Genomic DNA, 55,420 nt, shown 5'->3' with positions numbered 1-55,420 from the left:
CGGGCCGCCTCCAGGGTGGCCACGTGCCCGGCGTGCAGCAGGTCGAAGCAACCGCCGGTCGCCACCACCGTGCCACCAGCGGCGCGTACCTCACCCAGGAGCGTGGCCACAGCGGCCACCCCCACCCGGTCGGCCACCGCACCACCTCGTGGTACCGGCTGGAGGGCTCGAGGCCCCGGCGCGCTCCTGGCCCGCACCGCAGGCGCCGACGGAGGCAGCGCCGTGGCCACTCCCCCGCCGGCCACGTACGCGGACGCCTCGGCGACCGCCACCTGCACCGCCTCGGAGACCAGCGCGCCCTGGGCCAGCGCGAGGCTGGCCGCCGCCGCGAACCGGTCGCCGGCACCGCAGGTGTCCCCCTCGGCGCTACCCGGCGTCGGCACCACCAGCGGCGTCGAACCGGCGTGGCAGAGCAGCGCGCCGTCCCCGCCCAGCGTCACCGCGACCGCGCCGGCCCGCCAACGCCGCCGTAGCCCCTGGGCACCACGGGACGCGGTGGCCAGTCGGGAGGCGCCGGGCAGCGCGGGGACCAGCTCGCGCACCTCGGACTCGTTCGGGGTGGCCAGGTGTACGCCGGGCACGGCCGCCGGGCCGCGCGGATGCGGGTCCCACACCACCGGCGCGCGGGTGGCGGCCAACGCGTCGCGCAGCGCGGGCTGCCGGGCCACCCCCCGGCCGTAGTCGCTGACCAGCACCGCCGACGCCGCGGCGATCACCCGGAGCACCTCGTCGGAGGGCTGACCCGGCTCCCCGAACGTGCCGCCCCGATCGTGGCGCAGCAGCACCCGCCCCCGGGCCCGCAGCCGGATCTTCTCCGGCGTCGAGCCGGCGAGGGCCAGTGGGTACACCTGCACGCCGGCGGCGGCGAGCAGAGCGCTCAGCCGGGCCCCGCCGGCGTCGTCGGCGAGCGCGGTCACCAGCACCACCTCGGCGCCCTGCGCGGCGGCGAACACCGCCGCCAGCCCGGCGCCACCTGGTCGGTCGGTGGCCGCGGTCTCGTCGAGCACCGGCACCGGGGAATCCGGGCAGAGCCGGTTCACCACACCTTCCACATCCCGGTCGAGCAGGGTGTCCCCGAGCACCACCACCGGTCCCCTCACGCTTGCCTCCTCATCCTCAGGCGTCGACCTGCTGTCCGGCTCACGCGTCGACCTGCTGTCCGGCCCCGCCGTCGAGCACCACCTCGACCCCGGTGCGTACCGGCGCGGCAGGCAGCCGACCGGCCGGTGCGGGCTCCCCGGGCACGGGGTGGACTACCGCCGCCTGCGCGGCGGGCAACTCCTGTTCGAGGTACTCGCAGAGCAGATGACTGGTCACCAGGTGCAGCTCCTGGACGACCTGGGTGTCCGGGGACGCCACGGCCAGCACGTCGTCGCAGGCGTCGGCGAGCGGATTGGGGGCGGCGCCGGTGAGCGCCCAGGTGGTCACCCCGACGTCGCGGGCCGCCTGCGCGGCGGCGACCAGGTTGGGGCTGGTTCCGCTGGTGCTCAACAGCAGCAGGATGTCGCCCGGGCGGCCGTGGGCGCGCACCTGGCGGGCGTACACGTCGGCGTAGCCGTAGTCGTTGGCGATGGCGGTGAGCGCGCTCGTCTCGGCGTGCAGCGCGATCGCGGACAGCGGCTGACGGTCGTCGTGCAGCTTGCCGACCAGCTCGGCGGTGAGGTGCTGGGCTTCGGCGGCGCTGCCGCCGTTGCCGGCCACCAGCAGGCGACCCCCGGCGGCCAGCCGGTGGGCCAGGTCCGCCCCCCAGCGCGCCAGCTGTCGCTCACACCGTCGGTACGGCACCAGCGCCGCCGCGAGATTCGTCAGGTGGGTGTCGAGCAGGCTGCCCGTCGGCATCAGGCCACCACCCGGGTCGGCCGGCGCACGGCGGCCACCTCGCTGTAGACCTCGACCAGCCGCTCGGCGGTGGCCGCCCACGAGTACCGCTCCCGGGCCCGCTCACGCGCCGCCGTCGCGTACGCGAAGCGCCTGATCCGGTCGTCGAGCAACCCCTGGATCGCGGTGGCCAGCGCGTGCGGGTCCCGGGCCGGCACGAGGTCACCGGTCGTCCCGTCGACCACGGTGTCCCGGATGCCGCCCACGGCCGTGCCGACGACCGGCACCCCACAGGCCATCGCCTCCAGCGGGGTCAACCCGAACGGCTCGTACCAGGGCGCCGCGACCAGCAGGTCCGCCGAGCGGTACCAGCGGCCCATCTCCTCCCGCGGCACCGCGCCGACCAGGTGCACCCGGTCGGCCACCCCGCACGACTCGGCGAGGGCCCGCAGCCGGCGGGCGTACGGGTCGGTCTCCAACAGCCCCTCGGGTGGGCCGCCGACGACCACGCACTCGGCGTCCGGGACCAGCTCCATCGCGCGGATCACGGTCTGGAAGCCCTTGCGCTCGACCAGCCGACCCACGGTGAGGATGCGGGCCCGTCCCGGTTCCCGGTCGGCGGCCGGCCCGAGCGGGGCGAAGGTGGCGAGGTTGACCCCGGAGGGCACCACTGTCATCCGGGACCGGGGCACACCCATCCGGACCAGCTCGCCCACCTCGTCGCGGCACTGCGCGACGATCCGGTCCACCGAGCGGCCCAGCTCCCGCTCGTAGGAGACCCGTCGGGCCGGGCTGGTGTCCTGCACACCCTGGTAGCGGCGCTTCACCGTGCCCAGCGCGTGGTACGTCTGCACCACCGGCACCCCGGTCTGCCGGCCGGCGGTCAGCCCGGCCAGACCGCTCATCCAGAAGTGCGCGTGGATGACCTCGGGCACCCAGTCGCCGCCGCGCCAGCGCTCAATCAGCCAGTTGCTGAACTCCCGCATGTGCGGCAGCAGCGCGTCCTTGGCCACCGGCTCGGCCGGGCCGGCCGGCACGTGCACCACGTCGTACCCGTCCGGGCAGCGGACGGTCACCGGCAGGTCGGGCGCGTCGCGGCGGGTGTAGACCCGCACCTCGTGCCCGGCGGCGGCGAGCGCGGCGGACAGCTCCGCGACGTGCGTGTTCTGGCCGCCGGCATCCTCCCCTCCGAGGACGGCGAGCGGGCTGGCGTGCTCCGAGATCATCGCGATCCGCATACTTCCTCCTCCAGCAGCCGGTCCCAGTCAGCGAGGAAACGGTCGAGGCCGTACCTGTCGCGCGCGGCGGTTCGCGCCGCCGCTCCGGCCTGCCGCGCGGTCGCCGGTTCGGCGATGAACCGGCGGGCGGCGGCGAGCAGGGTGTCGGTCCGGGTGGCGAGCGCCCCCGCCTCCGGGGGCACCGCCATCACCGCCTCGGTGGTGGCGAGCGCGACGACCGGCATGCCGATCGCCATCGCCTCGATGAGGCTGAGCCCGAGGGAGGTCCACCGGCACAGGTGCAGGTACGCCCGCCGCCGGGCCAGTTCGGTGTGCATCCGCTCCTGGGGCACGTCGTCGTGGCTGGTCACCCGGTCGGCGGGCAGCCCGAGGTGGTCGGCGAGGCCGGCGACGCCCATGCCGAACACGTCCAGCGGCGCGATCTCGGCGAACTGGGGCAGCAGGTCGGTGCCGGTGACCCGACCTCGCCGTACCGGCTCGTTGATCACCACGGCGAGCCGGTCCAGCTCGCCGGTGTAGGACGCGGAGGGGGAGACGATGCCGTGATCGACCACTGTGGTGCGGGCGGTGCCGGTGTCCCAGAAGATCTGGTTGAACCCGGTGACGTGGGCGATGAGCAGGTCGTCGCGGTCGGCCATCGGGTGGCGGGTGTTGGGCACGTCGCCCTTGGGGGTGTTGTGCTCGACGTAGATCGCGGGAAGGTCGCGGCCGGGGCGGCGACGAAGCCACTGCTCGGCCCGGTCGATCTCCTCGGGGCGTTGCAGGATGACCAGGTCGATGTCGGCGCCCGGCAGCTCCTCCGGGCTGACCTCGACCGCGCTGTCCGGCCACGGGTAGGTGCGGGCCCGGCCGAGGCCGTACGGGCCACGGTCGGGTGTGGTGGGAATCAGGTAGCGATGGCTGCCGTGCACGAACGACGTGGTCCAGGAGCCGTGCACGTGCCAGAGCAGGATGTTCATCGGCCGCCACCACCGCTGACGGCGAGGGTCCGAAGCGCGTCGACCACGTCGTCCGGGTCGACGCCACTGAGGCAGGGGTGCCCGGGGATCGGGCAACTGGCCGCCCGGGTGTCCCGGCAGGGCGCGGCGGGGTCGCCGAGCCGGACGGTGGGTACCCGGTAGGGCCCCCACTGGCCGAACGGGACGGTCGGCGCGAAGAGACTCACCACTGGCACACCGGTGGCGGCCGCCAGGTGCGCGGGCCCGGTGTTGCCGACCACGACCGCGCCGGCGTCCGCGACGATCGCGGCCAGCCCGGCCAGGTCGGTACGGCCGCCCAGGTCGGTGCCGCCGGCCGCGGCGACCCGGGCGGTGACCGCGCGCTCGTCCGTGCTGCCGGTGACCAGCACCCGGTGCCCGGCGTCGGTCAGCGCCCCGACGATCCGGGTCGCCACCTCGGGCGGGCAGGCCCGGCTCGACGCGGCCGACCCGGGGTGCAGCACCACGTACCCCGGCTCGCCGAGGTCGGCCGGGCGCGGCGGCACGGCGTCTCGGCGTAGCCGCAGGACCGGTTCGTCGCCGTCGGGCAGTCGGTGACCGGCGGCGGCGGCCAGGGAGAGGGCGCGTTCGGGTTCGGGGACGCCCACCGGCACCCGGTGCCGGACGTCCAGCAGCGAGCCTGGATAGTCGTCGCTGATCGCCGCGATCCGGTCGATCCCCGCCATCCGCAACAGCAGCGCCAGCGGCAGGGCGGACTGGTGGAACGAGGTGAACACCACCGCCTGGTCCGCGTCGATCGCGCCCAACCGCGCGGTCAGGCTCCGCATGGCCTCCGGGTCGACCGGCCCCGGTGTGGGGTCGATCCAGGGCAGCGGATGCTCGATGATCTCGTCGACGCCGGGCAACAGGTTGGCGGCGGCACGACCGCGCGGCCCGCAGAGCAGCACCACCCGCTCCGCTCCGGCCGCGACGGCGCGGATCGCCGGGCCGGTGACCAGCACGTCACCCGCCGAGTCCGAGCGGACCACCAGCGCCGTCCGTACCGGTCCGGTGGGCGGGGTCGAGGGCTGCACAGCCTGTTGGCGGCGCAGGATCTCCGCCACCGCCGCCGGCAGATCGGTGGCCACCCACCCGGCGGCGGCGACCTCCTCCGGCCGGGTCACCGGGGTGGGCACCAGCACCCCCGCCGCCCCGGCGGCCATGGCGGCGCCGACGTCCCGGCCGATGTCGCCCACCAGTACGCACCGGGACGGCGTCGTGCCCAGCTCGCGGGCGGCGGCGTACACCAGACCGGGCGCCGGCTTGCGGCAGTCACAGCCGTCGGCGTCGTCGTGCGGGCAGACCAGCCACGCGTCGAACCGGCCCAGCAGCTCCTCGACACGGGCGTGCACCGCCCGCATCTGCTCGCCGCTGAAGTAACCCCGGGCCAGGCCCGACTGGTTGGTGACGACCGCCAGCCGCAGCCCGGCCGCGCGCAGCCGGTCCAGCGCTGCCCGCGCGCCCGGCACCGGTCGCACCTTCTCCGGGTCGCCGTTGTACGGCACGTCCTCGATCAGGGTGCCGTCGCGGTCCAGCAGCACCGCGTCGTAGAGCACTGGTCGGGGGCTTGCGACAGACCCGGAGCTGGCGCGGTCAGCAGCGGCGTACACCTGGGCTGACCTGCGCTGATACGGATCCTCCTGGTCCTGTCGCACAGGCGGCGGGTTCCCTGCGCCCCGAGGAGTAAACGTCGCCGTGGAGGCGGTGGGCCAGCGCCGACAGCGACGCCCCGGGTCGGCCTTACCCGCCGTTCCGGAGAAGCTAACCCGGTCAGTCGTTAGCCCGTGCCGTGCTCCGGGTATGGGATCCCGGTGGCAATTGTGGAGAAAGTGATCGACGCTCCCCCGCAGCAGGTGTTCGACGTACTCGCCGACGGGTGGACGTACAGCGACTGGGTGGTGGGCACCGCACACGTGCGTGACGTGGACGACGCCTGGCCCCGGGTGGGCAGCCAACTGCACCACCGCGCCGGGCCGTGGCCGTTCTCGTTGCAGGACGCGTCGACGGTGCTGGTCTGCGAACCGCCGCACCGGCTCGTGCTCAAGGCCGGGCTCTGGCCGGCTGGCGAGGCGATCGTGGCCTTCACCCTGCAACCGGTAAGCGAGGGCGCCACCCGGGTCCGCATCGGGGAGGACTTCGCCGCCGGACCGCTGCGCTGGGTCCACAACAAGATCAACGATCTGGTGCTGCACCGGCGTAACCGGGAGACACTGGCCCGACTCTCCGACATCGCCACTCGGCAAAAGGGGTGATTGTGACCCGGACCGTCGTGGTGACCGGCGCGAGCGCCGGCGTCGGCCGGGCCGTCGCCCACGCGTACGCGGCGCGCGGCGCGCGGCTGGCGCTGCTGGCTCGGGGCGAGGCGGGTCTGGTCGCCGCCGAACGGGAGTGCCGGCTGCGCGGCGCGACCGACGTCCGGGTGTACCAGGTCGACGTGGCCGACGCGGGCGCGGTGCAGCAGGCCGCCGACGACGTGGTGCACCGCTGGGGCGGCATCGACGTGTGGATCAACAATGCGATGGCGTCGGTGTTCGCGCCGGCCTGGGAGATTCCGGCGCGCGAGTTCCGTCGGGTCACCGAGGTCACCTACCTGGGCACGGTGCACGGCACCCTCGCCGCGCTGCGGCACATGCGGGCGCACGGGCGGGGCACGATCGTGCAGGTGGGCTCGGCGTTGGCCTACCGGGGGATTCCGCTCCAGTCGGCGTACTGCGCCAGCAAGCACGCCGTCCAGGGGTTCAACGACTCGCTGCGCGCCGAACTGCTGCACGACTGCCCGGGGGTGAAGTTGTCAATGGTGCAGCTGCCCGCGATCAACACGCCGCAGTTCTCCTGGGTCCGCACCCGGCTGCCCCGCCACCCGCAGCCGGTGCCACCGATCTTCACTCCGGAGCTGGCCGCCCGGGCCATCGTCTGGGCCGCCGACCGTGGCACCAGGGAGCTGAACGTGGGTGGACCGACCTGGCAGGCCCGGGTGGGCGACGCCCTGTTCCCCGGCCTGCTGGACCGGAAGCTGGCCCGCGACGGCTACGACAGCCAGCAGACCGGTGAGAAGATCGATCCGGCGAGCTGGCGGGACAATCTGGATCACCCCGGCGACGCGGACACGGACCGGGGCGCCGCGGGTGTGTTCCGCGAACGGGCGCGTGACCGTTCCGCGGCGCTCTGGGTCGGCACGCACAAACCGGCGCTCTCCGGTGTCGCGCTCGCCGTCGCGGCGCTCGTCCTCAGCGCTGCCGCTCGCCGCCGCCGCTGACCAGAGCAAGCCTCTGACCAGGGCTTCGACGCCCGCGCGCGGTGGGCGGCGAGGGTCCGCAACGCCCGGGAGGGGTGCCTCCCTCGGACCGAATGCGGGAACTAGATACCCTTTCCATGACCCTTGTCCGCAAACCGAGGATGACCGACATGATCAAGCCGGTGCAGTTGCCGTCGCCGTGGCGGGACGCACGCGTGACCGTCGTCGTGCCCACGTACAACGAGGCGGGCAACCTCCCGGCGCTGGTCGAGCGGCTGCTCGCGCTGCCGCTGCCGGGGCTGCGCATCCTCGTCGCCGACGACAACTCCCCCGACGGCACCGGGGAGGTGGCCGACAAGCTGGCCATCGAGCACCCCGACCGGATCGAGGTCGTGCACCGCGCCGGCAAGGAGGGCCTCGGCCGCGCGTACGTGGACGGGATGACCCGGGCGATCGAGGGCGGCGCCGAGTACGTGGCGCAGATGGACGCCGACCTCTCGCACCCGCCCGAGGCGCTGCCGGGGATGCTCGGCGCGCTGCTCTCCACCCAGGCCAGCGTGGTGATCGGTTCCCGGTACGTGCCCGGCGGCGAGCTGGACGAGAACTGGCCGCTCTACCGCCGGGCGCTCAGTGGCTGGGCCAACCTCTACGTGCACACGCTGCTGCGGGTACGCATCCGGGACCTCACCGCCGGCTTCAAGATCTGGCAGGCCGAGGCCCTGCGCGACATCGACCTGGAGCGGGTGCAGTCCAACGGCTACAGCTTCCAGGTGGAGATGCACTACCTCGCCACCAAGCTGGGGCACACCATCCTGGAGGTGCCGATCCGCTTCGAGGAGCGGCGCGACGGCATCTCCAAGATGACCACCGCGACCAAGGTGGAGAGCGCGCTCATGCCCTTCCGCCTCCGCAGCAAACACCGCAACATCACCCGCTAACCCACCCACCCCTTCCCACCCCACCCGGCCCCACCCCGCGTTGATCATGGGTTTAGCGGGCTTGTTGATCTCCAATCGCCCCGCCAACCCCATGATCAACGCGGACGGCGGAGGCAGGGGTGGGGGCAGGGCCGGGGGCGGGTTAGGTGGGGTAGATGGCTCGGTGGGCGGTGGAGATGGCTGCGGCGTAGGCGCGGCCGGTGAGCGCGCGGTCGCGGGCCAGCGCCGCGCGGGCCGCGTTCGCGCCGGGTGCACCGTGCACACCGCCGCCGGGGTGCGCCGACGCGCTGGCCAGGAAGAGCCGGTCCACCGGGGTGTCCGCCCGGCCCAGGCCAGGGATCGGGCGCAGGAAGAGCTGCTGGTACGCGGCGGCGGTCCCGCCGCCGAGCGTGCCACCGACCAGGCTCGGGTTGCCCTTCTCCAGCTCGGCCGGCCCGGCCACGTGTCGGCCCACGATCAGGCGCCGGAAACCCGGTGCCGCCGCCTCCAGCACGTCCTCCATCCGCTGCACGTGCCCGGCGACCTCCTCGGCCCGCCAGTTTCGCCGGAACGGCAGATGGGTGTACGACCAGAGCGACTCGGTGCCCGGCGGGGAGTGGCTCGGGTCCGCCACCGACATCTGCCCGACCAGCAGGAACGGGTCGCGGGGCAGCTCGCCGCGGGCCAACTCGCTGGCGTAGTGGGTGAGCCCGTTCAGGTCCGCGCCGAGGTGCACGGTGCCGGCGCCGGCCAGTTGCCGGTTCGTCCAGGGCACCGGCGCGGAGAGCGCCCAGTCCACCTTCAGCGTGGAGCCGTCCCACCGGAAGTGCGCCAGGTCCTCCACCAGGCGCGACGGCAGTGCCGCCGCGCCGACCAGGTCGAGGTAGAGCGCTGGTGCCGGCACGTCGGCGAGCACGGCCCGTCGGGCCCGCCACAGCGCCCCGCCGACGGTCCGGACCCCCATCGCCCGACCCCGGGCGGTGAGCACCCGGTCGGCCTGGGCACCATAGATGATCGTCCCGCCGCGCCCCTGTAGCCGATCCACCAGCGCGTTGGTGATCTGCTGCGCGCCGCCGTCGGGCACCGGCCAGCCGACCTGCTGGCCAAGCATGGCCAGCAGCCAGCCGTACACCCCGGAGCCGGCCTCCTCCGGGGAGAGGTCGGTGTGCAGGGCGCAGCCGGCCAGCAGGGCCGGCCCGCCGGGGCCGTCGAAGAGTTCGTCGCCCAGTTTGCGGACCGGTACGACGAGCCGGCGCGCGAGTCGCAGCGCGCCGGCGACGCGCAACCGGCGTAGGAGGCCCAGCCCGCCGCGTACCGGCGGGAACGGCGAGGTGATCGCCTCCAGCATCGGCTCGGCCACGTCGAGCCAGTCGGTGTACGCGTTGAGCCAACGCTTACCGTCCCCGGGGGCGAACTGCTCCAGCGACGCGGCCGTGACGTCCGGGTCCCGGTTGATCACGGCGGCCCGACCGTCCGGCAGCAGGTGCGCCAGCACGTCCGGCGAGTGCCGCCAGGACAGTCCGTGTCGACCCAGGTCGAGGCCACCCAGCACCGGTGAGGCGTACCCGAGGGGATAGAACGAGCTGTAGAGGTCGCTGAGGTAGCCGGGCGCGGTGACCTCGGCGGAGCGGACCGCGCCGCCGGGCACCGCGGTCGCCTCCAGCACCACCACGTCCCAGCCGGCGTCGGCCAACAGGTTGGCCGCCACCAGGCCGTTGTGCCCGGCGCCGACGATGACGGCGTCCGCGCTCTGCGCGGTGGTGGTTGTCATCGGATCCGCCTACCCGGCGCGCAACCGGGCGAAACGCGTTTGCCTCGTCGAGGCCGGGGCATCCAGCGCCGCATGTACACGGTTGCGCAGCTGGTGGGCGGGGTGTGGGGTGCGGGCGGCGACGGCGGCGAACTGGTCGTGCGTGATCCGGCGGACGACGCGCCGGTGAGCACGGTGCCGGTGGCCACGGCTGACGAGGTGGGCAAGGCGACCCAGGCGGCCCGCAACGCGGCGGCCCAGTGGGCGGCGACCGCGCCGGCGGAACGGGCCGCGGCGCTGCACCGGGCCGCGGACGCGGTGGAGGCGGTCATCGAGGAGTTGGCGGCGGCGGTCACCGCGGAGATGGGCAAGCCGTTGGCGGACGCCCGCGGCGGCGTCGAGGCGGGGATCGGCACCCTGCGACAGTATGCGGAACTGGCGCCCCTGCGCGGCGGGCGCACGCTGAACGGCGAGAACGACGCGCTGGACTTCCTGTCCCCGCAGCCACGCGGGGTGGTCGCGGCGATCACCCCCTGGAACGACCCGGTCGCGGTCTCCTGTGGACTGCTCGGCGCGGCCCTGGTGACCGGCAACGTGGTGCTCTACAAGCCGAGCGAACGGACACCGGCGACGGGTTGGCTGCTGGCCCGGGCACTGGACCAGGCGCTGCCGGCCGGGGTGTTGTCGCTGCTCACCGGCGGCCCGGAGGTGGGTGCGGCGCTGGCGGCGCAGGAGGTCGACGTGGTGGCCCACGTGGGTTCCACAGCGACCGGGCGGGCGATCGCCGCGGCGGCGGCCCGTACCGGCGCGAAGGTGCTCCTGGAGAACGGCGGCAGTGACCCGTTGATCGTGGACGCGGGCGTCGACCCGGAGTGGGCGGCGGAGCAGGCCGCGCTCGGTGCGTTCGCCAACGCCGGGCAGATCTGCGTGGCGGTGGAGCGGCTCTACGTGCACCGGGAGGTGGCGGACGATTTCGTGGCCGCGCTGGCACGACGCGCCGGAGCGCTGCGGGTCGGGCCGGGCCGGGACCCGGGCACCGAGCTGGGTCCGCTGGTCGACCGGCGGCACCGGGACCACGTGCACGGACAGGTGGCGGCAGCGGTGGCGGACGGCGCACTGGTGCGGGTGGGCGGTGAGGTTCCGGACGGGCCGGGGGCGTTCTACCCGGCCACCGTCGTCACCGACTGCCGCCACGACATGCCGCTGGTCCGGGAGGAGACCTTCGGGCCGGTAGCCCCGGTGGTGGTCGTCGACTCGTTCGACGAGGCGCTGCGCTGCGCGGCGGACTCCCCGTACGGGCTGGCCGCCACGGTGTTGACCCCGTCGATGAGTCACGCGCAGCGGGCCTGGCGCGAGCTGCCGGTGGGAACCGTCAAGATCAACGCGGTGTTCGGGGGTGCGCCGGGGGGTGCCGCGCATCCGCGCCGGGCCAGCGGGCAGGGCTTCGGGTACGGCCCGGAGCTGCTGGACGAGTTCAGCGCCACGAAGGCGGTGCACATCGAGGCGCCGGGGGGCGGGCACTGGTGAACGGTGCGGGCGGACGCAGGGGTGGCGCGTCCGCCCGTACCGCGTCTGTTGTGCTGTGGGGCGGCGGCGTCAGTCGCCGCGGGCCTTGCGGGTGGCGCGGTCGTTGGCCTTCTCGATGGCCGTGACCAGCTCCGGTTTGGTCATGCTGGACCGCCCGGGCACGTCGAGTTTGCGGGCCACCGACATCAGGTGGTCCTTGGTGGCGTTGGCGTCCACGCCACCGGCGGTGGGGGCCCGTCGTTCCGGCCCGCCACCGGCGGCCTGCTGGTCGCTGGGGCCCTTGCGGCCCTTCGGCTCCCAGTGGTCGCCCACCTTCTCGAACTGGTGCTTCACGGCGGCGAAGGCGGTGCGGTGCGACCGCTCCCCCTCGCCGTAGGTCTCGACCGCCGAGTCGTGCGTCTTCTCCCAGGTGCGCTGCGCCTTCTCCGGGGAGCGTCGCAGCGTGCTGGGCAGGTCCTCGCGCCCGGGCATCTCGTCCTCCTCCGTGTCGACAGGGTCACTGTGACCGTTCCCCGGTGACGGGGCGGCAAACCCTAGCGGCGTCGGCCGGGGGCGGGGTGGGTTTGTCGATTTCCCCATCCGGGTACCGCCGGGCCAGGCCAGACCGGACGACCGGTCATCCGGCGGCCGGGGCGCAGGGAGCGGGCATGACGACCACGGAGCCCGGTACGACGCTCGACGGCACACCGGGCACCCGGGTGCCCCGACGGATGCGGCAGCTGAGCTGGCGGACCTGGCGTGGGGTGCTGGTCCGCAGCGTGCAGAACTTCGTCAACGACAACTGCTCCGACTGGGCCGCCGCGCTGACCTACTACGGCGTCCTGGCGCTCTTTCCGTCCGCCATCGTGGTGGTGGCCCTGGTCGGTCTGGTCTCCGACGGCGAGCGGACCCTGGACACTGTGGTCGACCTGGCCAAACAGGTGGGCGCCGGGTCGGTGGTGACCGGCGACGACGGCGGCGTGGTCGGCGTGCTCCGGTCCGTGGTGGTCCAGGAACACAACGCGAAGGTGCTGCTGAGCTTCGGTCTGCTCGGCGCTCTGTGGTCGGCGTCGGGGTTCATCGGCGCGTTCACCCGGGCCTCCAACGCCATCTACGGGGTGACCGAGGGTCGGTCGGTGTGGAAGTTGCGGCCGATACAGATCGGCCTGGCCGCGGTGACGCTCGTGCTGCTCGCGGTGGTCGCCCTCGCGCTGATCGTCAGCGGCCCGGTCACCGACGCGGTGGGTGATCTGATCAACGCCGGTGGCCTGGCCCGGACGGTGTGGAGCGTGGCGAAGTGGCCGGTGCTCGCCATGGTCATGATGGTGCTGCTGTCGCTGCTGTTCTGGATCGCGCCGAACGTGCGCCAACCCCGCTTCCGCTGGCTCACCCCCGGCGGCGCGGTGGCCCTGGTCTCCTGGACGGCGGTCTCCTTCGGCTTCGGCTTCTACGTGGCCACCTTCGCCTCGTACAAGACGACCTACGGCAGCCTGGGCGCGGCCATCGCGTTCCTGGTCTGGCTCTACCTGTCCAACTCGGCGCTGATGCTGGGCGTGCAGATCAACTCCGAGGTGCAACGCGGGCGGCAGTTGCAGGCCGGCGACCCGGACCCGGAGGAGCCGGTGCTGCCGCCGCGCAAGCCCGCCGACTCCTGAGCGCCGGTTGTGGCCCGGATGTCCGGCCTCCGGGCCGGTTCGCGACCCGGTGCCGGTTTACCGGGCAGGGTGCCGGGTAGCGCAGAAGGCATGGAGCGTGGCAACAGCAAGCACGGACCGAGGATCGACGAACAGATGAGTCAGGAGGTCAGTGGCCTCGTACAGGGGCCGGGGACCGGTGGCTCTCGGGTCGACGAGTCGCGGGTGCCGGAACCGGCTGGCGAGGACCAGCCGGAGACGACCACCGCCCCGGCCGGCGACCTGCGCACCGGCACCCCACAGGGCATGAGCTCCACGGACGTCGAGCAGCGCAGCCGGCTCGGCCGGTTCATCTCGATGAGCGCGCTGCCGGGCGACCGCCTGGTGCTCATCGCCAGCGCCCGCGAGAACGAGGCGCCGGACGACATCGTGGCGGCGCTGGAACGGCTGCCCGAGGGCACCGTCTACCAGACGGTCTCCGAGGTGTGGGCCGCGCTCGGCAACAAGAACGAGACAACTCGCTGGTGAGAGGGATCGCCCCCGATCCGACAATCCACCAGCGGCTGAAGGAGGTTCCCCGATGAGTGGCGTTACCGAACATGTGGACGTTTCCGTACCCGTACGCACCGCGTACGACCAGTGGACGCAGTTCGCGGAGTTCCCCGAGTTCATGGAGGGTGTGCAGGAGGTCCGGCAGCTCTCCGACACGATGACCCACTGGACGGTGGACATCGCCGGGGTGAAGCGCGAGTTCGACGCGGAGATCACCGAACAGCTCCCCGATGAGCGGGTCGCCTGGCGCTCGACCGACGGCACCCAGCAGGCCGGCGTGGTGACCTTCCACCGACTGGACCAGGACAAGACCCGGGTCACCCTGCAGCTCGAGTTCGAGCCGCACGGTGTGGTCGAGCAGGCCGGCGACAAGCTCGGCATCGTCGACCGGCGGGCCAAGGGCGACCTGGAACGGTTCAAGACCTACATCGAGCGGCGTGGTCAGGAGACCGGCGCCTGGCGCGGACAGGTGGACCGTCCGCAGCCGTGACAGTGAGCAGTGACCTGAGATGGCCGCCGGAATCCCGGCGGCCATCGCCGTGTCCGAGCCCGTTTGCGATCATCGCGCCCGGGTACGGCTGTTGGTATGACCGACGACAACATCAGGGTGTGGCGGGACGAGGAGCGGCTTCCGTTGGAGGAGCTGGAGCGCGCGGTGTCGGGCTCCAGCCTCGACGGAGAGGCCGACGACGTGACGGGTAACGACGCCGGCGAGGAGGCCGCGTTCGGGCACGGGCCGGCCGCGTCGGACCGGGACGGGCAGGCATCAGGCAACAGCCGGGAGGCCACCGACCCGCAGCGCGCCTACCGCCCGTCCACCACCGGCCGGACCGGGCCGGACGTCTGACCCTCGCTCCCGGACTGGGCGGGAATCACCGGTGCGGGGGGCCCGGCGGAGGGGCGACGCGTGCCCCACTCGTAGAGCGCGATCAGCGCCAGCGCGAGCACCAGCAGGGCCGAGCCCAGCACCTCCACCGAGGTGTTGCCGATCAGCACGCCCAGCCCGGCCGGGACGAGCGCCGCGCCGACGCCCGAGGCGCCGATCTGGAGGCCGATGGCGCGGTCCGCGTGCGCCGCGCCGACCCGGTCGGCGGTGGTGAGGGTGAGCAGTGGAAACACCGGCGCGGCGGCGAAACCGACAACGACCAGGCCGAGCACCGCCAGCAAGGCCGGCCCGGGAACGGCGATCAGCGCCGCGCCGACGGCCATTCCGGCCAGGCTGACGCGCAACACCAGCCCCGCCCCCAGGCGCTCGGCCACCAGACCCTGCACGACCCGGCCGACGAAGAGGCTCCCCCAGTACGCGGAGACGCAGCCGCCGGCGAGCGCCGCGCTCAGTCCACGCCCCTCGGTCAGCAGCAGGAACGCCCACAGGCCGGCGGCCACCTCGATGGCCACGTACAGCATGAAGGCGAGCAGCCCCGACCAGACGGCCGGCAACCGCAGCGTGTCCCGGACCGGAACCCCGAGGATCGGTGCGGCGGGTGTGGCCTGGACCGGTGCGCCCGCCTCGGTAGGCGCGCTGGCGCCGGCGCTGGCCGGGACGCCGCGCTGCCAGGCCCGCATGGTGAGCACGAATGCGATGGCGAGGACGAGTTGGGCGGCGGCCACGATGCCGTACCCCCAGCGCCAGGCGAGCCCGGCGCTCAGCACCCCGGTCATGATCAGTGGACCGATGGCCACACCGAGGCCGAAGAACGCGTGCAACCAGTTCATGTGGCGGGGCCCGAAGGCCCCGGCGGCGTACGCGTTGAGCCCGGAGTCGACAGCGCCGGAGCCGAGCCCGAGCACCAGCGCACAGCCCACCAGCACCGCCAGCACGGGGCTCACCGAGTAGCCGGTCAGCGCCAGGCTGGCCAGCACGGTGCTGCCGGCGAGGAGGGCGCCCACGCCGATCCGGGCCAGCGTGAAGCCGGCCAGCACGCTGGAGGTGAGATAGCCGATGGTGCCGGCGGTGAGCACCCACCCGACTGCCTCGGTCGGTACCTCGAAGTCGCCCCGGATCGAGGGCCAGCTGACGCCGAGCAGGCCGTCGGGCAGGCCGAGGCTGACGAACGCGAGGTAGGACAGCAGGAGCAGCAAGGCGCGGGGACGCGCGGGCGCGGTGGACACGAGGCACAATCCTGCCGCAGCGCACCCTAGCGCCGTCGGCACCCGATCGCTCGCGACGCAAGAAGTCGTGTCCGTACGGTCGAGAAAACGGACAGCTCATCCAGAATCGGCCGATCGGAGGACGGCAAGCCGGCCCGTTCGCGTAAGAATTTCGGAATGCATCAAGGCTCCGGAATCCTCTCCACGCGTCAGCGCCGGCTCGCCTGGCTCGGCTTCCTGCTCGCCGCGCTCCAGGCACCCGTGTCCGCCTGGCTCGTCGCCGACGAGTCGTGGCTGTTCAGCCTCTGCGTCGCGCTGATGGTGGCCACCGTGATCATCGCTGACGACGCGGCACGGCGTCGCCCGGCCGACGCGACAAGCGACTAGTCCTCGCCGCCCGGCCGGGCCTCGTGGCCCGGCCGGCCCCGGCTACGGCGGCGTTCCTTCATCTCCGCCTCGTAGAGGTGGCGCCGCCCACCCACCAACTCGTCGCGGGCCTGCTGGTCCAACTCCCGGAACAGCGCGTGGTAGCCGTCGTCGAAGTCCTCGACGATCTGGAACGTCCATCGTCCGGCGATGACGTTGCGGCCGCGCAGCTCCGTGGCGATCCGGTCGGCGAGGTGCGGATGCCCGGCGGCGCGAAACTGCTCCACCGCGTCGTCGAGCATCAGGTCGGCATGGCCGATCAACTGGTGCATCGAGTAGAGGTGTCCCCGGGCCCGCTCCACACACTCCAGCGCCTCGCTGAGCTTGCCGAGCGCTGCGACCGTGGCGTCGCTGACCCCGTCCGGTCGCCGGTGCCGCTCGTCGGGTCCGTCCGCCTGCTGTCCCATCCGTGCCTCCGTGCTGGGTGCCGTCATCCGTGGGTGGTTCTCCTGCTGCCCCGTCTGTGCCGGATCAATCCCCCAGGTCAGCGGCGACCGCCCAGTGGCGCAGCCGACATCCACCGAGCGGACGAGGTCGACCCGGTCACTGGTCGGTTAGCCTCGGTCACCATGCGTGTGCCGTTCAACCGGGTCGCCCCCCGTACCGCCGTCGACTCGGCGCGGTCCACCCTGGCCGCCCTCACCGTCTCCGTGGGCACTGTCGGGCTCGCCGCCGCCGCCGCGCGGCCGGGCCTGCTGGCCCTGGTCGACCAGCACGCGGCGGCCGTCCGGGACAGCCTCGACGGGGACCGCACGCCGCTGACCTCCGCGGCGCTCGCCGGCTACGCCGAGGGGGTGCGCGCCGCCGCCCTGGAGCACGGGTGGACGCCGCCCAACGGGCCGGTGGACTGGAGCCAGCCGGAGTGGCTGCTCACCCGCCTGGTCGCGGTCTGCGCGCTGGCTCGCGCACTCGACCGGCACTGACACGCGAGGGAGGGCACCCCGCGTCGTACGCGGAACACCCTCCCACCCGTCGTGCCGTTCCGCCCCGCTACGAGCGGTACTGCTGGGCTTCGTCCACCCGGGGCATGGCCTGGGTGCGGTCACCCCCGCGGTCGGCCATCTGCCGCTCCACGTCGCTACGCCCGGCCGACGCGGCCTGACGTTGCTGCTGCACCGCCCGAGCCTCCTGGGCAGCCCGGTCCAGCCAGCCGTCCCAGCGCTTCTGCATCGGCTTCACGAGACCACCGCCGACGCCGACGATCAGGATGCCGGCCACCGTGGCGAGCACCGCGATCAGCACCGGAGTCGTCACCGTGGTGGCGATACCCACCTGGTTCAGGGCGGCGATCACACCGAGCGCGATGATGAAGATCGCCGTCAGGTCGGCCAGGACCTTGCCGTACGAGAGCCCTCCCAGCGCCCCGGTGACCAGATCCCGCGCAGCGTTGGCGATCGCGGCCGCCACCACCACGATGACGATCGCGATGAACGCGCGCGGCAGCCAGGCCACCACGCCGCTGATCAGGTCACTGATCGCGTTGGGCCCCCAGACTCCGAAGGCGAACTGCAGCGTGAACAGCAGTACGGCGTAGTACGCCAGTCTGGCCAGAATGTCGCTGGCGTCGTACTTCGTTCTCTCCAGGGCCCGTTTGATGCCACCGCGTTCGACCGCCTGGTCGAAACGCACCCGTTCCAGCACCGTATCCACGATCTTGAGGACGGCTCTGGCGATGAGCCAGCCGACCACGAGGATGACGATGAAGGCCACTGCCTTCGGGATGAAGAGCAGCACCGACCTCCAGGTGTCGGCGATGGCATCGCCGATGTCGGCCTGCCGGACCGCGAGGGTTTTCAGCATGATGTCCCTCCTGTCGCATGGACTGCGCCGGGCGCATACCCGGCAACCGGTCCGGCACTCCGCGCAGCGCGCGGCGTTTTTCCCGGCAGACCTCCGGACAGGGGCCCTGAACTGCCCGAACGGCCACCGCGACGGACTCGGCGACGGCCCGCCGCCGTGGTCGGATGCCTTTTCCGGTCGGCCGACTAGGCTGCGAACATGCCAGGAACGGTCGGGCGGGTCCCCACGCCAGCAACTCCGGGCCCGGACGCACCCACCGGGTCCGGCCCCGCCGTCGGCGTGCTCGCCCACGACTGGGCCAACACCCCGCTGGGCCCAGCCGACGACTGGGACGTCGCCCTCCAGGCCGTGGTGGAGTTGGTCCTCGCCTCGCCGATGCCGATGGCCCTGGCGTACGGCGACGATCTCGTCCTGCTCTACAACGCCGGCTACGCCGAGCTGCTGGGCACCAAGCACCCGAGCGCCCTCGGCCGTCCGGCCGCCGAGGTGTTCGCGGAGATCTGGGCGCTTCCCGGCGTCGGTGCGGTGATCGAGCGCTGCTACCGGCAGGGCGAGCCCTTCCTGGAGAAGGAGTCCACCCTGCCGCTGGTCCGTGGGCACTCCGCGACGGTGGAGCAGGCGGTCTTCACCCGGGGCTACTCACCGGTGCGCGACAGCGCCGGGCAGATCGTCGGCGTGTTGACGGTCGCGGCCGAGACCACCCACGTCACCGAGCAGTTGCAGAGCCTCAGCGAGGTGGCCGCAGCGCTCGCCGGCACCCTCACCCTCGACGACGTGGCCCGGGTGGCGCTGCGGTACGCGATCACCACGTTCGACCCCGACCAGGCCTCGTTCGCGGTCGACGAGGGCGGCGGCGGCTGGCGCATGGTGCGTCGGGTCCGTGGCGAGTTGTTGGACGAGGCCGACGAACGCCTGCCCCCGCTCTGGCGGCGCGCGCCTGCGGACTGGTCGGCCCCGGTGGTGCAGGCGGCCCGCTCCGGCGCCCCCTCGTTCACCCGCGACGGGCAACCGCTGCGGGACACCGCCGTGGACCGCCACGACCAGAAGATCCAGGCGATGGCGGCCCTGCCGCTGGGCACCTCGGTGGTCCGCGGCGGGCTGGCGGTCGGCTATCAGGTCCCGCACACCTGGTCTCCCGCCGAGCGGGCGCTACTGGCCGCCTCGGCAGAGCTGATCGGTCAGGCCGCGGAGCGGGCCCGCCGTTTCGAGACCCAGCACGGCACGGCCCAACTGTTGCAGCGCAGCATGTTGCCGGAGCACCTGCCGGATCTTCCCCGGTTGCGGATCGCGGCCCGCTACGACCCGGGCGTGGACGGCAACGCGGCCGGCGGTGACTTCTACGACGCGTTCCTGCTGCCCAACGGCTCGCTCGGCGTGGTGCTGGGCGACGTCGCCGGGCACGACGTGCAGGCCGCCGCGCGGATGGGGCAGGTCCGGGCCGCGCTGCGCGCCCTGGCCCTGGCCGATCCGACGCCCGCCGCGGTCCTGGGCGGCCTGGACCGGCTGGTGACCAGCCTCGGCGCGGAGGCCGGCACCCACGAGCTGTTCGTCACGGTGGCGTTCGGGGTGATCGACGCGGAGCGGCGGGAGCTGACCCTGTCCAGCGCCGGGCACCCTGCGCCGCTGATCCGCCGCGGCGACCCGGATGGTCGGTTTCACGCCGAGTACGTCGACGTCCCGGCCGGGCCGCCGCTGGGGCTGGGCGGCCGGCCGGGCACCACGACCGTCCCGTTCCGTCCCGGTGACACCCTGCTGCTTTTCAGCGACGGGGTGGTGGAGCGTCGCCGGCAGAGCCTGAGCGCCGGGCTGGCCACCCTGAGCGACGCCATCGCCAAGGCCGGTAGCGGCGATCCCCGCGCGCTCTGCGCGGTGGCCACCGCGGCGGTCCCGGGCGGCACGGAGGACGACGTGGCCGTGCTGGCGGTCGAGCACGCGCTCAAACCGAGTCGTTCGGCGAGCATGGAGGTGCCCGCCGAGCCGACCGCGCCCAGCCGGGTGCGGCACTGGCTGACCGGCCAGCTCACCGAGTGGCAGGTGCCAGAGTCGGTGATCGGGGCGGCGGTGCTCTGCACCAGCGAGCTGACCACCAACGCGTTGCTGCACGCCGGCACGGCCGCCCGGGTGGAGATCGACCTCAGCGCCGAGCGGCTGCTCGTCTCGGTCGCGGATTCCGGCACCCGGGGCACCGTGACCCGGGCCCGTACCGACACGTTGAGCAGTCGCGGGCGCGGCCTCGGCCTGATCGAGGAGCTCAGCGACGCCTGGGGCACCGACCCGTCGGTCCGGGGCTCAACGGTCTGGTTCGAGATCCTCACGCCGGCCGTGCACTCCTGAGCCGCCCGAGGGTAGGAGGACGACCATGGCTATTGACCGGCCCGCCGGGGTCCTCTTCGATGTCGACGGCACCCTGGTCGATACCACCTACCTGCATACGGTGAGCTGGTGGGAGGCGTTACGCCAGACCGATCAGCCGGTGCCGATGGCAGTGGTGCACCGCTCGATCGGGATGGGGTCGGACAAACTCCTGGACCATCTCCTCGGCCCGGAGCGGGACCGCGACGCCGACTCGAAGCTGCGCGACGCGCACGACACCCTCTACGCCGAGTACTGGGAACGACTCACGCCGCTACCCCGGGCGGCCGACCTGTTGCGCTCCTGCGCCGAGCGGGGGTTGCGGGTCGTGCTGGCCACCTCCGCCTCGGAACCCGAGGTGGGCGCGCTTCGTCGGGCGCTGGCCGCCGATGACGTGATCGACACGATCACCTCCTCCGCGGACGCCCAGCAGAGCAAGCCGGCACCGGACATCCTGGTCGCCGCGTTGGAGCAGTCCGGGTTGACCGCCGAGCGGGTGGTCTTCGTCGGCGACTCGGTGTGGGACGTCGTCGCGGCCGGGAAGTTGAACATCCCGTGCGTGGGCCTGACCTGCGGTGGCACCAGCCGCGGTGAGCTCGCCGGCGCGGGTGCCGTGGCGGTGTACGACGACCCGGCCGCGCTGTTGCACGAGTTGGCGGACTCGCCGCTCACCCGCCCCCGGTGAGGATCACTCGGGTCCACCGGCGCGGACGCGCATAGCCGGAGCCCTTGCGGGGCAAGGACGTCACCACCTGCCCGCGCCTCGCGGGTGCGGGCAGAAGGGTGGTGCCGTGGAGCCGGTAGATGTGGCGTTCGCGCTGGTAGGGCTGGGCGCTCTGCTGGCGGGCATCCTGCCGCGAGTGCTGGAGCGGCGCCCGCTGTCGATGCCGATCGCCTTCCTCGCCCTCGGCATGCTGGTGTTCCTGCTGCCGGTTGGCCTGCCGTCGCCGGACCCCCTGGCTCACCCGGAGCTGACCACCCACCTCACCGAGATCGGGGTGATCGTCGCGCTGATGGGTGCCGGGCTGAAGATCGACCGGCCGTTGAGTTTGCGGCGGTGGTCGTCCACCTGGCGGCTGCTGGCGATCGCGATGCCCCTGTGCATCGCGGCGGTGGCGCTGCTCGGCTGGTGGTGGGCGGGGCTGGTGCCGGCCGCCGCACTGTTGTTGGGCGCCGCGCTGGCGCCCACCGATCCGGTGCTCGCCGCCGACGTGCAGGTCGGCGAGCCGACCGACGTGGAGGATTCCGAGGACGAGGTCCGCTTCGCGTTGACCTCCGAGGCCGGCCTCAACGACGGGCTGGCGTTCCCGTTCGTCTACGCCGCCATCGCCATCGCCTCGACCAGCCTCGCCCCGAGCGACTGGTTGGCCGAGTGGTTCACGGTGGACGTGCTCTGGAAGATCAGCATCGGCGTCGGCGGTGGCCTGCTCATCGGCTGGCTGCTCGGCAAGCTGTTCTTCCGCGCGCCCAGCGAGCTGCGGCTGGCCCGGCACGCCGAGGGCTTCCTGGCACTGGCCGCCACGTTCCTGGCGTACGGGCTGGTGGAGGTGGTCGGCGGGTACGGCTTCCTGGCGGTGTTCGTGGCCGCCCGGGCCATTCGGGCCGCCGAGCGGACCCACGAGTTCCACTCGGTGCTGCACGACTTCGCCGAGCAGGTCGAACGGCTGCTCACCCTGGTGCTGTTGCTGCTGCTCGGCGGCGCGATCGTGGGTGGCCTGCTGGGCCCGCTGACCTGGCCGGCGGCCGCCGTCGGGCTGGCGCTGGTGTTCCTGGTGCGGCCGCTGATCGGCTGGCTGTCGTTGCGCGGCGCTCCGGGACGCCCAGCCGAGCACTGGGTCATCTCGTTGTTCGGCATTCGTGGCGTCGGCTCGTTCTACTACCTCGCGTACGCCACCACCAAGGCCGACTTCCCGCAGGCCGAACTGCTCTGGGCGACCGTCGGGCTGGTGGTGCTCGTCTCCGTCGTGGTGCACGGCATCACGGCGACCCCGGTCATGCAGCTGCTGGACCGGGCGGGAGAGCGGACCTCCGACCCGGCCGAGCGGGACGCCGACGCTCGGCCCGTCGCGGCAGCCGGGCACGCCTGAGCGGGCGACTCAGGCCAGGCGGGCACGCCTGAGCAGACGGCTCAGGCCAGGCGGGCGGCCAGCGCACGGCCCAGGTCCCGGCCGGAGCGCCAGGCGCTCTGCACCCGGGGCTTGCCGAACGCGTCGCCGGCCAGGCCGATTCCGTCGGCGTCGAGGTGGTGGGTGGCGCCGCCGGCGTCGCTGGTCGGCTTCGCGTACGTCCAACGGTGCACGTGCACGTCGACGGCCTGCTCGGGCAGCCCGAGCAGGTCTCGGACGGCCTGTTCGATCGCCGGGCCGGCCCCGGTGGGTTGGGCCAGGTGCCCGGCCGCGAACTCCGGCACGGTGTGCGCGACCAGCACCGGCGCGCCGTCCCCGCGCCGGTCGCCGTCGTCGCAGACGAGGTTGAGGACCGGGTGCTCGTTGACGAACGCGCCCCGGAAGTCCGGCCAGTGCCGGGTCGGGAAGCGCAGCACCGCGGCCAGCGACGGTGACCAGCGTTGCTCCTGCACGACCCGGGTGGCGTCGGTCAGGGCCGGGTCGAGCAGCAGGGCGGCCTGCGGGCCCGGCATGGCCAGGGCGACCGCCGCGCACGACTGCCCGTCCACGATCGGGCCGGGCTCCACGGTGAGCACCAGCCGGTCGACGGTCACCGGCACCGCGCCGGCCAGGTGTTCGACCAACGAGCGCAGCCCACGGGGGGCGGCGAAGCGCATCGGTCCGGGGACCTCGTGGTTCCCGCTCCGGTCGTACGCCTGGAAGGTGTCGGTCCACTCGCGGACCAGCCCGGCGGCGCGCCACTGCTCGACCAGTGCGGCGAAGTCCGGGTCGCTGGCGGTGAAGTAGGCGGCGCCGATGTCCGCGGGCCGGCCCAGGAAGCGTTTGCTGGCCATCCGGCCACCGCAGACGTGCCCCCGCTCCCGGACCTGCACCGGCACCCCGGCCCGGGTCAGCTCGACCGCACAGGCCATTCCGGCGATGCCCGCCCCGACCACCACCACGCTCGACCGGTCCTCCGTCATCCGATGATCGTAGGTGGCGGCGGCGTTCGGGCATGAACCATCGGAGATCGGGGTACTGGCACACCTGTTCGAAAGGGAGGGTGATGATGATGACGGACCGCCGCACCGAGCAGGCCGACCAGAACGCCGCGATCAAGGACCCGGACGAGTGGGTCACCGGGGACGAGCCGCCGACCGCCGCCCAGGAGTCCTACCTGAGCACGCTGGCCCGGGAGGCCCACGCCGACCTTCCGGACGACCTGACCAAGGCCGAGGCGTCCAAGCGCATCGACGAACTCCAGGCCAAGACCGGCCGAGGCCAGTAGGACCCGGCCCCCTCCGCGCGATCTTGCACTTTCCGTCGCGACAAAAGGGCGCACAACGCGCAAATCATCGACAGCAAGTGCAAGATCGCGGCTGAGAGGCGGGGCTGGCCGTCAAGGGCGGGGCAGGTTGTGCAGGTGGACCTCGGACAGGGTTGCCGCGTGCACCTCGGCGGTGAGGTAGGTGGCGTGGGGTTGGGAGCGCCGGTCGGTGGGTGAGCCGGGGTTGAGCAGGCGCAGCCCACCGGGCGCCTCGGTGTCCCAGGGGATGTGCGAATGCCCGAACACCAGCAGGTCGACGTCGGGAAAGCGGGCCGCGCACCGCGTCTCCCGACCGGTCCGGGGCCCAGTCTCGTGCACCACCGCGACCCGCAGGCCGTCGAGATCGACCCGGGTCACCTCCGGCAGCCGGGCGCGCAGCGCCGGGCCGTCGTTGTTGCCGTACACACCGATCAGTCGGCGTGACCGCGCGGTCATGGCGTCGAGCAGGGCCTCGTCCACCCAGTCGCCGGCGTGCACCACCACGTCGGCCGCCTCGATGGCCGCCCAGAGGGGCCCGGGTAGGTCCCGGGCCCGCTTCGGTACGTGAGTGTCCGCCGTGAGCACCAGCCGCATACCGGCATTGTGCCCCGAGTCCCGGCCGCCCACCCGGGGGACGTGGGTGGACGGCCGGGCTCCGCCTCCGCCGCCCGGCCCCGTGCGTCATCGACGCTCGGGTACGGGTGCCGAGCCGGTCAGGGGGCGGTCACGGCAGGGTCCAGCGTTGCGCCCCGGTGCCGTTGCAGGTCCAGATCCGCAGTTGCCGACCGTCGGTGAGATCCGAGTTGGGGATGTCCAGGCAACGCCCGGACTGGGGGTTGCGCAGGCTGCCGTCCGACTGGGCGGCCCACTGCTGGGCCCCGCTGCCGTTGCAGTCGTAGAGCTGCACGAGGGTGCCGTCGGTGGTGCCGCTCGCCTTCACATCCAGGCACTTGGCGAGCCCCCGCACCGTGCCGTCGCCGGGTAGGGTCCAGCGCTGCGCGGCGGTGCCGTTGCAGGTCCAGGTCTGCACCTTGGTGCCGTTCGCGGTCTGGCTGGAGGCGATGTCCGCGCACTTGCCGAGGGCCTTGACCTCACCGGCACGCGCCCCGCCGGTGCCGACGCCCGGGCCGGTGAAGGTGTAGCTGTCCACGTCCAGCAACGCCCCGCTGCCGCCGGTGACGACCAGGTACAGGTCGTGGGTGCCGTCGTCGGGCTTGGTCACCGTGGCGCTGAGCTCGGTGTAGTTGTCCCAGCCGCCGGTGTTCGGCACCGCGATCCGGGCGACCTCGGTGCCGGTCGGTGAGTCGTACCGAAAGGAGAGGGTGCCGCCGGGGCCGCCGGAGGAGACCCGGGCCCGGACGCCGGTGATCCCCTTGAGGCTCACCGCGTGGTGCCGGACGCTCTCGCCGTTCTGGACGTCACCCAGCCGCTTGCCGCCCTCGGCCGCCGCCTGGTCGATCACCTTGGGTCCGTTGAGCTGGACGAAGTGTTCGGCCTGCCACTGTTTCGGGTAGAGGCTGATCTCCTGCTCACCGGTGAGTGCGGCCGAGCCGGTCGCGCCGCGATCGGTGTAGCTGCCGCGCAGGACGAAGAAGAGCACCGAGTCGGGGCCGGCGTGCACCGGGCCGGTGTTGAAGGTGGCGCCGCAGCCGGTCCCCTCCCCCTCCTCGTGGGCGTGCTCCTGGTGGCCCAGCGCGGCCCGGACGACCACCGCCGAGCAGGCCGGCGTGCCGTCCTGCGGGTCACTGGCCGAGGCGCCCACCGCCAGGTCCTGCCCCCAGTCGAAGAGCCCGCCGGCGGGCAGGCCGGTCAACGTGACCGTCGGCCGGTTGTTGCCGACCACCACCGACACCACAGTGGTGGCGCTGCGGCCGGTGCCGTCGTTGACGGTGAGCCGGGCGCTGTAGCTGCCGTTGGCGGAGTACGTGAAGGACGGGTTCGCGGCGGTCGAGTCGGTGCTGCCGTTGTTGGTGAAGTCCCAGGCGTACGTCAGTGGGTCGCCGTCCGGGTCCGAGCTGCCGGCGCTGGAGAAGGTCACCGAGAGGGGGGCCAGGCCGCTGTCCCGGTTGACGGTGGCCTTGGCCACCGGCGACCGGCCACCCTGGACATAGTTGATTTTGTAGAGACCGGCATCGACCGCGCCGGAGAAGTAGCCGCTGCCGTACTCCAGCAGGTAGAGCGAACCGTCCGGGCCGAACTGCCAGTCGATGGGGTGGACGAGTTTCATGCCGGCGAGCACCGGCTCGATGACGGTCGGCGCCCCGGTGGACGGGTTGCCGTTGTCGAACTGGACCTCCTTGATCCAGTTGCGGCAGTACTCAGAGATCAGCCACTTGTTGTCGTAGTAGGCCGGCCACTTCACGTCCGAAACGAGGTTCGGGTCGTAGTGGTAGACCTCGACGTGGTTGGGCGACCCGCATCCGCCCGGGTTGTCCAGCGCCGGCCAGTCCTCACTGCCACCGTGCTGCTCCCACACCAGCGCCGGTTTCGTCGGCGGAAGCTGCTGGACGCCGGTGTTGCGGGGTGAGTTGTTGACCGGGCCGGTCGAGCCGCCGCAGGGGAACCAGCCGCGCGGGCTGGCGGTGGCGAAGTCCCAGTCGTTGTAGGCGACGTTGGGGCCGCCGCAGTACGGCCAGCCGTAGTTGCCGGGCCCGTTGGCCCGGTTGAACTCGTCGTAGGCCGCCGGGCCACGGTTGGCGAGGTCGGTGCCGGCATCCGGGCCGACCTCGCCCCAGTAGAGGGTGTTGTTGGCCTTGCGGTCCACCCAGATCCGGTACGGGTTGCGCACGCCCATCACGTAGATCTCCGGGCGCGTTCGCGCGGTGCCGGCGGCGAAGAGGTTGCCGGCGGGGACGGTGTAGCTGCCGTCGTTCTCCGGGTGGATCCGGTTGATCTTGCCGCGCAGGTCGTTGGTGTTGCCGGAGGTGCGCTGGGCGTCGTACTGCGCGTTGCGGTTCGTCCGCTCGTCGATCGGGGCCATCCCGGCGGAGTCGCCGCCGGAGTTGGTGTTGTCGCCCACGGCGAAGTACAGGTTGCCGGCGGTGTCCCAGCTCATCGAGCCGGCCGAGTGGCAGCAGAGATCGCGTTCGGTGGGCCACTCGATCAGCACGTCCTCGCTGCCCGGGTCGAGCAGCAGGCTGGACGGGTTGAAGGTGAACCGACTGATCCGGTTGACCAGTGGGGTGACCTTCGGCGAGTAGAAGAGATAGACCCAGCGGTTGCTCGCGAAGCTCGGGTGCAGGGTGATGCCGATCAGGCCGTCCTCGAACCGCGCGTCCAGCGCCAGGGTCAGGGCCACCGTGGTGGATCTGGTCGCCGGGTTGTAGAGGCGGACCTGGCCACCGGCGGCGCTGGTGCCCCGGTTGATGTAGAAGACCTTGCCGTCGGGGGCGACGGCCAGTTCGATCGGTTCGCCCATGGATAGGCCGCCGTCGAGGGCGACCTTCTCGAAACCGACGGTGGCGGGCGGGGCGAGGGCGGCGGCCTGGGCCGGGGACGCGGCGGCCGGCAGAACGCTTGCCTGCGGGACGAGGCAGAGGGTGACCAGGACGGTGAGCAGGGTGGTGGCGCTGACGAGACGTCGGCGCGGTGTGCGGGACACGAGACCTCCAGCTGTCCGGGGGATCTCGGTGCCGCTCCCGCCGACTGGAGGAGCACCGCAGGGTGTCCCGGACATTAACGTCTTTCACTGGAAAGCGATAGAAATTCGCGTCGTCAGATAGAAAGTTGTCACGTTTCGCGCGAAAGTCCGGCTCAGGGGCGCACCGGAGAGAAGTACGCCGGGGGCATCCCGCACTGACGCAGCGTCGGGTCCCGCTCGACGTCGGTCAGCACACCGGCGGCGTTGATCAGTCCGATGTGGGAGAACGCCTGAGGAAAGTTGCCCAGCTGCTCCCCGGTCAGCGGGTCGATCTGCTCGGCGAACAGGCCGAGGTCGTTGACCCGCTCCGCCAGCCCCCGGAACAACTCGTGCGCCCGGTCCCGCTCACCGGCCAGCGCCAGACAACACACCAGCCAGAACGAGCAGATGAGAAATCCGGCCGGGTCGCCGTCCCAGCGCCGCAGCAGGCCGTCGTGGGAGAGCCGCTGCTCCACCGCGCGGATCGTCGAGCGCATCCGCGGGTCGTCGGCCCGCACGAAGCCGACCAGCGGCATCACCAGCACCGAGGCGTCCAGGTCGTCGGATTCGAAACTCCCGGTGTACGACTGAAGCCGCTCGCTCCAGCCCCGCTCGAGCACCTCCGCGCGCACCGCGTCGCGGGCGGCCGCCCAGCGGGCCACGTCCTGCGGCTCGCCGAGCTTGTCACCGAAGCGGACCGCCCGATCCAGGGCGACCCAGCACTGCACCTTCGAGGACACGTGGTGGTGCTGGGTGCCGCGTTCCTCCCACATCCCCGCGTCGGGCAACGCCCAGTCCCGCTCGGCCTGGTCGGCGAGCACCCGGAGCACGTGCCGCACCTCCGGGCCCAGCGGCTCCAGCTTGTCGCGCATCAACCAGGCGGCGTCGAGCGCCTCGCCGAAGATGTCGGTCTGCCGCTGCTGCCACGCGTCGTTGCCGATCACCACCGGCGGGCTGTCGCGGTAGCCGCCGAGCTGTTCCAGGCGGTGCTCGGTGAGGTCCCGCTCCCCCAGCACCCCGTACATGATGGGCACCGGCTTGTCGTCGATACGGCCCATCGCCCGGCCCAACCAGGCGAACTGCCGTTGCACCTCGTCCAGGCACGCCGTCCGCCACAGCGCCCGCAGGGTCAGGCTGAAGTCGCGCACCCAGACGTAGCGGTAGTCGTAGTTGCGGTCCCCGCCGAGCTTCTCCGGCAGCGAGGTGGTCACCGAGGCCACCACCGCTCCGCTGGGCCGGTACGTCATGCCCTGCACCACCAGCCGGCTGCGCCGCACCTGCTCGGGGTAGAGCCCGTCGTAGGGGTGATCGGCCGACCAGGAGCGCCAGCCGGCGGCGGTGTCGGCGATGGTCTGGTCGGCGTCCGGCACCTCGGGCAGCGGGGCGTCGTAGGTCGGGGCGTACCCGAGGGTGAAGTTGTGTTTCGTGCCGGCGCGGGCGGTGAACGTCCCGGTGGCCTCGCCGTCCCCGGCGGTCAACCGCTCGCTACCGCGCAGGGTGAGTCGGGCCGCCCCGGCGATTGCCTCCAGCATGTCCTCCCGCTCGATCAGGTACGCGACGGTGCGGCCGTACTCGAAGCGCGGCCGGTAGTGCAACCGCATCGGTACCGAACCGGACAGCCCCTCCACCGAACGGACCAGCACCTGCGGCGAGTGCAGGCCGATGTCGTGACTGCGTGAGCCGGGCTCGAAGGCGAGCGCGTCGGTCAGCGCGACCTCACCCTGGGCGGTGCGGAAGACCGTCCGCAGCACCAGGGTGTCCTCGAGGTAGGAGCGTTCGACCCGGTAGTCGCCCTCGGGCTGGATCGACCAGTGCCCGGCGTTGTCGTCGAGCAGCCGCCCGAACACCGACGGGGCGTCGAACCGGCCCGGGCACCACCAGTTCACCGAGCCCGAGGCGTCCACCAGCGCCGCGCTGCGGCCGTCGGCGAGGAACCCGTAGTCGCTGATCTGTCCGCTCTCCACCTGACTGCCTACCCGGGCAGTCCGCGCCCATGCCCCTCCTGCCCGACGGTGGAGACCGCGTTACCGGTCGGCCTGGACGGGAACCCGGCGAGCTGACGAGGGAGGATGCTCATGACGTCAGCTTCGGGGCCGACCGCCGCCTGGCGGTCCGGCACACAGGGTGGCGACCTGCTTCCATCCGGACCGGCCGGCCGCCTGTCGACACCGGCCGGGGACGGCCACGGGCCGGAGTCCGGCCCGCCGACCGTGACGATCGGCTCGTACCCGGACTATCCGACCGCGCAGCGGGTCGTCGACTACCTGGCCGACAACCGCTTCCCGGTGGAGCACAGCGCCATCGTCGGCACCAACCTCACCCTGGTGGAGACGGTGCTCGGGCGAATGACCACCGGTCGAGCCGGCCTGCTCGGCGCCGGCACCGGCGCCTGGTTCGGGCTCTTCATCGGCCTGTTGTTCGGCATCTTCACCGTCGGCAACTGGCTGGCGGTGATCCTGGTCGGGCTGGTCATCGGTGCGATCTGGGGTGCCGTTTTCGGCGCGGTCGCGCACGCCATGACGGGCGGCCAGCGCGACTTCACCTCGGCCAGCTCACTGCGCGCCGGTCAGTACGCGGTGACGGTCGACGCGCAGCTCGCCGACCAGGCGCGACAGCTACTTGGTCGGATGCAGATGTCCAGCTCGGCGGCGAACGCCCGCTGAGCGACGATCGACCGGCCGTCCCGGCAGCACGCTGGGGCGGCCGTTCAGTCGTGGTACGCCAGCTCGCCGGCCCGCAGTGGCACGTCGACCCGGTTCTCCGGTGGTGCCAACGGGCAGGCCCAACGGTCGTCGTAGGCGCAGCTCGGGTTGTAGAGGTAGTTGGCGTCCAACCGGACCCGGTCGCCGGGCAGCAGCTGCACACCCCGGCCGAAGGTGCCCTTCACCGTGTCGGTGAGGTACCGGCCTCCCCCGTAGCTCTCCCGCCCGCAGGTGCCGTCGCGCAGCGGAACGAACAGCCCGCCCCCGTACGCCTCGATCCACCACAGGGTCAGCGGCCCCCATGACGTCTCGGCAACCGCCACCCGGCGGTACGCGATCACCCCGTCCGGGCCGCCGGTGTCGATGCGCAGCTCACCGGTGGCCGATCGCAGGGGCGCCTCGACCACGGCCTCGGGATTGGGCGGGAAGTAGCGCACTCCGGCGAAGCCCTGTCGCTCCGCCACGGGGATCGGGCTCTGCGGGTGGGTGGCGAAGAGTTCGTCACGGCCGGCGCGAAAGCCGGCCAGGTCGACGTCGGACAGGTACAGCCGGGCCACCCGCTCGCGCCAGTCGGCCAGCTCCAGATCATCCACGCCACCGAGCCTATGCCGCGGCGCTGCGGCAGTTCAGGGCGACGGCCAGTTGGTGAGGACGGCGTCGAGGGCGTCCAGGGTGCGTGACCAGGAGTCGTCGGTGGGGCGCGGGGTGTGCCGGAAGCCGCCCGTCTTCTCCAGGCTCACGAACCCGTGGAACGTGCTGTGCATCATCCGCACCGCGTCGGTCTGGTCGGGCTCGGAGAGCCGGTAGCCGCGCAGGATCGCCCGGGTCATCTCGGCGTGCCGGACGCCCGCGCTCGCGGCGGCGGTCTCCGGGTCGAGGTCGATCTGCATGGCGGCGTAGCGGCCCGGGTGCTCCCGCGCGTAGTCGCGGTACGCGTTGGCGAACGCCACCAGCGCGTCCTTGCCGGCCCGACCGGCGAGCGCGGCGGCGACCCGGTCGGCCAGCTCCGCCAGCGCCAGCAGGGCGATCCTGACCCGCAGGTCGTGCGCGTTCTTGAGGTGGAAGTACAGGCTGGCGTCCTTCACCCCGAACTGGCGTGCGAGCGCGGCAACCGTGACGTTCTCCACGCCCACCTCGTCGGCCAGCTCGGCCGCGGCCAGTGTCAGGCGCTCGACGGTCACCTTGGCACGTACCACCCAGCACTCCCCAACCTAGCCGTAATAATCGTTTGCCTAGGAGAGCTAGGCTACTACCTATGTTGGTCCTGACCGAATCCGTCATCCGCGCGTCCTTCGTCAATTGCAGCCGGGGCGAGGCGAAGCGGTTGGCCGTGCCGAATGATCTTGAAATGCGCCCCTGGGACGACCTCGACTTTCTCGGCTGGCGGGATCCCTCCGCGCCGCAGCGGGCCTACCTGGTGGCCGAAACCGACGGCAAGCTGGCCGGGGTGGTGCTGCGGGCCGCGACGCACCAGACGGGGCGTGTACGGCACAGCATGTGCTCGTTCTGCCTGACGACGCACCTCGGCGGAGGCGTCTCGTTGATGACCGCCCCCAAGGCCGGTCCGAGCGGACGGCAGGGCGATTCCGTGGGCACGTACCTGTGCTCCGACCTGGCCTGCTCGCTGTATCTGCGGGGGAAGAAGCACGCCGGGCCCCCCGCGCCCGAGCCTCTGCCCCTGCCGGAGAGGATCGACCGCGTCAGGACCGCCCTCGCGACATTCCTCCGCAAGGTCACCGACTGACGGTTCGAGGCGACCCGCGCGGCCGGGGCCGAAGCGTTTTCGGACCCCGGCCCGCCTGCGGCTAGCGGTCGGTGGCCAGGCGGGCGTGCAGGTGCTCGTCGTAGCGGCGGCCGTCGCCGTACCGGTACGACTCGCGCAGGGTCCCCTCGGCCGGGTAGCCGGCGCGATCGGCGACCCGGCAGGACGCCGGGTTGGCCACCGCGTGGCACAGTTCCACCCGGTGCAGCCCGAGATCCGCAAACGCCCAGTCGGTGAGCCGGACGACGGCGCGGACCGCCACCTGACGCCCCCGTGCCGCGGGCACCGTCCAGTAGCCGATGGACGCGTCGCCGTCGTGGATGCGGTGCAGCGACACCGAGCCGAGCAGTTTGCCGTCGGCCGCGGCGGTGACCGCCATCGAGGCATGACCACCGGTGGACCAGTCGGCCCGGCGACGCACCCAGAGCAGCGCGACCTCGTCGTCGATCGGGTCGCCACCCTGCGGGTTCCACTGGGCGATCGCCGGGTCCCGGAGGGCGTCGCGCACCGACGGGGCGTCCTCGTCTCGCCAGGGGCGCAGCAACAGGTCGGCGGCGGAGAGTTCCACGTGTTCCACGAGGCCGGAGTCTGGCACATCCCGAGGCCTACGCGCCGCCGGTTTACCGCAGATTTCCTTCAAAGCTGCACGATCCGGCGGCCAGTGCGCTCAGAAGTGACCCAGGCAACGCTCAACGGCATTATTTAAATTTTGAAAGAGTGCTATCGTCGTGGCATGACCGAGAGCCTGGACAGCACCCGAGAGGCCGCCTGGCGCGCCTACATCGAGGCCAGCCAGCGTCTCTACACCCAGTTGGAAGAGGATCTGCGGGTCGACAGTGACCTCAGCTTCGCCGACTACCACGTGCTGGTTCTGCTCTCCGAGGCACCCGGGCAGCGGCTGCGGATGGGCGAGCTGGCCAGCCGATTGATCTTCTCGCCCAGCCGCCTCACCTACCAGGTCTCCTCCATGCAGCGTCGTGGCCTGGTCAGCAAGGAGCCCTGCCCGGACGACCGGCGCGGCAGCGAGGCGGTGCTCACCGCCGCCGGGCTGCTCGCCCTGCGGGAAGCCGCACCCCACCATCTGGCCTCGGTGCGTACCCATCTCATGGACGACCTCGACGACGCCGAGGTCGCCTGCCTCACCCGGGTCTTCGACCGGCTCGGCGAGCGCCTGCGGGCATCGCGGGTCAGCTCGACCACCCTCGCCTCACGCTAGGAGCCTCGACATGCCCGCGATCACCGTCGACAACGTCCTCGTCCTGCCCCGCCTGCCCCGACTCGACGAGGCCACCACGATCCGCCCGGTCCGCACGGTGACCACGGCGCCCAGCGGCTTCGAGGGTGAGGGCTTCCCGGTCCGTCGCGCCTTCGCCGGGGTGTCGACCACCGACCTGGACCCGTTCATCCACCTCGACCAGATGGGCGAGGTCGACTACGCGCCGGGCGAGCCCAAGGGCACCCCGTGGCACCCGCACCGCGGCTTCGAGACCGTCACGTACATCATCGACGGCGTCTTCGACCACCAGGACTCCAACGGCGGTGGCGGCACCATCACCGACGGCGACACCCAGTGGATGACGGCGGGCAGCGGCCTGCTGCACATCGAAGCGCCGCCGGAGCACCTGGTGGTGAGCGGCGGGCTCTTCCACGGCACCCAGCTGTGGGTCAACCTGCCCCGCTCGGCCAAGATGAACCCGCCCCGCTACCAGGACATCCGGGGTCGGGAGTCGGCGCTGCTCACCACGCCCGACGGCGGCGCGCTGATCCGGGTCATCGCCGGCGAGGTCGCGGGGCACCGCGGCCCGGGTTCGACCTTCACCCCGATCACCATCACGCACGTCACCGTGCAGCCGGGCGCGCAGGTCGACCTGCCCTGGCGGCCCGACTTCAACGCCCTGGTGTACGTGCTGGGCGGCCGCGGCACGGTCGGCACCGACCGGCGGCCGGTGCGTACCGGCCAGCTCGCGGTGCACGGCCCGGGTGACGCGCTGCGGTTCAGCGCCGACACCGCGCAGGACAGCAACACCCCGGCACTGGACCTCTACATCATGGGTGGTCAGCCGATCCGGGAGCCGGTGGCACAGTACGGCCCGTTCGTGATGAACACCCGGGACGAGCTGCTCAAGGCATTCGAGGACTTCCAGGCCGGTCGCCTCGGCGTGATCCCCACCGAGCGGCTCCCGCACACCGGCGGCCAGGGCACCCGCCCCTGACGACGGTCGACCGCTGAGTTCGGCGCCGACGCCTCCGGTTCATCCCGCGGGCGTCGGCGCCGCCTCAGGAGACCGCAAAAATCCCGGCGACACCCAGAATCACCATCACCAACACCGCTACCAGCGCACCCCGTTCGCTCTCCACCGCCGGCTCGCGGTTCTCGGTCACGGGATTCGTCGTGTCGCGGGGCATAGTGTGGCCTCCTCGGCTGTTGTCGCGTCGCTTCCGATGGCGTTGGCCAGGTCACCGGTATGCCGGCCTGGCGTGCGGACCCGCGTCGGGGGTCCTACCGTGAGGACGTTGCCGACCTCCAGGGGGGCTGGACGGTGCCGTTGCAGGACTGGTTTCTCACCGCGGAGGAACGTGCCAACCCGGTCTCTGGCATACCCGTCTGGACCACGGGAAACCTCGCCGAGCCGTTGATTCACGGTGCCGCGTACTTCGCCCGACTGGTCGACGAGGTCGAGGCCCTGGGCCCCGGCGACCACCTGTTCTTCACCGACTGGCGGGGTGACCCGGACCAGCGGCTGCGCCCGGACGGTCCGACGGTGGCCCAACTCTTCGCGCAGGCCGCGCAGCGCGGTGTGGTGGTCAAGGGGTTGATCTGGCGCTCGCACCTCGACGTCCTGGCGTACAGCGAGGTGGAGAACCGCGACCTCAGCGAGACGATCTCGGCCGCCGGTGGCGAGGTGCTGCTGGACCAACGGGTCCGGCGCGGCGGCTCGCACCATCAGAAGCTCGTGGTGCTGCGGCACCAGGGCGCCCCCGAGCGGGACGTCGCTTTCGCCGGCGGGATCGACCTGTGTCACAGCCGCCGCGATGACGCCGCGCACCACGGCGACCCCCAGCCGGTGCAGATGTCCCCCCGGTACGGACCCAATCCGCCCTGGCACGACGTACAGCTCGCGGTGCGCGGTCCGGTGGTCGGCGCGTTGGACACCCTGTTCCGGGAACGCTGGACCGACCCGATGCCGCTGGACTCGGAGAACCCGATGGCCTACCTGCGCGATCGGCTGCGCGGCTCGGACCTGCGCCCCGACCCGCTGCCCGAGCAGCCGGCCGATCCGCCGCCCTGCGGTCCGCACCAGATCCAGGTGCTGCGCACCTACCCCGCTGTCCGTCCCCGCTACTCGTTCGCACCGAACGGCGAGCGGACCGTGGCCCGGGGTTACACCAAGGCGGTGCGCCGAGCCCGCCGGCTGATCTACCTGGAGGATCAGTACCTCTGGTCGGCCGAGGTGGCGGACCTGTTCGCGCACGCGCTGCGGGACAACCCGGACCTGCACCTGATCGCCGTCGTTCCCCGCCACCCGGACGTGGACGGCAAGCTGGCGTTGCCGCCGAACATGGTCGGGCGCGAGCAGGCCCTGTCGCTGTGTGAGCGGGCCGCACCGGACCGGGTGCACGTGTTCGACGTGGAGAACCACGCCGGCGACCCGGTCTACGTGCACGCGAAGGTCTGCGTGGTCGACGACGTGTGGGCCAGCGTGGGCAGCGACAACTTCAACCGGCGGTCCTGGACGCACGACAGCGAGTTGTCCTGCGCGGTGCTCGACGACACCCCGGACCAGCGGGAGCCCACCGACCCCGCTGGGCGGGGCGACGGCGCGCGGAGCTTCGCCCGGGACCTGCGACTGCGGCTGTGGCGCGAGCACCTGGACCGCGACCCGGACGGCGCCGACGACGCCGACCTGCTGGATCCGGCGGACGCCGTCGCGGCCGTCACGGCCGCCGCCGACGCGCTACAGCAGTGGTACGACGACGGCCAGGTGGGAGAACGGCCGCCCGGGCGGCTGCGCCCGCACCGCCCCGAGCGGTTGCCGTGGTACACCCGGGCCTGGGCGCTGCCGGTGTACCGGCTGGTCTACGACCCGGACGGCAGGCCGCTGCGCGCGAGGCTGGCCGGCACCTGGTGAAGCGGTCGGGCCGGCTCCGGCGCGGCGACCGCGTGCACGTTCAGCCCGCCGGGGTAGGCGAACGACGAGCGCGGTGAGTAGTAGCCGAAGCCGATGGTCAGCGGGTTGGCCGGGCGCAGCGCGTACATCGGGTGGCCGGGCTGGAGGAACTCCACCGACTCGATCTCGAACGGGGCGACCGGCTCGGCGACGAACGGGTACGCCGAGCTGAGCAACTGGCCGTCGCGCCGTGTGAAGTAGCGGTGGTGCCCACTGCTGATCACGTGCCCGGTCTCCCCCACCCGACACCGGGCCCGAATCAACGGCGTGCCGTCGATCTCCGTCTCGGAGAGCAGGTCCTCGCCGTTCACGTCGATCCGGGTGCGCCCGGCGAGCACCGGGGCGCCGCGAGCGACGGCGTACTCACGGACCCGCCGGCTGGAGGCCACGTAGTGGGTCCACCAGCCACCGGCGTTGAGGCCGCCGGGCGCGTCGACGCCCAGGAGCGAGACGCCGAGGTAGGTCAGCGAGTACGCGCCGAAGCCGGAGGTCTGCGTCTCGTCGTCGACGATGTACTGGTTGAGGAAGACCTGCCGGTCGGGACGGGGGCAGAGCCCGGGGGGGACCAGCGCGGCGACCGCGTCGGGATCCGCCGGCAGCCAGCTGAAGTAGAGGGTGCGACTGTTCACGACAAGCTGGGGAGCGGCTGGATCGAGCACGGTGCCTCCGAACCGGGTGTGTACACGCGACGCTACGGCCGGTCCCACCAGCGGGACAAGGACGGATAGTCGACACTCCTGGCGACTTGTCGGATTTCATGTTGACCAGTCGACGTGACCCGTGGGCCGATCGGCCGAACCGGTCGGCCGACCGGGCAGCGGACCGGGCAGCGGGAGCAACGGGTAAGGATCCTCACAGCCACCCCAACTTCCGCGCCATTTGCACTTTTTGTGCCTCGACACACCTTAAGTCCATCAACCTTTCGGCTAGATTTCTGGGAGACGATCAGGTTAAGGTGACTCCCGAACGGCCTACTGGAAGCTAAACCAAAGCGTCACGTCTTTTTCGTCAGCGGACGAGGTGCAGGGAGGACCACCCATGACCGCGCCAACGATCACCGAGCAGCCGAGCGCCGCCGTCAAGGCCACCACCAAGCTCGACCCGCGCGCTCTCACCGACAGCGCCGCCGACCTGCTCAACGCGATGGCGGCGCTGCCCGCCAACCACCCGTCGCGCGCCGCGCTGCGGGACCGGGCGATCGAGGCCTGGCTGCCGCTCGCCAACCACCTGGCCCACCGCTACAGCGGGCGCGGCGAGCCGAACGACGACCTGGCGCAGACCGCCGCGATCGGCCTGATCAAGGCCATCGACAAGTTCGACCCCGAGCGCGGTGTCGACTTCGCCGGTTACGCGATCCCCACCATCATCGGCGAGCTCAAGCGGCACTTCCGCGACCGCACCTGGGACATCCGGGTGCCCCGCCGGCTCCAGGAGCTGCGGCTGGCCATCTCCGACGCCAACAGCTCGCTCCTGCAGACCCTCGGCCGCTCGCCGACGGTCGCCGACATCGCCGCGCACCTCAAGCTCACCGAGGAAGAGGTGCTGGAGGGCCTGGAAGGCGCCCGCGCGTACAACGCGGTGTCGCTGTCCACCCCGACCGGCGACGGCGAGCGCGCCACCGAGCTGGGCGACATGCTCGGCGGCGAGGACAGCGAGTTCGAGCTGGCTGAGCTGCGGGTCGCCCTCGGCCCGGCGCTGGCCACCCTCGACGAGCGCGAGCAGAAGATCCTCACGCTGCGCTTCTACGGCAACCTGACCCAGTCGCAGATCGCCGACCAGATCGGTGTCTCGCAGATGCACGTCTCGCGGCTGCTGACCCGGGCACTGACCAAGCTGCGCGGCCAGCTCGACGGCACGTACTGACCAGTTCACCAGCGGAGGGCCGGGTCCCATGGACCCGGCCCTCCGTGCTGTCCGTGCTGTCACGTGAGCGTTACAGTGCAACCACAGGGCGTGCTGGTCGCGTCGACCTGACCAGCTCAGCGCCCGACCGGCTCCCGCCACATCGGCCAGAACGGCGTGCCGTCGGGCACCCGGAACGGCTCGCCGGCCAGGTAGCCGTGCTTCGCGTACAGGTCCCGGCTGCGCGGGCTGCTCGCCTCCAGGTACGCCGGCATCCCGTTGGCGTCCAGCCAGGCGTGGTGGTGCCGCATCAACGCGCTCCCCAAGCCCTGCCCCTGCCGGTCGGGCCGGGTTGCCAGGAACGCGAGGTGGTGGTGGTCCGGGTGCGGGTGGTTCGCCGCGAACAGCTCGTCGAGGTGCTGGAACCGGTCGGTCCACTCGCCACAGGCGGCGGCCAGTCGGGCGTCGTAATCCGCCGGCGGCGGCGCCGGTTCGCCGACCGAGGGAAACCAGACCGCGACCGAGGCCCGGTCCGCGGTGGCGTGGACCATGCCGTGCCGCATCGCGTGCGCGACCAGTATCTCGAAGTCGCCGGCCAGCACGGCCTCCCGCTTGCTCGCGTCCGGGACCAGCCAGTACGTCACCTCCAGGACGGTGAACGCCTCGGCGATCCGACCCGCCACGAGGGCGGTCTCCTCCGGTCCGAGCTGCTCGATGACCACGCTCATCGGGTCACCTCCACGGCGGCCGGCGCCTCCGGCTTGACGGCGGCGGCGCTCGCCGCGCCCAGGCCGATCCGGGCGTACGTGTCCGGGCGGTTGCTGCGCAGCAGCAGGGCCCAGCCGATGCCCAGCAGGGCGGCCACCGGGTACGCGGCGGGAAGCGCCCAGCGCAGCGTGGAGTCCGGCGCAACGCCGAGCAGGTTGGCGAAGTTCGACACGGCCAACCAGATGATCACGAAGAGTGCGATGGTGGCCAGGCCGGGCGCGATGGCCCGTCGCCAGAGGTTCTCGCCCCCGGCGGAGCGGGCGAAGTAGGCGATCACCGCCACCGAGGTGGTGGCGATCAGCAGCAGGACGCCGAAGCCGCCGGTGGTGCCGACCCAGAAGAAGAGCTGGACCACCGGGTCCCAGTCGTTGATCGCGTACAGCAGGATGACCAGCAGTCCGAGGACGCTCTGCGCCACCGAGGCGGCCCGTGGCGCCCCGGTACGGGCCGAGGTCTGCCCGAACACGGCCGGCAGCACCCGCTCCCGACCGAGCGCGAAGGTGTAGCGGGCCGTGGTGTTGTGGAACGAGATCATCGCGGCGAGCACCGAGGTCAGGAAGAGCACCTGCCCGATGGTGACCGCGGTGTCGCCGAGTTGTGCGGCGGCCAGGTTGAAGATGAGCCCGACGCTCTGCTCGCCGGCTTCGGCGACGATCTGGTCCTGCCCGACCGCGACGGTCATGGTCCAGGACGACAGCGCGTACAGCCCGGCGATGATCGCCACCGAGAGGTAGGTGGCCAGCGGCACCGTTCGCTTCGGGTCCTTGCTCTCCTCGCTGAAGACCACCGCCGACTCGAAGCCGACGAAGCCGAGGACGGCGAGCACCAGCACCGCGCCGACCCCCGGCACGAAGAGGTTGTCCGGTGAGAACGAGGCGAAGCTGACCTCACCGTTGGCCGGGTTGCCGAGCTGTCCCAGGTCGAAGACGAGGACTACCACGATCTCGGCGACCAGCAGCGCGGCCAGGACCATGCCGTTGAGGTCGACTCGGAGCAGGCCGAGCAGGCCGACCAACGCCCACGCCACCAGGGCCACGACGGCCCAGTGCGGGTGTCCGCCGAAGAGCCGGTCGAGCACCGGCTCGGCCGCCACGCCGATGGTGCCGTACAGCCCGACCTGGAGCGCGTTGTACGCGATCAGCGCGACCCAGGCGGCGCCCACGCCGGCCGGTCGGCCGAGCCCCCGGGAGATGTAGGCGTAGAAGGCGCCGGCGTTCTCCACCCGGCGGGACATCGCCACGTAACCCACCGAGAACAGCGCGAGCACCGCGGCGATCAGCAGGAAGGCCAGCGGGATTCCGGTCACCCCGATGACGCCGTAGCCGGTGGTGACGACGCCGGCCACCACGGTCAACGGCGCGGCGGCGGAGAGGACGAAGAAGATGACCGACGGGATGCCGAGGCGGCCTCGGGCCAGGGCTTCGGAGACGTTGCTGGGTCGGTCGACTGTCGATGTCGGGGGCATACGACTACTCCGATTGTCGAGGGGAGGGTTGGGGGTTACCGGGGGATCAGGGGATGCCGCGCAGCACGGCGGCGCCGACGGCGGCCTCGGTGTGCCCGACGAGTTCCTTGAGGGGTGCCGGCAGCGCGGGGATGAGGACGTTCAACCGGTGGTGCGCGCGGGGGCCGGCGCTCCACAGCACCTCGCGGGTCAGTCCGGCGGCCACGACCAGGCCGAGCAGCAGGGCGTCCGGCACGCCCGGTGGGTCCGGCCGGTCCAGCAGGGCCCGTAGGCGGGTGGCCGGCCAGGCCACCGCGTTGAGGTCGATCGGCAAGTAGCTGACCGAGGTACGCAGCAGCCGGCGGCTCTCCTGGCGGCGCAGCACCCCGGCGCGGGCCAGTCGTTCTCCCACCGAGGCCGTCGCGCTCTGCGCCAGGAAGCTCAGCCAGGTACGCAGTTCCCGGTGCTGGGCCTCGCCGACCAACTGGTCCAGCACGGTGTGCGCCAGGGCATCGGCCGGCGGGCGTCGGTCGATGACGGTGACCTGCCCGCCCGTCACGGTGATGTGTCCATAAAGGATCAGTTCACCGAGGAGCCCGCCGGCCAGCCCGAGCCCGGTCGCCGCCGGGTGCAGTTTGGCCTTGCCACGACTGTCGTTGTGTGCGATCAGGAAGAACTCGTCGGCGATGAGCAACGGTCCTCCCCGCACAGGTATGTCCACAGTGATCGCGACCGGGAAAGGATGCACCGACAGCTACTGCAACGCAACTCCCAGATTTGAAAGTTGCACTCCGTGCATCCGCGACCTGCGGATCTTGTCGTGGCAGACTCGGACGGTGACCGCCACTCCCACCATCCGACCCGCCGCCAGCCCGACCGTGCGGCGCCGCCGCATCGCGCGGGAACTCCGCCAACTCCGGGAACGCGCGGGCATGACCCTCGATGTGGCCGCCCGTCAGCTCGACATGTCGAAGAGCAACCTCTCCCGGATCGAGACCGCGCAGATCGGCATCAAACCGCGCGACGTCCGGGCCGCCCTCGCGCTGTACGAGGTGACCGGTTCGGATGCCGAAGCGTTGATCGAGATCGCCCGGGGGGCACAGCAGCGCGGCTGGTGGCAGAACTACAGCGACGTGCTCCCCGAGTGGTTCGAGTTCTACGTCGGGCTGGAGGCGGAGGCGGCGGCGCTGCGCACGTACGAGGCCGAGTCGGTGCCCGGGCTGTTGCAGACCGAGGCGTACGCCCGGGAGATCTTCCGGCGCACCGCCGGCGAGGACGGTCTGGAGCGCAAGATCGCCGCCCGACTGCGCCGGCAGGAGGTGCTGCGCCGCGAGGACCCGGTCGATCTGTCGGTGATCCTCAACGAGGCAGTGCTCCTGCGCCCGGTCGGCGGCGCCGCGGTGATGGCCGAACAACTGGTCCACATGAGCCGGATCGCGCAGCTACCCAACGTGACAATCCAGGTACTTCCCTTCACGGCCGGCGGGCATCCCGCGATGAGCACCCCGTACGTGATCCTCAACTTCGCCGAGGCCGCCGACGCGTCCGTGGTTTACCTGGATAACCTCACGATGGGGCTGGCTCTGGAGGAAGCCGATCATGTGCTCGGGTATAGCCTTCTGCACGAGGAGCTGTGCCGGATGGCGCTCGATCCGACGGCGTCGTTGACCCGTCTTGAGCATGCTTCTCGTAACTTTGCGTGACCGCTTCTGCGGCACGCCGACGCAGACGAGAGGTACCGCGGATGACGGCGTACGACCTGACCCGAGCGGACTGGCGCACCAGCACGCGCAGCAGCGGCAACGGCAACTGCGTGGAGGTCGCGACAGTCGACGGTCAGGTCGCCGTCCGGGACAGCAAGGACCGCCCCGGCCCGGTGCTCGCCTTCGGCGCGGCGGCCTGGCGGGCCTTCGTGCTCGGCGTCGGCGAGGTCCGTCGCTCCTGACGCACCCGTGTCGGTGCGAGACTGGGCCGTGCTCTCCGACGTAACCCTTGACCTGCCGGTCCGTCCGGTGCTGCCGGCGCTGATCGCGGCACTCGACGCGGCCGGCGCCGGTGTGCTGGTGGCCCCGCCGGGCACCGGCAAGACCACCCTCGCGCCGCTGGCCGTGGCCGACCGGGTGACCGGTCGGGTGGTGATCGCCCAACCCCGCCGGGTGGCGGCCCGTGCCGCTGCCCGGCGCATGGCCGAGCTGCTCGGCGAGCGGGTCGGTGAGCGGGTCGGCTACGCGGTACGCGGCGAGCGGCGGGTCGGCCCGGCCACCCGGATCGAGGTGGTCACCACCGGCCTTCTGGTCCGCCGGCTGCACCACGACCCGGAGCTGCCCGGCACGGGTGCCGTGCTGCTCGACGAGTGCCACGAACGCCAACTCGACGCCGACCTCGCGCTGGCCTTCACAGTGGAGGCGCGCGCCACCCTCCGGCCGGACCTGTGGCTGCTGGCCATGTCGGCGACCCCGGACACCGACCGGTTCGCCGCGCTGCTGGGCGGGCCCACCCCGGCCCCGGTCGTACGGGCCGACTCGGCGTTGCATCCGGTGCAGCGGATCTGGGTGCCCCCGGCGCGCCCGATCGCCCCGCCCGGGGCCGGGCCGGTGGACCGGGCCCTGCTCGACCACGTGGCCGCCACCGTCCGGCGGGCGCTGCGCGAGCACGACGGCGACGTGCTCGTCTTCCTGCCCGGGGCCGGCGAGATCGCGGCGGTCACCGGCCGGCTGGCCGACCTGCGGGACGCGGTCGCGCTGCTGCCGCTGCACGGCCGTCAACGCGGCGCCGAGCAGGACGCCGCGCTGCGTCGCGCGGACCGACGGCGGGTGGTGCTGGCCACCGCGCTGGCCGAGACCAGTCTGACCGTCCCGGGTGTGCGGATCGTGGTGGACGCCGGGCTGTCCCGGGTACCCCGGATCGACCTGGCCCGTGGGCTCGGCGCGCTGGTCACCGTGCCGGTCTCCCGCGCCGCCGCCACCCAGCGGGCTGGCCGGGCCGGCCGGGAGGCCCCCGGGTACGTCTACCGCTGCTGGTCGGCGGCGACCCATGAGCGGCTGCCCGCCCGCGCCGAGCCGGAGATCGCCACCGCCGACCTGACCGGTTTCGCGTTGGAGCTGGCCGCCTGGGGCCGACCGGACGGCGTCGGGCTCGCGTTGCCCGACGCGCCGCCGGTCGCCGCGATGACGGTGGCCCGGGACACCCTGGAGACCCTGGGCGCGGTCGACGTCGACGGTCGGATCACGGCGCGGGGGCGGTCGATCGCCGCGGCCGGGGCGCACCCACGGCTGGCCCGGGCGCTGCTCGACGGCGCCGGTCGGGTCGGCGCCGACCGGGCCGCCGAGGTGGTCGCCCTGCTCGCCGAGGAGAGCGCGGCCGGCCCCGGTGATGATCTGGTCGCCGGTTGGCGTCGGCTGCGCACCGGCGTGGACGCGGGCGCGACCGCCCGCTGGCGCACCGAGGTACGCCGGCTGCGGGCCGCGCTGCCTGCCGGCACCCCGCCGAAGGGCCGCGCCGACGCCACCGGCCACACCGGCTCGGGTGGGCTGAGCGACGATCTCGCCGCCGGGCTGCTCGTCGGTCTGGCGTACCCGGAACGGTTGGCCCGGGTGCGGCGGCCGGGCGGCTCGGCGTACCTGATGACCGGCGGGACCGCAGCGGAGCTGGCGGCCGGCTCGGGGCTGGCCGGGTCCGACTGGCTGGCGGTGGCGGTCGCGGACCGCACCCCCGGCGCGCCGTCGGCCCGGATCCGCCGGGCCTCCCCGGTGGACGAGGCGACGGCCCGGGAGGCGGCCGGTCCGTTGCTGCGCACCGACCGCGAGGTCGGCTGGTCCGACGGGGACGTGGTGGCCCGGGAGGTGACCCGGCTGGGCGCGATCGAGCTGGTCCAGCGGCGGCTGGACCGGCCGGACCGGGCGGAGGTGGCCGCCGCGTTGCTGACCGGCCTGCGCCAGGACGGGCTGGGCCTGTTGCAGTGGACGCCGGCGGCGCGGGCGCTGCGCGAGCGGCTCGCGTTCCTCCGGCACCACCTGGGCGAGCCGTGGCCGGAGGTCGGCGACGACTCGTTGCTCGACGCCGCGCCGAGTTGGCTGGGCCCGGAGCTGGCCGCCGCGCGACGCCGGGCCGACCTGGCGCGAGTGGACGTGTCGTCGGCGCTGCGTCGGTTGCTGCCGTGGGCGCAGGCCGCCCGCCTCGACGAGCTGGCCCCGGAGCGGATCGAGGTGCCGAGTGGTTCTCGAATCCGGTTGGACTACGGCGACCCGGCAGCGCCGGTGCTCGCCGTGAAGCTCCAGGAGACGTTCGGTTGGCCGGCGGCCCCCCGCATCGCCGACGGTCGGGTGCCGGTGTTGCTGCACCTGCTCTCCCCCGCCGGCCGCCCGGTGGCGGTCACCGCCGACCTGGCGTCGTTCTGGCGTACCGGCTATCCGCAGGTCCGCTCCGAGCTGCGCGGGCGCTATCCCCGGCACCCGTGGCCGGAGGACCCGGGAACGGCGGCACCCACCCGGCACGCCACGCCGCGCCGGCGCTGAGCGTCGGTCTACTCCTCGACGACGTCGGCCACCACGACTGTGACGTTGTCCGGCGCGCCGGCGTGCAGGGCCAGGTCGATCAGCTTGGCGGCGCAGGCGTCCCGGTCCGGATAGCCGCTGAGCACCTCGGTGAGGGTGTCCGGGCGGACCACGTTGGAGAGGCCGTCGCTGCACAGCAGCCATCGGTCGCCGGCCCGGGGCACCATGGTCGCGTACGACGGGGAGACCTCTTCGCCCTGCAACGCCTGGGTGACCACAGCCCGGCGCGGGTGGCTGCTGGCCTGGTCCGCGGTGATCACGCCCTGATCCACCAGCATCTGGACGAACGTGTCGTCCCGGGTGACCTGCTTGAGCACGCCCTCGCGGTACAGGTAGGCCCGGGAGTCGCCGACGTGCGCGAGCGCCAGGCAGCTGCCGGTACGGGCGAAGAGCAGGGCGGTCAGCGTGGTGCCCATGCCCTGGCGCTCGGGATCCTCGGCGACCGCCTGTCGGATCCGGGAGGTGGCCAGTGCGATGCCACCTTCGAGCGCGGCCACCAGGGCGTCCTCGGGTGTCTCCACGTCCAGCGGGGCGACCGCGTCGATGGTGAGGGCGCTGGCCAGGTCGCCGGCGGCCATTCCGCCCATGCCGTCGGCGACGGCGACGAGCCAGGTGCCGGCGTGCAGGGCGTCCTGGTTTCCGCTGCGGATCAGCCCACGGTCGCTCGTTCCCACGGAACGCAGCTTCAGGGTCATGGGAGGCAGCCTGCCAGGCGAAGGGCGCAGTTGTCTCTAGGAGATCAGGACGCCGGCGCGTGGCGCGGCCAATCTCACGTCCGGGTGGCGGCGCGTCGGGGGATGCCAGTCGGGCTGACCGCCCTCGTCGGATACTGAAACCCATCCAACCAGATCAATTGACATGGCGTACCGGCACTGGAAACATCGAGCCGATACCTGGGAGCGCTCCCAGGTCTTTTCCGCACCACCGTGCCACCACCGTCCCACTTTCCGTCCCGGAAGGACTCCCCGTGACGCCATCCCGACGCCGCCTGCTGTTGGCTGCGGCGACCACTCTGGCCCTCACCGGCGCGGGCGCCGGCGCGGCCCACGCCGCCCCACCGCCGGACGCCCCCGAGCAGATCGACAACGGCGACTTCAGCGCCGGGGTGAGCCCCTGGTTCTCCTTCGGCACCGGCGCGCTGGCGGTCACCGACGGCCAGCTCTGCACCACCGTCGCGGGCGGGCTCGCCAACCCGTGGGACGCCGGCATCGGCCAGGACGGCGTGCCGCTGATCGCCGGCGCCGAATACACCCTCGGCTTCGCGGTCTCCGCCACCCCCGGCGCCGCGGTCAAGGCCGTGTTGCAGCTCGGCAGCGCCCCGTACACCACGTACGCGGCCGTGGACGCCACCGCGACCGGCACCCTCCAGCGGGTCGAGCAGACCTTCACCGTCCCGGACGACAACCCCAGCGCCCAACTGATCTTCCAGGTCGGCGGTTCGGCCCAGGCGCAGACCATCTGCCTGGACGACGTCTCGCTGCGCGGCGGCGAGCCGCCCGAGCCGTACGAGCCGGACACCGGGCCACGGGTGCGCGTCAACCAGGTCGGCTACCTTCCCGGCGGCCCGAAGAACGCCACGGTCGTCACCGAGGCCACCGAAGCGCTGCCCTGGCAGCTACGCAGCGCGGCCGGCGCCGTCGTGGCCAGTGGCACCACCACCGCTCGCGGTGTCGACGCCGCCTCCGGGCAGAACGTGCAGACCGTCGACTTCTCCAGCTACCGCACCCCCGGCACCGGGCTCACGCTCACCGTGGACGGCGAGACGAGCCACCCGTTCGACATCTCCGGCGCCCTCTACGACCAGCTGCGCTCCGACTCGTTGCAGTTCTTCTACGCCCAGCGCAGCGGCATCGCCATCGACGGTGACCTGATCGGCGACGAGTACGCCCGACCCGCCGGCCACCTCGGCGTCGCCCCCAACCAGGGCGACACCAACGTGCCCTGCCAGCCGGGTGTCTGCGACTACTCCCTGGACGTGCGCGGCGGTTGGTACGACGCCGGCGACCACGGCAAGTACGTGGTCAACGGCGGCATCGCCACCTACCAACTGTTGAACACCTTCGAACGGACCAGGACGGCGGCCACCGCCAACGGCGGCGCCGAACTCGCCGACGGCACGTTGCGGGTGCCCGAGCGCGACAACGGGGTGCCGGACATCCTCGACGAGGCCCGCTGGGAGCTGGAGTTCCTGCTGCGCATGCAGGTGCCCGCGGGCAAGCCGCTCGCCGGCATGGTCCACCACAAGATCCACGACCAGAACTGGACCGGGCTGCCCCTCGCCCCGCACGACGACCCACAGCCGCGCGAGCTGCACCCGCCGTCGACCGCGGCCACCCTCAACCTCGCCGCCACCGCCGCCCAGTGCGCCCGGCTCTTCGCCCCTTACGACGCGGCGTTCGCGACCCGCTGCGGCACTGCCGCGAAGACCGCCTACGCCGCGGCCAAGGCCCACCCGGCGGTGTACGCCAGCCCGACCGACGGCACCGGCGGCGGCGCGTACGACGACAGCAACGTCACCGACGAGTTCTACTGGGCGGCGGCCGAGCTGTACCTGACCACCGGGGCGCAGAACTACCTGGCCGACGTGACCGCCTCACCGCACCACACCGGAAACGTGTTCGACGCGCGGGGCTTCGGCTGGCAGAGCGTGGCCGCGCTGGGCCGCCTCGACCTGGCCACCGTGCCGAACGGGCTACCCGCCGCCGACCTGGCCCGGGTCCGCGCCTCGGTCACCGCCGCCGCCGACACGTACCTCGCCGAGCTGCGCCAGCAGGCGTACGGGCTGCCGATGCCCGGTGACGCCAACAGCTACTTCTGGGGCGGCAACAGCAACGTCATCAACAACGCCGTGGTGCTGGCCACCGCGTTCGACCTGACCCGCAACCCCGTCTACCGCGACGGCGCCGTACAGGCCATGGACTACATCCTCGGTCGCAACGCCCTGAACATCTCCTACGTCACCGGATGGGGAGAGCACGCCGCGCAGAACCAGCACAGCCGGATCTTCGGCCACCAGCTCGACCCGAACCTGCCCCGACCGCCCGCCGGCTCCCTCGCCGGTGGCCCGAACGCGGCCCTCCAGGACCCGTTCGTGGCGCAACTGCTCGCCGGCTGCAAGCCGATGTTCTGCTACGTCGACGACATCAACTCGTACTCGACCAACGAGGTGGCGATCAACTGGAACTCCGCGCTGGCCTGGATCTCCTCGTTCCTGGCCGACCAGGGTGACGCCGGCGCAGTGCCGGCCACCACCTGCACGGCGCGCTACACCAACTACGGCGCCTGGCAGGGCGGCACCGGGTTCACCGGGCAGCTGACCATCCAGAACACGGGCACCACGGCCATCAACGGCTGGAGCGTGCGCTTCGCGTTCACCGGTGACCAGCGGGTACGCGAGGCGTGGCTGGCGAAGGTCGCCCAGTCCGGCGCGACGGTGACCGCGCGCAACGAGTCGTACAACGCCAAGATCGCACCCGGCGGCACTGTGACATTCGGCTTCAACGCGACGACAGGCGGCGGCGCGAACCCGAGCCCCGGCCTGGTCACGGTCAACGGAGCGGCCTGCTCACTGACCTGACCGACGTCCTGGTGGCCGCCCGGGGAAGGCGGCCACCGGGACCGCACGATCGCGCGGCCGGCGGGTCAACCGCCGGCCGCGTTGTGCTTCGCGACCAGGCTCGGGAGTTCGTCCAGCGAGTCGATCCGGAACAGGCACCGCTCGGCCACTGTGGAGGGGTCGAGGATGTGCCCCCACGGACCGCGTCGGATCAGGCACGTCTTCATGCCCGCTTCCAGGGCCGGGCGCACGTCGTTGTCGGGCCGGTCGCCGACGTACAGGATCGACGACGCGACACCACCGCCCGCGGCGACGACCCGCTCGAAGAACGCCGGTGACGGCTTCGCCACGCCCCACCCGTGCGACGTACCGATCACGTCCACCGGAAGGTCGAGATCGCGCAGGGTCGACTCCGCATGAGCTGGCTGGTTACCGGCCAGGCCCACGAACAGGCCCTGGTCCTTCAAGGACTCCAGGCACCCCCGCGCGTCCGGGTAGAGATCCTCCTCGGCGAACGACTCCGGCTGGCCGGCAGCCTCCCGACGCTCCAGCTCGATGGTGAGATCGAAGTCGGGCCGGAAGACCCGGAACGTCTCCTGATAGTCCAGGCCCCGGGCGATCACCGCACCGAAGACCGCCGAGAACGTGTGCCGGGGCACGCCGAGCCAGTCGGCCCAGGCCGCGAACTCGTGGGACTCGTCGAGAATGGTCCCACCAACATCGAAGATGACCGCATCAATCATGTCCGCCCCCCGTCGACGCTCGCGCCGTCGGTGAAGCATAGACGGGGTACGAGCGGCCGGACGCGCAGCAAAAACCGATGGATCCGACGTACCGATAGAGCGATGGTGACGCCATGGATGGAGACGAACTGGCCGGTGCGGAGCGTCGAGTGTGGGCGGCGATGCCGGCGGGGACCCGCAGCGCACTGTCCGGCCTGTCCAGCGCAGACCTGCGCAGTCTGCTGCTAAGCGTGGCCCGCGACCGGGCGGCGACCGCGCGTCCATCCGAGGTGGTACGACGGTGGCGCGAGGACCGCTTCGTCCGCCCAGCCCGCACCGACCCGCGCGTGCTCGCACGGGTGGAGGCCCGCATGTGGCAACTGCTGCCCGCCGACGTCGTCGGAGTGGAGCTGTCGCCGGTCGTACCGGTCGGCACCTGCTCGGCGGTCGCACCGGTCAGCCAGAACAGGATCGTCACCACGATGCGCGCCAGCGAGGTGCTGAGTGATCCCACCAACGCCCTCGCCATCGAGGCGGCCGTACGTCGCCGCCGGCAGAGCGAGGTGCACCTGGCCGCTGCCCACCGGGTGCTGCGGGCACAGGATTTCGGCAGCGACGCGTCGGCGCACTTCCGGCTCTTCGCTCTGGTCTCCAGCGCCCGCGACACTGGCTCGGGCGGCACGCAGGCCCGGCTGCTGGTCCGGCACCTCACCTACTGGCGGACCGTCCTCGCCGAGTTGGCACCGGCCGCCGCGCCTCAGCTGCACGTCACCACCTTCGACGATCGGACCGTCCGGGAGCGGCTGGCCGACACCGTCCGACCGGCCGTGGACGGGAGTGTGGTGCCGCTCGTGGACGAACCGGAGCGGTCTCGCGGTCGCGGCTACTACACGGGGTGCGCCCTGCGGATCACCGTCCTGGGCGGGAGCCTGGAGATCGGCGACGGCGGCCTCACCGACTGGACCGCCCGGCTGAGCGGTGACGCAAAGGAACGCTGCCTCGTCTCCTGCCTCGCCACCGAACGCCTCGTCGACTCCATCAGCAGTTGAGCCGGGCCGGGCGCACGCGCCGATGGCGTCCGGAGCGGCGAGGTCGTGGGCCAGCGCCGCCCCGGCCGATCGCTGGCTTCGACCCGCTGGCGGAGCTTTGGTTCGCTTGGGTCTTCGACTCGTCCGGCGTATCCGGCTGGGGTGCCGGGATCCGGACCAGTGCTGGGGTCACGTTCGTCGGTAGTACTGGTTGCGGCGAGGAAGTCGGTTGGGGTCGAGCCAGGCCGGCGGAATGAATTCGGGATGGCCGTCGCCACCCAGGCGGACGGCCCACTCGCCGCGGTGAACGTGTCGGTGGTGGTGGCCGCAGAGCAGCACGGCGTTCGCCAGGTTGGTGGTGCCGCCGTCGGCCCAATGCTGGATGTGGTGGGCGTCGCACCAGCGCGGCGGGCGGTCGCAGCCGGGGAACGCGCAGCCCTGGTCACGCAGCACCAGGGCTCGACGCAGTGGGCCGGTAACGAGCCGGCGTTGCCTTCCCACGTCGAGCGTCTGACCCGTGCCGCCAAGGACCGCGGGCAGGATCGCCGCGTCGCAGGCGAGGCGGCGGACCGTCTCCGGGGTGAGTTGCAGACCCGTGTCGAGAGTGCCGGCGTCGAACCTCCGGGCCAACGTGTCGAAGCTGGTGGTGACGACGAGTTGGGCGGGGTCGCCGCCGTGCTCGGGCAACTCGCCGGTGCGCAGGGCAAGCCGGCAGAGATCGGCGAGCGCATCGTGGCGGCGTTGCCCGGGAGAACGCGGATCGTCCGGACCGGACGGCGCGGTCAGCGGGTCGATCGCGGCACGCAGCAGGCCGGCCGCCTCGCCGTCGAGGATGCCGAACTGCCGCAGCCGGCCGTCCCGCAGCTCGGACAGCGTGACATGACGGTCTCGGCAGGCTCGGCGGGCCTCGGCCTCCATCGCCGCCCTGGCTGCGGCTTCACTGACCTCCGGAGCGACGTGATCGAGAATCCGAGTGCCCAGTTTGCGTAGCAGGACCGGCTCGAACTGCCCGGCCCACTCGACCATGACGCCGACCGCCTTCTCAGCCGCCTCAGCACCAGCGGCAGCATGCACCGCGCCGACCGTTTCGCCGATGACCCCGGCCTGTTCCACGCTGATATCCCCGCTGGCCAGCGCCCAGCGCACCCCTGGCGCTCCCGCGTCCAACGCACCAGCGAGATCGACCAGCCGGCGAGCGGCGGAGACGTTGACCCGCAACCGGTCCCGCAACCAGACCGCCGTCGACGACGCTCCTTGCGTCACGGCCGTGCCGCGGCCGTCCACCTCGCGAACCAGGGCCAGTCGCACGGCGGCCAAGCGTCGCTCGAGCCGGTGCGCAGCGTCGAGTGCCGCGACGAGGTCGTGCTCCGGAAGGGCCCAAGTCGGCGCGTCGAGGCAGTCAGCGACTGCCGCCTCCGCCTGGGCCAACTCCTCCAACATGGACCGACAATAGAACAGGTGTACGACACTTTCGGGCCTGATCGGCCGGCCTGCTCAACGCGGCCGGTCTGACCGTGCCACCGCTCCAACCGTGCCACCATTCACGGGACCGCCCCTTGCGAACCGTGCCGACCCGACCCGACGCCGGCCGACGATCAGCCGATCTCCTCGTCGACGAAGCACCAGCGCCAGGCCTCGCCCGGCTGCGCCGAGCGGATCACCGGGTGGCCGGTCGACGCGAAGTGCTTGCTCGCGTGCTGGTTCGGCGACGAGTCACAGCAGCCGACCTGCCCGCAGCTCAGGCAGGTGCGCAGGTGCACCCAGTAGGTGTCGCCGATGGCGACGCAGTCCGCGCACTCGTCGGGGGTGCGCGGCTCGGCGGCGCCGGCCTCGGTCAGGTGCTGACAGCTCACTTCTCAACCTCTCGCAGCAACGACTCTTCCAGGTCCAGGTCACGGTAGGCCCGCACCAACACTTCCTCAGGAATCCGACCGGAGTCCCGGGCCGCCCGGAACACATCCCGCTCGGCGTCGATCATCTCCTGCCGCAGCCGACCGTACGCCTGCGACGGGGTCTCCCGCTCGTCGCCGCCGAGTCGTTCCCACGCCATGTTGGTGCGGTCCTCCACCGCTCGGCGCAGCCGGTCCACCACCGCATCCGGGGCGCTGTCGGCCAACTCGTCGAGGCGGTCCTGGGCGGCCTTGCTGGCCTGCTGCTGCACGGCGGCCGCGGAGAGCGCGTCCTGCACCGGGTCGTCCTGCGGCAGCTTCAACCGACGGGCGACCAGCGGCAGGGTGGCGCCCTGGCCGACCAGGGTGAAAACGATCACGGCGAAGGCCAGCCAGATCAACAACGCCCTGGGGTACGGCTCGTCGTCGGCCAGGGTCAGCGGCAGGGCCAGCGCGGCGGCCAGGGTCACCACGCCCCGCATGCCGGCCCAGCCGATGATGATCGGGAACTTCGGCGACGGCCGGGCGTCACGGCGGCGGACCCGGGGAACCAACCGGGCCAGGTAGGTGGCCGGGAAGAGCCAGACGAAGCGGGTCAGGAAGACGGTGGCGAGCACCGCGAAGGTGATCAGGATGAGCGACCCGATCGGCTCGTCGAGGTCGCGCAGCACCTCCCGCAGTTGCAGCCCGACCAGCAGGAAGACCAGGCCCTCCAGCAGGAAACGGACCAGCCGCCAAAACGCGCCGATCTGCAACCGGGACGCCGCCGACAGCAGTTGGGGCAGCTTGTGCCCGAGCACCAGACCGGTGACGACCACCGCGACCACACCGGAGGCGTGCAGGTGTTCGGCGGTGAACACCACCGCGAACGGGATAATCAACGACAGCGCGTTGTCCAGCAGCGGGTCGGTGATCCGCCGATGCAGGAAGCCGAACACCAGCGCCCCGAGCGCCCCGATCAGGATGCCGCCGCCAGTGGACCGCAGCACCTCGATGGCGATCTTGTCGGCGCCGACGGCCGAGCCGACGGTGGCCATCGTCGCGACCCGCAGCAGCACCAGCGCTGTCGCGTCGTTGACCAGGCTCTCGCCCTCCAGGATGGTGACGACCCGGCGGGGCAGCCCGACCCGGCGGGCGACGGCCGTGGCGGCCACGGCGTCCGGCGGGGCGACCACCGCGCCGAGGGCCAGGCAGATCGCGAACGGTAGCTGCGGCAACAGCAGGTGCAGCACCAACCCGACCACGAACGCGGTGAACAACACCAGGCCGACCGCGAGCAGCAGGATCGGCCGGATGTTGTTCTTGAACGCCGGCACCGAGGTCTCCAGCGCCGCCACGTAGAGCAGCGGCGGCAGGATGCCGACCAGCACCAACTCCGGGTCGAGTTCGATCTGCGGGAAGCCCGGCACGAACGAGAGGGCCAGGCCGAGGACGACCAGCACGATCGGCGCGAGCAGGCCGAGCCGGCGGGCCAACGCGGCGCCCAGGGTGGCGATCGCCAGGAAGACGACGACCGGGAACAGGCTTTCCATGGGGTACGAGCCTAGGGGTACGCCTGTTCGGCCTCGATCAGCCGCCCGGGCGCAGCTTCGGCAGCACCTCCGCGCCGAAGGCGTCGATGAAGCCGCGCTGCTCCTGCCCGACGTGGTGCAGGGCGATCTGGTCGAAGCCGAGCTGTGCGTACTCCTCCAGCCAGCCGACGTGCCGGCCCAGGTCCGCCGACACGTTCACCACCTCGGCGACCCGCTGCGCCGGCACATCGGCGGAGACCACGTCGAAGTGTTCGACGGTCTCCAGGTCCCAGCAGACCGGCGGGGCGAAGACGTTGCTGCGCCACTGGTCGTACGCGAGCGCCTCGGCCTGAGCCTGCTCCGGCGCCCAGGAGACGTGCACCTGGAGGTGCAGCGGCCCACGTCCGCCCGCGTCCCGGTACGCGTCGATCATCTCGCGCAGGTGCGCCACCGGGGCGTTCACGGTGATCAGCCCGTCCGCCCATTCGGCGCACCAACGGGCGGTGGCCACGCTGACCGCGGCGCCGACCAGCGCGGGCGGCTGCTCGGGGCGGGTCCACAGCCGGGCGCGGTCGACCCGGACCAGGCCGTCGTGGCTGACCTCCTCGCCGGCCAGCAGGGCCCGGATCACGTCGACGCACTCAAGCAACCGGGCACTGCGCACGTCCTTGCGAGGCCACGGGTCGCCGGTGATGTGCTCGTTGCTGGCCTCGCCGGTGCCCAGGGCCGCCCAGAACCGGCCCGGGTACATCGCGCCGAGGGTGCCGATCGCCTGCGCGATGATCGCCGGGTGGTACCGCTGACCGGGCGCGTTGACCACACCGAACGGCATGCCGGTGGCCTGCAACGCCGAGCCCAGCCAGGACCAGGCGAAGCCGGACTCGCCCTGCCGGGCGCTCCACGGGGAGAAGTGGTCGGAGCACATGGCGGCGTCGAAGCCGGCCCGCTCGGCGTGGATCACCGCCTCCAACAGGGCGCGTGGACCGATCTGCTCATGCGAGGCGTGAAACCCGAACGACGTCATGGGCACACTTCCTACCCACGACGGCACCGGCTGACGCGTGCCGCGCCCCGAACTACTCGGCGTGCGCGCCGGCGCCGGCCGAGGCGGCGCCCTCGCCCACCCAGACCGTCTTGGTGTTGCAGAACTCCCGCATGCCCAGCGCGGACAACTCCCGCCCGTACCCGGAGTTCTTCACACCGCCGAACGGCAACTCAGGGTAGGAGGTGGTCATCCCGTTGACGAAGACGTTGCCGGCGTCCAGGTCGGTGGCGAAGCGCTCCTGCTCGGCCGGGTCCCGGGTCCAGGCGTTCGAGCCGAGCCCGAAGCTGGTGCCGTTGGCGACCTCGATGGCCTCCTCGTACGACGAGACCCGGAACAGGCCGGCGACCGGGCCAAAGACCTCCTCGGACCACATCCGCATCTGCGGGGTGAGGTCGGTGACCACTGTCGGCGGGTAGAACCAGCCGTCGCCGGCCGGCGGCTCGCCGCCGCAGAGCACTGTCGCGCCGTTGTCCACCGCGTCGCGGACCTGGGCGTGCACCTCGTCGCGGCCACGCTCGCTGGCCAGTGGCCCGACGTCGGTGTTCGGGTCCATCGGGTCGCCGACGCGTAGCGCGGCCATGTTGGCGGCGAACTGCTCGGCGAAGGCGTCGAACACGTCGGTGTGCACGATGAACCGCTTCGCGGCGATGCAGGACTGGCCGTTGTTCTGGCAGCGGGCGGTGGTGGCCACCTCGGCGGCCCGGTCCACGTCGGCCGAGGGCATCACCACGAAGGGGTCGCTGCCGCCGAGTTCGAGGACGGTCTTCTTCAGCTCCCGCCCGGCGATCTGCGCGATGGACCGGCCGGCGGGCTCGCTGCCGGTGAGCGTCGCGGCGCGTACCCGGGGGTCGCTGAGGATGTGGTCGACGGCCTCCGAGTCGACCAGCACGGTGGTGAAGGCGCCCTCGGGGAAGCCGGCTCGCCGGAACACGTCCTCCAGCAGCAGCGCGGTCTGCGGCACGTTCGAGGCGTGCTTGAGCAGGCCGGTGTTGCCGGCCATCAGCGCCGGGGCGGCGAAGCGCATCACCTGCCAGAGCGGGAAGTTCCACGGCATCACCGCGAGCACCACGCCGATCGGCTGGTAGCGGATGAACGCCCGGGTG

54 protein-coding genes (2 of these 54 running past the window's edge) are annotated in these 55,420 nt (G+C 72.4%); 25 read left to right on the top strand and 29 right to left on the bottom strand.

Going from position 1 to position 55,420, the window contains the following annotated elements; genetic code table 11:
* The 5 genes in view from ACQRWP_RS05470 to ACQRWP_RS05450 are tightly spaced (at most 40 nt apart) and all read right to left on the bottom strand, a layout consistent with a single transcriptional unit that may run on beyond the window.
* On the bottom strand, positions 1-1,100 hold the 5' portion of the coding sequence (locus ACQRWP_RS05470) for a PfkB family carbohydrate kinase (protein ID WP_430501093.1). Its footprint begins 361 nt before the window's first position; the window shows 1,100 of its 1,461 coding nt (coding positions 1-1,100); its start codon is at positions 1,098-1,100; the stop codon falls past the left edge of the window.
* 40 nt (positions 1,101-1,140) lie between these two features.
* Positions 1,141-1,842: a D-sedoheptulose-7-phosphate isomerase gene (locus ACQRWP_RS05465; RefSeq protein ID WP_430503133.1), complete on the bottom strand. Its 702-nt coding sequence runs from the start codon at positions 1,840-1,842 to the stop codon at positions 1,141-1,143.
* Positions 1,839-3,056: a glycosyltransferase gene (locus tag ACQRWP_RS05460; protein WP_430501092.1), complete on the bottom strand. Its 1,218-nt coding sequence runs from the start codon at positions 3,054-3,056 to the stop codon at positions 1,839-1,841. The genes ACQRWP_RS05465 and ACQRWP_RS05460 overlap by 4 nt, the downstream gene beginning before the upstream one ends.
* Positions 3,041-4,015, bottom strand: a complete 975-nt coding sequence (locus ACQRWP_RS05455; RefSeq protein ID WP_430501091.1) for a glycosyltransferase — start codon at positions 4,013-4,015, stop codon at positions 3,041-3,043. Before ACQRWP_RS05455 ends, ACQRWP_RS05460 begins: the two co-directional genes overlap by 16 nt.
* Complete coding sequence (locus tag ACQRWP_RS05450) at positions 4,012-5,688, bottom strand: HAD-IIIA family hydrolase (RefSeq protein ID WP_430501090.1); 1,677 nt, start codon at positions 5,686-5,688, stop codon at positions 4,012-4,014. Before ACQRWP_RS05450 ends, ACQRWP_RS05455 begins: the two co-directional genes overlap by 4 nt.
* Before the next feature lie 156 nt (positions 5,689-5,844).
* On the opposite strand from ACQRWP_RS05450, the gene ACQRWP_RS05445 reads away from it, so the two are divergent.
* From ACQRWP_RS05445 to ACQRWP_RS05435, 3 genes are all read left to right on the top strand, one after another.
* Positions 5,845-6,285: an SRPBCC family protein gene (locus ACQRWP_RS05445; protein ID WP_430501089.1), complete on the top strand. Its 441-nt coding sequence runs from the start codon at positions 5,845-5,847 to the stop codon at positions 6,283-6,285.
* 2 nt (positions 6,286-6,287) lie between these two features.
* Positions 6,288-7,289 carry an SDR family oxidoreductase gene (locus ACQRWP_RS05440; protein WP_430501088.1) on the top strand — a complete coding sequence of 334 codons (1,002 nt, stop codon included), beginning with the start codon at positions 6,288-6,290 and terminating at the stop codon, positions 7,287-7,289.
* 149 nt (positions 7,290-7,438) lie between these two features.
* Positions 7,439-8,206 carry a polyprenol monophosphomannose synthase gene (locus ACQRWP_RS05435; protein ID WP_430501087.1) on the top strand — a complete coding sequence of 256 codons (768 nt, stop codon included), beginning with the start codon at positions 7,439-7,441 and terminating at the stop codon, positions 8,204-8,206.
* A 142-nt stretch (positions 8,207-8,348) separates the two neighbouring features.
* On the opposite strand, the gene ACQRWP_RS05430 is transcribed toward ACQRWP_RS05435, so the two are convergent.
* Complete coding sequence (locus ACQRWP_RS05430) at positions 8,349-9,956, bottom strand: phytoene desaturase family protein (RefSeq protein WP_430501086.1); 1,608 nt, start codon at positions 9,954-9,956, stop codon at positions 8,349-8,351.
* 72 nt (positions 9,957-10,028) lie between these two features.
* Here ACQRWP_RS05430 and ACQRWP_RS05425 point away from each other — a divergent pair, with 72 nt between their 5' ends.
* Positions 10,029-11,462 carry an aldehyde dehydrogenase family protein gene (locus tag ACQRWP_RS05425; RefSeq protein WP_430501085.1) on the top strand — a complete coding sequence of 478 codons (1,434 nt, stop codon included), beginning with the start codon at positions 10,029-10,031 and terminating at the stop codon, positions 11,460-11,462.
* 69 nt (positions 11,463-11,531) lie between these two features.
* Here ACQRWP_RS05425 and ACQRWP_RS05420 read toward each other — a convergent pair whose 3' ends face one another.
* Entirely contained in the window at positions 11,532-11,933 is a 402-nt protein-coding gene (locus tag ACQRWP_RS05420; RefSeq protein WP_210785235.1) for a ChaB family protein, read from the bottom strand.
* A 176-nt stretch (positions 11,934-12,109) separates the two neighbouring features.
* Here ACQRWP_RS05420 and ACQRWP_RS05415 point away from each other — a divergent pair, with 176 nt between their 5' ends.
* The 4 genes from ACQRWP_RS05415 (at position 12,110) to ACQRWP_RS05400 (ending at position 14,474) form a co-directional block, all read left to right on the top strand.
* Positions 12,110-13,096, top strand: coding sequence for a YihY/virulence factor BrkB family protein (locus ACQRWP_RS05415; protein ID WP_430501084.1), 987 nt, complete (start codon positions 12,110-12,112; stop codon positions 13,094-13,096).
* A gap of 90 nt (positions 13,097-13,186) precedes the next feature.
* Positions 13,187-13,603 (top strand): DUF2795 domain-containing protein, encoded by a 417-nt coding sequence (locus tag ACQRWP_RS05410; protein WP_088947320.1) that lies wholly within the window; start codon positions 13,187-13,189, stop codon positions 13,601-13,603.
* Positions 13,604-13,655: 52 nt separating this feature from the next.
* Positions 13,656-14,117, top strand: a complete 462-nt coding sequence (locus tag ACQRWP_RS05405) for an SRPBCC family protein (RefSeq protein WP_430501083.1) — start codon at positions 13,656-13,658, stop codon at positions 14,115-14,117.
* 96 nt (positions 14,118-14,213) lie between these two features.
* Positions 14,214-14,474: a hypothetical protein gene (locus ACQRWP_RS05400; protein ID WP_430501082.1), complete on the top strand. Its 261-nt coding sequence runs from the start codon at positions 14,214-14,216 to the stop codon at positions 14,472-14,474.
* Here the strand turns inward: ACQRWP_RS05400 and ACQRWP_RS05395 are convergent.
* On the bottom strand, positions 14,432-15,739 hold the full coding sequence (locus ACQRWP_RS05395) for an MFS transporter (RefSeq protein WP_430501081.1): 1,308 nt from the start codon (positions 15,737-15,739) through the stop codon (positions 14,432-14,434). The two genes, ACQRWP_RS05400 and ACQRWP_RS05395, sit on opposite strands and share 43 nt — an antisense overlap.
* 156 nt (positions 15,740-15,895) lie before the next feature.
* Between ACQRWP_RS05395 and ACQRWP_RS05390 the strand changes: the two genes are divergently transcribed.
* Positions 15,896-16,105 carry a hypothetical protein gene (locus tag ACQRWP_RS05390; protein WP_196922173.1) on the top strand — a complete coding sequence of 70 codons (210 nt, stop codon included), beginning with the start codon at positions 15,896-15,898 and terminating at the stop codon, positions 16,103-16,105.
* Here ACQRWP_RS05390 and ACQRWP_RS05385 read toward each other — a convergent pair.
* Positions 16,102-16,551 carry a hypothetical protein gene (locus ACQRWP_RS05385; protein WP_430501080.1) on the bottom strand — a complete coding sequence of 150 codons (450 nt, stop codon included), beginning with the start codon at positions 16,549-16,551 and terminating at the stop codon, positions 16,102-16,104. The two genes, ACQRWP_RS05390 and ACQRWP_RS05385, sit on opposite strands and share 4 nt — an antisense overlap.
* Before the next feature lie 162 nt (positions 16,552-16,713).
* Here ACQRWP_RS05385 and ACQRWP_RS05380 point away from each other — a divergent pair, with 162 nt between their 5' ends.
* Positions 16,714-17,067: a DUF6401 family natural product biosynthesis protein gene (locus tag ACQRWP_RS05380; protein ID WP_430501079.1), complete on the top strand. Its 354-nt coding sequence runs from the start codon at positions 16,714-16,716 to the stop codon at positions 17,065-17,067.
* A 67-nt stretch (positions 17,068-17,134) separates the two neighbouring features.
* Here the strand turns inward: ACQRWP_RS05380 and ACQRWP_RS05375 are convergent, their stop codons facing one another.
* Positions 17,135-17,944: a mechanosensitive ion channel family protein gene (locus ACQRWP_RS05375; RefSeq protein ID WP_430501078.1), complete on the bottom strand. Its 810-nt coding sequence runs from the start codon at positions 17,942-17,944 to the stop codon at positions 17,135-17,137.
* Positions 17,945-18,142: 198 nt separating this feature from the next.
* Between ACQRWP_RS05375 and ACQRWP_RS05370 the strand changes: the two genes are divergently transcribed.
* The 3 genes from ACQRWP_RS05370 (at position 18,143) to ACQRWP_RS05360 (ending at position 22,383) form a co-directional block, all read left to right on the top strand.
* Entirely contained in the window at positions 18,143-20,278 is a 2,136-nt protein-coding gene (locus ACQRWP_RS05370) for a SpoIIE family protein phosphatase (protein ID WP_430501077.1), read from the top strand.
* A 25-nt stretch (positions 20,279-20,303) separates the two neighbouring features.
* A complete protein-coding gene (locus ACQRWP_RS05365; RefSeq protein ID WP_430501076.1) occupies positions 20,304-20,981 on the top strand; it encodes an HAD family hydrolase in 678 nt (225 codons plus the stop codon).
* A gap of 106 nt (positions 20,982-21,087) precedes the next feature.
* Positions 21,088-22,383, top strand: a complete 1,296-nt coding sequence (locus ACQRWP_RS05360; RefSeq protein WP_430501075.1) for a cation:proton antiporter — start codon at positions 21,088-21,090, stop codon at positions 22,381-22,383.
* 41 nt (positions 22,384-22,424) lie between these two features.
* Here ACQRWP_RS05360 and ACQRWP_RS05355 read toward each other — a convergent pair whose 3' ends face one another.
* Positions 22,425-23,363 (bottom strand): NAD(P)/FAD-dependent oxidoreductase, encoded by a 939-nt coding sequence (locus tag ACQRWP_RS05355; RefSeq protein WP_430503132.1) that lies wholly within the window; start codon positions 23,361-23,363, stop codon positions 22,425-22,427.
* A gap of 107 nt (positions 23,364-23,470) precedes the next feature.
* On the opposite strand from ACQRWP_RS05355, the gene ACQRWP_RS05350 reads away from it, so the two are divergent.
* On the top strand, positions 23,471-23,689 hold the full coding sequence (locus ACQRWP_RS05350) for a DUF3072 domain-containing protein (RefSeq protein ID WP_357840949.1): 219 nt from the start codon (positions 23,471-23,473) through the stop codon (positions 23,687-23,689).
* A 111-nt stretch (positions 23,690-23,800) separates the two neighbouring features.
* Here ACQRWP_RS05350 and ACQRWP_RS05345 read toward each other — a convergent pair whose 3' ends face one another.
* From ACQRWP_RS05345 to ACQRWP_RS05335, 3 genes are all read right to left on the bottom strand, one after another.
* Positions 23,801-24,301, bottom strand: a complete 501-nt coding sequence (locus tag ACQRWP_RS05345) for a metallophosphoesterase family protein (RefSeq protein WP_430501074.1) — start codon at positions 24,299-24,301, stop codon at positions 23,801-23,803.
* A gap of 130 nt (positions 24,302-24,431) precedes the next feature.
* A complete protein-coding gene (locus ACQRWP_RS05340) occupies positions 24,432-27,308 on the bottom strand; it encodes a ricin-type beta-trefoil lectin domain protein (RefSeq protein WP_430501073.1) in 2,877 nt (958 codons plus the stop codon).
* 152 nt (positions 27,309-27,460) lie between these two features.
* On the bottom strand, positions 27,461-29,290 hold the full coding sequence (locus tag ACQRWP_RS05335; protein WP_430501072.1) for a glycoside hydrolase family 15 protein: 1,830 nt from the start codon (positions 29,288-29,290) through the stop codon (positions 27,461-27,463).
* Positions 29,291-29,401: 111 nt separating this feature from the next.
* Between ACQRWP_RS05335 and ACQRWP_RS05330 the strand changes: the two genes are divergently transcribed.
* Positions 29,402-29,989: a general stress protein gene (locus ACQRWP_RS05330; RefSeq protein WP_430501071.1), complete on the top strand. Its 588-nt coding sequence runs from the start codon at positions 29,402-29,404 to the stop codon at positions 29,987-29,989.
* A 44-nt stretch (positions 29,990-30,033) separates the two neighbouring features.
* Here the strand turns inward: ACQRWP_RS05330 and ACQRWP_RS05325 are convergent, their stop codons facing one another.
* On the bottom strand, positions 30,034-30,621 hold the full coding sequence (locus ACQRWP_RS05325) for a DUF1684 domain-containing protein (protein WP_430501070.1): 588 nt from the start codon (positions 30,619-30,621) through the stop codon (positions 30,034-30,036).
* 33 nt (positions 30,622-30,654) lie between these two features.
* Positions 30,655-31,224, bottom strand: a complete 570-nt coding sequence (locus ACQRWP_RS05320) for a TetR/AcrR family transcriptional regulator (RefSeq protein WP_430501069.1) — start codon at positions 31,222-31,224, stop codon at positions 30,655-30,657.
* A gap of 59 nt (positions 31,225-31,283) precedes the next feature.
* On the opposite strand from ACQRWP_RS05320, the gene ACQRWP_RS05315 reads away from it, so the two are divergent.
* Positions 31,284-31,772, top strand: coding sequence for an FBP domain-containing protein (locus tag ACQRWP_RS05315; RefSeq protein ID WP_430501068.1), 489 nt, complete (start codon positions 31,284-31,286; stop codon positions 31,770-31,772).
* 61 nt (positions 31,773-31,833) lie between these two features.
* Here the strand turns inward: ACQRWP_RS05315 and ACQRWP_RS05310 are convergent, their stop codons facing one another.
* Positions 31,834-32,367: a GNAT family N-acetyltransferase gene (locus ACQRWP_RS05310; RefSeq protein WP_430501067.1), complete on the bottom strand. Its 534-nt coding sequence runs from the start codon at positions 32,365-32,367 to the stop codon at positions 31,834-31,836.
* 156 nt (positions 32,368-32,523) lie between these two features.
* Here ACQRWP_RS05310 and ACQRWP_RS05305 point away from each other — a divergent pair, with 156 nt between their 5' ends.
* Entirely contained in the window at positions 32,524-33,006 is a 483-nt protein-coding gene (locus ACQRWP_RS05305; protein WP_430501066.1) for a MarR family winged helix-turn-helix transcriptional regulator, read from the top strand.
* Between the two features lie 10 nt (positions 33,007-33,016).
* Positions 33,017-34,003, top strand: coding sequence for a pirin family protein (locus tag ACQRWP_RS05300; protein WP_430501065.1), 987 nt, complete (start codon positions 33,017-33,019; stop codon positions 34,001-34,003).
* Positions 34,004-34,067: 64 nt separating this feature from the next.
* Here ACQRWP_RS05300 and ACQRWP_RS05295 read toward each other — a convergent pair whose 3' ends face one another.
* A complete protein-coding gene (locus ACQRWP_RS05295) occupies positions 34,068-34,196 on the bottom strand; it encodes a hypothetical protein (RefSeq protein WP_256441970.1) in 129 nt (42 codons plus the stop codon).
* Between the two features lie 134 nt (positions 34,197-34,330).
* Between ACQRWP_RS05295 and ACQRWP_RS05290 the strand changes: the two genes are divergently transcribed.
* Positions 34,331-35,920 carry a phospholipase D family protein gene (locus ACQRWP_RS05290; protein ID WP_430503131.1) on the top strand — a complete coding sequence of 530 codons (1,590 nt, stop codon included), beginning with the start codon at positions 34,331-34,333 and terminating at the stop codon, positions 35,918-35,920.
* On the opposite strand, the gene ACQRWP_RS05285 is transcribed toward ACQRWP_RS05290, so the two are convergent.
* Positions 35,869-36,618: a hypothetical protein gene (locus ACQRWP_RS05285; protein ID WP_430501064.1), complete on the bottom strand. Its 750-nt coding sequence runs from the start codon at positions 36,616-36,618 to the stop codon at positions 35,869-35,871. The genes ACQRWP_RS05290 and ACQRWP_RS05285 overlap by 52 nt on opposite strands.
* 379 nt (positions 36,619-36,997) lie before the next feature.
* Between ACQRWP_RS05285 and ACQRWP_RS05280 the strand changes: the two genes are divergently transcribed.
* On the top strand, positions 36,998-37,822 hold the full coding sequence (locus ACQRWP_RS05280) for a SigB/SigF/SigG family RNA polymerase sigma factor (RefSeq protein WP_091401616.1): 825 nt from the start codon (positions 36,998-37,000) through the stop codon (positions 37,820-37,822).
* A gap of 116 nt (positions 37,823-37,938) precedes the next feature.
* Here ACQRWP_RS05280 and ACQRWP_RS05275 read toward each other — a convergent pair whose 3' ends face one another.
* From ACQRWP_RS05275 to ACQRWP_RS05265, 3 genes are read right to left on the bottom strand one after another with little or no spacing between them, the layout of a single operon-like run.
* The gene (locus ACQRWP_RS05275; protein WP_430501063.1) at positions 37,939-38,529 is read right to left on the bottom strand and encodes a GNAT family N-acetyltransferase; all 591 of its coding nucleotides are present in this window, start codon (positions 38,527-38,529) and stop codon (positions 37,939-37,941) included.
* Entirely contained in the window at positions 38,526-40,034 is a 1,509-nt protein-coding gene (locus ACQRWP_RS05270) for an APC family permease (protein ID WP_430501062.1), read from the bottom strand. Before ACQRWP_RS05270 ends, ACQRWP_RS05275 begins: the two co-directional genes overlap by 4 nt.
* 46 nt (positions 40,035-40,080) lie before the next feature.
* The gene (locus tag ACQRWP_RS05265; protein WP_430501061.1) at positions 40,081-40,707 is read right to left on the bottom strand and encodes a GOLPH3/VPS74 family protein; all 627 of its coding nucleotides are present in this window, start codon (positions 40,705-40,707) and stop codon (positions 40,081-40,083) included.
* 184 nt (positions 40,708-40,891) lie between these two features.
* Between ACQRWP_RS05265 and ACQRWP_RS05260 the strand changes: the two genes are divergently transcribed.
* Genes ACQRWP_RS05260 through hrpB form a run of 3 tightly spaced genes read left to right on the top strand, consistent with a single transcriptional unit; the run spans position 40,892 to position 44,527 of the window.
* Positions 40,892-41,716, top strand: coding sequence for a helix-turn-helix domain-containing protein (locus ACQRWP_RS05260; protein WP_430503130.1), 825 nt, complete (start codon positions 40,892-40,894; stop codon positions 41,714-41,716).
* Between the two features lie 41 nt (positions 41,717-41,757).
* Entirely contained in the window at positions 41,758-41,958 is a 201-nt protein-coding gene (locus ACQRWP_RS05255) for a DUF397 domain-containing protein (RefSeq protein ID WP_430501060.1), read from the top strand.
* A gap of 28 nt (positions 41,959-41,986) precedes the next feature.
* Positions 41,987-44,527, top strand: coding sequence for an ATP-dependent helicase HrpB (gene hrpB, locus ACQRWP_RS05250; RefSeq protein WP_430501059.1), 2,541 nt, complete (start codon positions 41,987-41,989; stop codon positions 44,525-44,527).
* 8 nt (positions 44,528-44,535) lie between these two features.
* Here the strand turns inward: hrpB and ACQRWP_RS05245 are convergent, their stop codons facing one another.
* Complete coding sequence (locus tag ACQRWP_RS05245; protein WP_430501058.1) at positions 44,536-45,261, bottom strand: PP2C family protein-serine/threonine phosphatase; 726 nt, start codon at positions 45,259-45,261, stop codon at positions 44,536-44,538.
* A 272-nt stretch (positions 45,262-45,533) separates the two neighbouring features.
* On the opposite strand from ACQRWP_RS05245, the gene ACQRWP_RS05240 reads away from it, so the two are divergent.
* Positions 45,534-48,143, top strand: a complete 2,610-nt coding sequence (locus ACQRWP_RS05240) for a glycoside hydrolase family 9 protein (RefSeq protein WP_430501057.1) — start codon at positions 45,534-45,536, stop codon at positions 48,141-48,143.
* 65 nt (positions 48,144-48,208) lie between these two features.
* Here ACQRWP_RS05240 and ACQRWP_RS05235 read toward each other — a convergent pair whose 3' ends face one another.
* Positions 48,209-48,865, bottom strand: coding sequence for an HAD family hydrolase (locus tag ACQRWP_RS05235; RefSeq protein ID WP_430501056.1), 657 nt, complete (start codon positions 48,863-48,865; stop codon positions 48,209-48,211).
* A gap of 113 nt (positions 48,866-48,978) precedes the next feature.
* Here ACQRWP_RS05235 and ACQRWP_RS05230 point away from each other — a divergent pair, with 113 nt between their 5' ends.
* Positions 48,979-49,893 (top strand): hypothetical protein, encoded by a 915-nt coding sequence (locus ACQRWP_RS05230; RefSeq protein WP_430501055.1) that lies wholly within the window; start codon positions 48,979-48,981, stop codon positions 49,891-49,893.
* 168 nt (positions 49,894-50,061) lie between these two features.
* Here the strand turns inward: ACQRWP_RS05230 and ACQRWP_RS05225 are convergent, their stop codons facing one another.
* The 5 genes from ACQRWP_RS05225 to ACQRWP_RS05205 all read right to left on the bottom strand — a co-directional run.
* A complete protein-coding gene (locus ACQRWP_RS05225; RefSeq protein ID WP_430501054.1) occupies positions 50,062-51,312 on the bottom strand; it encodes a DUF222 domain-containing protein in 1,251 nt (416 codons plus the stop codon).
* Positions 51,313-51,467: 155 nt separating this feature from the next.
* Positions 51,468-51,725 carry a UBP-type zinc finger domain-containing protein gene (locus ACQRWP_RS05220; protein WP_091401591.1) on the bottom strand — a complete coding sequence of 86 codons (258 nt, stop codon included), beginning with the start codon at positions 51,723-51,725 and terminating at the stop codon, positions 51,468-51,470.
* On the bottom strand, positions 51,722-53,293 hold the full coding sequence (locus ACQRWP_RS05215) for a Na+/H+ antiporter (protein WP_430501053.1): 1,572 nt from the start codon (positions 53,291-53,293) through the stop codon (positions 51,722-51,724). Before ACQRWP_RS05215 ends, ACQRWP_RS05220 begins: the two co-directional genes overlap by 4 nt.
* A 37-nt stretch (positions 53,294-53,330) precedes the next feature.
* Positions 53,331-54,296: a TIGR03885 family FMN-dependent LLM class oxidoreductase gene (locus tag ACQRWP_RS05210; protein WP_430501052.1), complete on the bottom strand. Its 966-nt coding sequence runs from the start codon at positions 54,294-54,296 to the stop codon at positions 53,331-53,333.
* 52 nt (positions 54,297-54,348) lie between these two features.
* Positions 54,349-55,420: the 3' portion of an NADP-dependent succinic semialdehyde dehydrogenase gene (locus ACQRWP_RS05205; protein WP_430501051.1), read on the bottom strand. Its footprint extends 344 nt past the window's final position; only the last 1,072 of its 1,416 coding nucleotides appear in the window; its start codon lies off the right edge, out of view — the gene reads right to left on this strand; it ends in the stop codon at positions 54,349-54,351.

It is taken from the genome of Micromonospora trifolii, assembly GCF_050516465.1.
Classification (GTDB): Bacteria; Actinomycetota; Actinomycetes; order Mycobacteriales; family Micromonosporaceae; genus Micromonospora; species Micromonospora trifolii.
Note: the sequence above shows the minus strand (reverse complement) of the source record. Positions and strands in the feature narration are given on the sequence as shown.

Excerpts from the sequence above, each read along its gene's own strand:
- ACQRWP_RS05460 (WP_430501092.1), bottom strand. The coding sequence starts at position 3,056 with ATGCGGATCGCGATGATCTCGGAGCACGCCAGCCCGCTCGCCGTCCTC.
- ACQRWP_RS05455 (WP_430501091.1), bottom strand. The coding sequence starts at position 4,015 with ATGAACATCCTGCTCTGGCACGTGCACGGCTCCTGGACCACGTCGTTC.
- ACQRWP_RS05435 (WP_430501087.1), top strand. The coding sequence starts at position 7,439 with ATGATCAAGCCGGTGCAGTTGCCGTCGCCGTGGCGGGACGCACGCGTG.
- ACQRWP_RS05430 (WP_430501086.1), bottom strand. The coding sequence starts at position 9,956 with ATGACAACCACCACCGCGCAGAGCGCGGACGCCGTCATCGTCGGCGCC.
- ACQRWP_RS05425 (WP_430501085.1), top strand. The coding sequence starts at position 10,029 with ATGTACACGGTTGCGCAGCTGGTGGGCGGGGTGTGGGGTGCGGGCGGC.
- ACQRWP_RS05420 (WP_210785235.1), bottom strand. The coding sequence starts at position 11,933 with ATGCCCGGGCGCGAGGACCTGCCCAGCACGCTGCGACGCTCCCCGGAG.
- ACQRWP_RS05415 (WP_430501084.1), top strand. The coding sequence starts at position 12,110 with ATGACGACCACGGAGCCCGGTACGACGCTCGACGGCACACCGGGCACC.
- ACQRWP_RS05410 (WP_088947320.1), top strand. The coding sequence starts at position 13,187 with ATGGAGCGTGGCAACAGCAAGCACGGACCGAGGATCGACGAACAGATG.
- ACQRWP_RS05405 (WP_430501083.1), top strand. The coding sequence starts at position 13,656 with ATGAGTGGCGTTACCGAACATGTGGACGTTTCCGTACCCGTACGCACC.
- ACQRWP_RS05400 (WP_430501082.1), top strand. The coding sequence starts at position 14,214 with ATGACCGACGACAACATCAGGGTGTGGCGGGACGAGGAGCGGCTTCCG.
- ACQRWP_RS05390 (WP_196922173.1), top strand. The coding sequence starts at position 15,896 with ATGCATCAAGGCTCCGGAATCCTCTCCACGCGTCAGCGCCGGCTCGCC.
- ACQRWP_RS05385 (WP_430501080.1), bottom strand. The coding sequence starts at position 16,551 with ATGGGACAGCAGGCGGACGGACCCGACGAGCGGCACCGGCGACCGGAC.
- ACQRWP_RS05380 (WP_430501079.1), top strand. The coding sequence starts at position 16,714 with ATGCGTGTGCCGTTCAACCGGGTCGCCCCCCGTACCGCCGTCGACTCG.
- ACQRWP_RS05375 (WP_430501078.1), bottom strand. The coding sequence starts at position 17,944 with ATGCTGAAAACCCTCGCGGTCCGGCAGGCCGACATCGGCGATGCCATC.
- ACQRWP_RS05370 (WP_430501077.1), top strand. The coding sequence starts at position 18,143 with ATGCCAGGAACGGTCGGGCGGGTCCCCACGCCAGCAACTCCGGGCCCG.
- ACQRWP_RS05365 (WP_430501076.1), top strand. The coding sequence starts at position 20,304 with ATGGCTATTGACCGGCCCGCCGGGGTCCTCTTCGATGTCGACGGCACC.
- ACQRWP_RS05350 (WP_357840949.1), top strand. The coding sequence starts at position 23,471 with ATGATGACGGACCGCCGCACCGAGCAGGCCGACCAGAACGCCGCGATC.
- ACQRWP_RS05345 (WP_430501074.1), bottom strand. The coding sequence starts at position 24,301 with ATGCGGCTGGTGCTCACGGCGGACACTCACGTACCGAAGCGGGCCCGG.
- ACQRWP_RS05330 (WP_430501071.1), top strand. The coding sequence starts at position 29,402 with ATGACGTCAGCTTCGGGGCCGACCGCCGCCTGGCGGTCCGGCACACAG.
- ACQRWP_RS05315 (WP_430501068.1), top strand. The coding sequence starts at position 31,284 with ATGTTGGTCCTGACCGAATCCGTCATCCGCGCGTCCTTCGTCAATTGC.
- ACQRWP_RS05305 (WP_430501066.1), top strand. The coding sequence starts at position 32,524 with ATGACCGAGAGCCTGGACAGCACCCGAGAGGCCGCCTGGCGCGCCTAC.
- ACQRWP_RS05300 (WP_430501065.1), top strand. The coding sequence starts at position 33,017 with ATGCCCGCGATCACCGTCGACAACGTCCTCGTCCTGCCCCGCCTGCCC.
- ACQRWP_RS05295 (WP_256441970.1), bottom strand. The coding sequence starts at position 34,196 with ATGCCCCGCGACACGACGAATCCCGTGACCGAGAACCGCGAGCCGGCG.
- ACQRWP_RS05280 (WP_091401616.1), top strand. The coding sequence starts at position 36,998 with ATGACCGCGCCAACGATCACCGAGCAGCCGAGCGCCGCCGTCAAGGCC.
- ACQRWP_RS05275 (WP_430501063.1), bottom strand. The coding sequence starts at position 38,529 with ATGAGCGTGGTCATCGAGCAGCTCGGACCGGAGGAGACCGCCCTCGTG.
- ACQRWP_RS05270 (WP_430501062.1), bottom strand. The coding sequence starts at position 40,034 with ATGCCCCCGACATCGACAGTCGACCGACCCAGCAACGTCTCCGAAGCC.
- ACQRWP_RS05255 (WP_430501060.1), top strand. The coding sequence starts at position 41,758 with ATGACGGCGTACGACCTGACCCGAGCGGACTGGCGCACCAGCACGCGC.
- ACQRWP_RS05245 (WP_430501058.1), bottom strand. The coding sequence starts at position 45,261 with ATGACCCTGAAGCTGCGTTCCGTGGGAACGAGCGACCGTGGGCTGATC.
- ACQRWP_RS05235 (WP_430501056.1), bottom strand. The coding sequence starts at position 48,865 with ATGATTGATGCGGTCATCTTCGATGTTGGTGGGACCATTCTCGACGAG.
- ACQRWP_RS05230 (WP_430501055.1), top strand. The coding sequence starts at position 48,979 with ATGGATGGAGACGAACTGGCCGGTGCGGAGCGTCGAGTGTGGGCGGCG.
- ACQRWP_RS05225 (WP_430501054.1), bottom strand. The coding sequence starts at position 51,312 with ATGTTGGAGGAGTTGGCCCAGGCGGAGGCGGCAGTCGCTGACTGCCTC.
- ACQRWP_RS05215 (WP_430501053.1), bottom strand. The coding sequence starts at position 53,293 with ATGGAAAGCCTGTTCCCGGTCGTCGTCTTCCTGGCGATCGCCACCCTG.
- ACQRWP_RS05210 (WP_430501052.1), bottom strand. The coding sequence starts at position 54,296 with ATGACGTCGTTCGGGTTTCACGCCTCGCATGAGCAGATCGGTCCACGC.